56 protein-coding genes and 1 pseudogene (2 of these 57 cut by a window edge) are annotated in these 57,671 nt (G+C 55.4%); 31 read left to right on the top strand and 26 right to left on the bottom strand.

Going from position 1 to position 57,671, the window contains the following annotated elements; all coding sequences use genetic code 11:
* Positions 1-684, bottom strand: the 5' portion of a protein-coding gene (locus tag AC2FLP_RS05300; RefSeq protein ID WP_496681991.1) for an amidohydrolase. It extends 468 nt beyond the left edge of the window; 684 of the gene's 1,152 nt are visible here — the first part of the coding sequence; its start codon is at positions 682-684; its stop codon lies off the left edge, out of view.
* Positions 681-1,631 carry a lipoyl synthase gene (gene lipA, locus AC2FLP_RS05295; protein ID WP_496681987.1) on the bottom strand — a complete coding sequence of 317 codons (951 nt, stop codon included), beginning with the start codon at positions 1,629-1,631 and terminating at the stop codon, positions 681-683. The genes AC2FLP_RS05300 and lipA overlap by 4 nt, the downstream gene beginning before the upstream one ends.
* A gap of 263 nt (positions 1,632-1,894) precedes the next feature.
* Between lipA and AC2FLP_RS05290 the strand changes: the two genes are divergently transcribed.
* On the top strand, positions 1,895-2,443 hold the full coding sequence (locus AC2FLP_RS05290; RefSeq protein ID WP_117869118.1) for a peroxiredoxin: 549 nt from the start codon (positions 1,895-1,897) through the stop codon (positions 2,441-2,443).
* 48 nt (positions 2,444-2,491) lie between these two features.
* On the opposite strand, the gene AC2FLP_RS05285 is transcribed toward AC2FLP_RS05290, so the two are convergent.
* On the bottom strand, positions 2,492-3,571 hold the full coding sequence (locus AC2FLP_RS05285) for a DUF6456 domain-containing protein (protein ID WP_496681984.1): 1,080 nt from the start codon (positions 3,569-3,571) through the stop codon (positions 2,492-2,494).
* A 240-nt stretch (positions 3,572-3,811) separates the two neighbouring features.
* Here AC2FLP_RS05285 and AC2FLP_RS05280 point away from each other — a divergent pair, with 240 nt between their 5' ends.
* Complete coding sequence (locus AC2FLP_RS05280) at positions 3,812-4,111, top strand: DUF6477 family protein (RefSeq protein ID WP_117869120.1); 300 nt, start codon at positions 3,812-3,814, stop codon at positions 4,109-4,111.
* On the opposite strand, the gene AC2FLP_RS05275 is transcribed toward AC2FLP_RS05280, so the two are convergent.
* Both AC2FLP_RS05275 and AC2FLP_RS05270 read right to left on the bottom strand, forming a co-directional pair.
* Positions 4,112-5,656, bottom strand: a complete 1,545-nt coding sequence (locus AC2FLP_RS05275; protein ID WP_299896669.1) for a trimethylamine methyltransferase family protein — start codon at positions 5,654-5,656, stop codon at positions 4,112-4,114.
* A gap of 123 nt (positions 5,657-5,779) precedes the next feature.
* Positions 5,780-6,229, bottom strand: a complete 450-nt coding sequence (locus tag AC2FLP_RS05270; RefSeq protein ID WP_496681981.1) for a GNAT family N-acetyltransferase — start codon at positions 6,227-6,229, stop codon at positions 5,780-5,782.
* A gap of 93 nt (positions 6,230-6,322) precedes the next feature.
* Here AC2FLP_RS05270 and guaA point away from each other — a divergent pair, with 93 nt between their 5' ends.
* From guaA to AC2FLP_RS05225, 9 genes are all read left to right on the top strand, one after another.
* Positions 6,323-7,882, top strand: coding sequence for a glutamine-hydrolyzing GMP synthase (guaA, locus tag AC2FLP_RS05265; RefSeq protein ID WP_496681979.1), 1,560 nt, complete (start codon positions 6,323-6,325; stop codon positions 7,880-7,882).
* A gap of 205 nt (positions 7,883-8,087) precedes the next feature.
* The gene (locus AC2FLP_RS05260) at positions 8,088-8,993 is read left to right on the top strand and encodes a DMT family transporter (RefSeq protein ID WP_496681977.1); all 906 of its coding nucleotides are present in this window, start codon (positions 8,088-8,090) and stop codon (positions 8,991-8,993) included.
* Positions 8,994-9,119: 126 nt separating this feature from the next.
* On the top strand, positions 9,120-10,259 hold the full coding sequence (locus AC2FLP_RS05255) for an OmpP1/FadL family transporter (protein WP_496681975.1): 1,140 nt from the start codon (positions 9,120-9,122) through the stop codon (positions 10,257-10,259).
* Between the two features lie 101 nt (positions 10,260-10,360).
* Entirely contained in the window at positions 10,361-11,257 is an 897-nt protein-coding gene (locus AC2FLP_RS05250; protein WP_496681972.1) for a DMT family transporter, read from the top strand.
* Between the two features lie 47 nt (positions 11,258-11,304).
* Positions 11,305-12,177 carry an ATPase gene (locus AC2FLP_RS05245; RefSeq protein WP_496681969.1) on the top strand — a complete coding sequence of 291 codons (873 nt, stop codon included), beginning with the start codon at positions 11,305-11,307 and terminating at the stop codon, positions 12,175-12,177.
* A gap of 36 nt (positions 12,178-12,213) precedes the next feature.
* Positions 12,214-13,131 (top strand): homoserine O-acetyltransferase MetA, encoded by a 918-nt coding sequence (gene metA / locus AC2FLP_RS05240; protein ID WP_117869128.1) that lies wholly within the window; start codon positions 12,214-12,216, stop codon positions 13,129-13,131.
* The gene (locus AC2FLP_RS05235) at positions 13,121-14,074 is read left to right on the top strand and encodes an alpha/beta fold hydrolase (RefSeq protein ID WP_496681967.1); all 954 of its coding nucleotides are present in this window, start codon (positions 13,121-13,123) and stop codon (positions 14,072-14,074) included. Before metA ends, AC2FLP_RS05235 begins: the two co-directional genes overlap by 11 nt.
* Before the next feature lie 49 nt (positions 14,075-14,123).
* Positions 14,124-14,993 (top strand): polyphosphate kinase 2, encoded by an 870-nt coding sequence (ppk2, locus tag AC2FLP_RS05230; protein ID WP_496681965.1) that lies wholly within the window; start codon positions 14,124-14,126, stop codon positions 14,991-14,993.
* Between the two features lie 113 nt (positions 14,994-15,106).
* Positions 15,107-15,721, top strand: a complete 615-nt coding sequence (locus tag AC2FLP_RS05225) for a TetR/AcrR family transcriptional regulator (RefSeq protein ID WP_496681962.1) — start codon at positions 15,107-15,109, stop codon at positions 15,719-15,721.
* 6 nt (positions 15,722-15,727) lie between these two features.
* Here the strand turns inward: AC2FLP_RS05225 and AC2FLP_RS05220 are convergent, their stop codons facing one another.
* Positions 15,728-16,786: an adenylate/guanylate cyclase domain-containing protein gene (locus tag AC2FLP_RS05220; RefSeq protein ID WP_117869131.1), complete on the bottom strand. Its 1,059-nt coding sequence runs from the start codon at positions 16,784-16,786 to the stop codon at positions 15,728-15,730.
* The gene (locus AC2FLP_RS05215; RefSeq protein WP_117869132.1) at positions 16,783-17,151 is read right to left on the bottom strand and encodes a group I truncated hemoglobin; all 369 of its coding nucleotides are present in this window, start codon (positions 17,149-17,151) and stop codon (positions 16,783-16,785) included. Before AC2FLP_RS05215 ends, AC2FLP_RS05220 begins: the two co-directional genes overlap by 4 nt.
* Positions 17,152-17,612: 461 nt before the next feature.
* On the opposite strand from AC2FLP_RS05215, the gene speB reads away from it, so the two are divergent.
* A complete protein-coding gene (gene speB / locus AC2FLP_RS05210) occupies positions 17,613-18,587 on the top strand; it encodes an agmatinase (RefSeq protein WP_496681959.1) in 975 nt (324 codons plus the stop codon).
* Positions 18,588-18,622: 35 nt separating this feature from the next.
* Here the strand turns inward: speB and AC2FLP_RS05205 are convergent, their stop codons facing one another.
* The 7 genes from AC2FLP_RS05205 to AC2FLP_RS05175 all read right to left on the bottom strand — a co-directional run bounded on the left by AC2FLP_RS05205 (position 18,623) and on the right by AC2FLP_RS05175 (position 26,855).
* The gene (locus tag AC2FLP_RS05205) at positions 18,623-19,843 is read right to left on the bottom strand and encodes an aminopeptidase P family protein (protein WP_117869134.1); all 1,221 of its coding nucleotides are present in this window, start codon (positions 19,841-19,843) and stop codon (positions 18,623-18,625) included.
* A gap of 162 nt (positions 19,844-20,005) precedes the next feature.
* Positions 20,006-21,217: an ABC transporter permease gene (locus tag AC2FLP_RS05200; RefSeq protein WP_117869135.1), complete on the bottom strand. Its 1,212-nt coding sequence runs from the start codon at positions 21,215-21,217 to the stop codon at positions 20,006-20,008.
* A 5-nt stretch (positions 21,218-21,222) separates the two neighbouring features.
* Entirely contained in the window at positions 21,223-22,497 is a 1,275-nt protein-coding gene (locus AC2FLP_RS05195; protein ID WP_496681956.1) for an ABC transporter permease, read from the bottom strand.
* A gap of 72 nt (positions 22,498-22,569) precedes the next feature.
* Positions 22,570-23,661, bottom strand: a complete 1,092-nt coding sequence (locus tag AC2FLP_RS05190; protein ID WP_496681954.1) for an extracellular solute-binding protein — start codon at positions 23,659-23,661, stop codon at positions 22,570-22,572.
* 103 nt (positions 23,662-23,764) lie between these two features.
* Complete coding sequence (locus tag AC2FLP_RS05185; RefSeq protein ID WP_117869138.1) at positions 23,765-24,865, bottom strand: ABC transporter ATP-binding protein; 1,101 nt, start codon at positions 24,863-24,865, stop codon at positions 23,765-23,767.
* 137 nt (positions 24,866-25,002) lie between these two features.
* Positions 25,003-25,713, bottom strand: a complete 711-nt coding sequence (locus AC2FLP_RS05180; protein ID WP_496681952.1) for a maleate cis-trans isomerase family protein — start codon at positions 25,711-25,713, stop codon at positions 25,003-25,005.
* Positions 25,710-26,855, bottom strand: coding sequence for a M24 family metallopeptidase (locus AC2FLP_RS05175; protein ID WP_117869140.1), 1,146 nt, complete (start codon positions 26,853-26,855; stop codon positions 25,710-25,712). Before AC2FLP_RS05175 ends, AC2FLP_RS05180 begins: the two co-directional genes overlap by 4 nt.
* Positions 26,856-27,049: 194 nt before the next feature.
* On the opposite strand from AC2FLP_RS05175, the gene AC2FLP_RS05170 reads away from it, so the two are divergent.
* Positions 27,050-28,234: a M24 family metallopeptidase gene (locus AC2FLP_RS05170; protein ID WP_496681949.1), complete on the top strand. Its 1,185-nt coding sequence runs from the start codon at positions 27,050-27,052 to the stop codon at positions 28,232-28,234.
* Between the two features lie 33 nt (positions 28,235-28,267).
* Here the strand turns inward: AC2FLP_RS05170 and AC2FLP_RS05165 are convergent, their stop codons facing one another.
* Positions 28,268-29,089, bottom strand: coding sequence for a LysR family transcriptional regulator (locus AC2FLP_RS05165; protein ID WP_299896607.1), 822 nt, complete (start codon positions 29,087-29,089; stop codon positions 28,268-28,270).
* A 127-nt stretch (positions 29,090-29,216) separates the two neighbouring features.
* On the opposite strand from AC2FLP_RS05165, the gene AC2FLP_RS05160 reads away from it, so the two are divergent.
* Genes AC2FLP_RS05160 through AC2FLP_RS05140 form a run of 5 tightly spaced genes read left to right on the top strand, consistent with a single transcriptional unit; the run spans position 29,217 to position 34,018 of the window.
* Positions 29,217-29,816, top strand: a complete 600-nt coding sequence (locus AC2FLP_RS05160; RefSeq protein ID WP_299896605.1) for an amino acid synthesis family protein — start codon at positions 29,217-29,219, stop codon at positions 29,814-29,816.
* Positions 29,788-30,576 carry an alpha/beta fold hydrolase gene (locus tag AC2FLP_RS05155; RefSeq protein ID WP_299896602.1) on the top strand — a complete coding sequence of 263 codons (789 nt, stop codon included), beginning with the start codon at positions 29,788-29,790 and terminating at the stop codon, positions 30,574-30,576. The genes AC2FLP_RS05160 and AC2FLP_RS05155 overlap by 29 nt, the downstream gene beginning before the upstream one ends.
* Entirely contained in the window at positions 30,573-31,490 is a 918-nt protein-coding gene (locus AC2FLP_RS05150) for a flavin reductase family protein (protein ID WP_496681945.1), read from the top strand. The genes AC2FLP_RS05155 and AC2FLP_RS05150 overlap by 4 nt, the downstream gene beginning before the upstream one ends.
* Positions 31,491-31,493: 3 nt before the next feature.
* A complete protein-coding gene (locus tag AC2FLP_RS05145; protein ID WP_496681942.1) occupies positions 31,494-32,528 on the top strand; it encodes an LLM class flavin-dependent oxidoreductase in 1,035 nt (344 codons plus the stop codon).
* A gap of 11 nt (positions 32,529-32,539) precedes the next feature.
* Positions 32,540-34,018 carry an aldehyde dehydrogenase gene (locus AC2FLP_RS05140; RefSeq protein WP_299896593.1) on the top strand — a complete coding sequence of 493 codons (1,479 nt, stop codon included), beginning with the start codon at positions 32,540-32,542 and terminating at the stop codon, positions 34,016-34,018.
* 420 nt (positions 34,019-34,438) lie between these two features.
* Here the strand turns inward: AC2FLP_RS05140 and AC2FLP_RS05135 are convergent, their stop codons facing one another.
* The 3 genes from AC2FLP_RS05135 to AC2FLP_RS05125 form a co-directional block, all read right to left on the bottom strand.
* Entirely contained in the window at positions 34,439-34,705 is a 267-nt protein-coding gene (locus AC2FLP_RS05135; RefSeq protein ID WP_496681938.1) for a transposase, read from the bottom strand.
* Positions 34,706-34,810: 105 nt separating this feature from the next.
* Positions 34,811-35,632, bottom strand: coding sequence for a phytanoyl-CoA dioxygenase family protein (locus AC2FLP_RS05130; protein ID WP_254683805.1), 822 nt, complete (start codon positions 35,630-35,632; stop codon positions 34,811-34,813).
* Positions 35,625-36,683, bottom strand: a complete 1,059-nt coding sequence (locus AC2FLP_RS05125) for an L-idonate 5-dehydrogenase (RefSeq protein WP_496681935.1) — start codon at positions 36,681-36,683, stop codon at positions 35,625-35,627. The genes AC2FLP_RS05130 and AC2FLP_RS05125 overlap by 8 nt, the downstream gene beginning before the upstream one ends.
* A gap of 72 nt (positions 36,684-36,755) precedes the next feature.
* Here AC2FLP_RS05125 and AC2FLP_RS05120 point away from each other — a divergent pair, with 72 nt between their 5' ends.
* A complete protein-coding gene (locus AC2FLP_RS05120; RefSeq protein ID WP_299896588.1) occupies positions 36,756-37,523 on the top strand; it encodes an SDR family oxidoreductase in 768 nt (255 codons plus the stop codon).
* 48 nt (positions 37,524-37,571) lie between these two features.
* Here AC2FLP_RS05120 and AC2FLP_RS05115 read toward each other — a convergent pair whose 3' ends face one another.
* From AC2FLP_RS05115 to AC2FLP_RS05095, 5 genes are read right to left on the bottom strand one after another with little or no spacing between them, the layout of a single operon-like run.
* Positions 37,572-38,162 (bottom strand): LysE family translocator, encoded by a 591-nt coding sequence (locus AC2FLP_RS05115; protein ID WP_299896585.1) that lies wholly within the window; start codon positions 38,160-38,162, stop codon positions 37,572-37,574.
* A gap of 16 nt (positions 38,163-38,178) precedes the next feature.
* Positions 38,179-39,102 carry a 2-hydroxyacid dehydrogenase gene (locus AC2FLP_RS05110; protein WP_117869152.1) on the bottom strand — a complete coding sequence of 308 codons (924 nt, stop codon included), beginning with the start codon at positions 39,100-39,102 and terminating at the stop codon, positions 38,179-38,181.
* Positions 39,095-39,943: a fumarylacetoacetate hydrolase family protein gene (locus AC2FLP_RS05105; protein WP_496671983.1), complete on the bottom strand. Its 849-nt coding sequence runs from the start codon at positions 39,941-39,943 to the stop codon at positions 39,095-39,097. Before AC2FLP_RS05105 ends, AC2FLP_RS05110 begins: the two co-directional genes overlap by 8 nt.
* Before the next feature lie 11 nt (positions 39,944-39,954).
* The gene (locus AC2FLP_RS05100) at positions 39,955-41,751 is read right to left on the bottom strand and encodes an IlvD/Edd family dehydratase (RefSeq protein WP_496681929.1); all 1,797 of its coding nucleotides are present in this window, start codon (positions 41,749-41,751) and stop codon (positions 39,955-39,957) included.
* Positions 41,748-42,506, bottom strand: coding sequence for an SDR family oxidoreductase (locus tag AC2FLP_RS05095; protein WP_496681926.1), 759 nt, complete (start codon positions 42,504-42,506; stop codon positions 41,748-41,750). Before AC2FLP_RS05095 ends, AC2FLP_RS05100 begins: the two co-directional genes overlap by 4 nt.
* A gap of 105 nt (positions 42,507-42,611) precedes the next feature.
* Between AC2FLP_RS05095 and AC2FLP_RS05090 the strand changes: the two genes are divergently transcribed.
* Both AC2FLP_RS05090 and denD read left to right on the top strand, forming a co-directional pair.
* Entirely contained in the window at positions 42,612-43,580 is a 969-nt protein-coding gene (locus AC2FLP_RS05090) for an NAD(P)-dependent oxidoreductase (RefSeq protein ID WP_496710051.1), read from the top strand.
* Positions 43,577-44,545 carry a D-erythronate dehydrogenase gene (denD, locus tag AC2FLP_RS05085; RefSeq protein ID WP_496681922.1) on the top strand — a complete coding sequence of 323 codons (969 nt, stop codon included), beginning with the start codon at positions 43,577-43,579 and terminating at the stop codon, positions 44,543-44,545. The genes AC2FLP_RS05090 and denD overlap by 4 nt, the downstream gene beginning before the upstream one ends.
* Here the strand turns inward: denD and AC2FLP_RS05080 are convergent.
* Positions 44,542-45,192, bottom strand: a complete 651-nt coding sequence (locus AC2FLP_RS05080; protein ID WP_299896564.1) for a GntR family transcriptional regulator — start codon at positions 45,190-45,192, stop codon at positions 44,542-44,544. The two genes, denD and AC2FLP_RS05080, sit on opposite strands and share 4 nt — an antisense overlap.
* 197 nt (positions 45,193-45,389) lie before the next feature.
* Between AC2FLP_RS05080 and AC2FLP_RS05075 the strand changes: the two genes are divergently transcribed.
* The 10 genes and pseudogenes from AC2FLP_RS05075 to AC2FLP_RS05030 all read left to right on the top strand — a co-directional run bounded on the left by AC2FLP_RS05075 (position 45,390) and on the right by AC2FLP_RS05030 (position 56,395).
* On the top strand, positions 45,390-46,403 hold the full coding sequence (locus tag AC2FLP_RS05075; protein WP_117869159.1) for a TRAP transporter substrate-binding protein: 1,014 nt from the start codon (positions 45,390-45,392) through the stop codon (positions 46,401-46,403).
* Between the two features lie 79 nt (positions 46,404-46,482).
* Positions 46,483-47,652 (top strand): mandelate racemase/muconate lactonizing enzyme family protein, encoded by a 1,170-nt coding sequence (locus AC2FLP_RS05070; protein WP_496681919.1) that lies wholly within the window; start codon positions 46,483-46,485, stop codon positions 47,650-47,652.
* 16 nt (positions 47,653-47,668) lie between these two features.
* A complete protein-coding gene (locus AC2FLP_RS05065) occupies positions 47,669-48,511 on the top strand; it encodes a TRAP transporter small permease subunit (RefSeq protein ID WP_299896557.1) in 843 nt (280 codons plus the stop codon).
* Entirely contained in the window at positions 48,511-50,133 is a 1,623-nt protein-coding gene (locus AC2FLP_RS05060) for a TRAP transporter large permease (RefSeq protein WP_496681917.1), read from the top strand. The genes AC2FLP_RS05065 and AC2FLP_RS05060 overlap by 1 nt, the downstream gene beginning before the upstream one ends.
* 10 nt (positions 50,134-50,143) lie before the next feature.
* Entirely contained in the window at positions 50,144-51,094 is a 951-nt protein-coding gene (locus tag AC2FLP_RS05055) for a phytanoyl-CoA dioxygenase family protein (protein WP_299896551.1), read from the top strand.
* Positions 51,095-51,118: 24 nt separating this feature from the next.
* Positions 51,119-52,621 (top strand): UxaA family hydrolase, encoded by a 1,503-nt coding sequence (locus AC2FLP_RS05050; RefSeq protein WP_496681914.1) that lies wholly within the window; start codon positions 51,119-51,121, stop codon positions 52,619-52,621.
* Positions 52,618-53,622, top strand: coding sequence for a Gfo/Idh/MocA family protein (locus AC2FLP_RS05045; RefSeq protein ID WP_496681911.1), 1,005 nt, complete (start codon positions 52,618-52,620; stop codon positions 53,620-53,622). The genes AC2FLP_RS05050 and AC2FLP_RS05045 overlap by 4 nt, the downstream gene beginning before the upstream one ends.
* Before the next feature lie 98 nt (positions 53,623-53,720).
* Positions 53,721-54,650: pseudogene (locus AC2FLP_RS05040) on the top strand (NAD(P)-dependent oxidoreductase); the annotation flags it as partial.
* 3 nt (positions 54,651-54,653) lie between these two features.
* A complete protein-coding gene (locus AC2FLP_RS05035; RefSeq protein ID WP_496681909.1) occupies positions 54,654-55,535 on the top strand; it encodes a DMT family transporter in 882 nt (293 codons plus the stop codon).
* Positions 55,532-56,395 carry a sugar kinase gene (locus AC2FLP_RS05030; RefSeq protein WP_496681906.1) on the top strand — a complete coding sequence of 288 codons (864 nt, stop codon included), beginning with the start codon at positions 55,532-55,534 and terminating at the stop codon, positions 56,393-56,395. The genes AC2FLP_RS05035 and AC2FLP_RS05030 overlap by 4 nt, the downstream gene beginning before the upstream one ends.
* Here AC2FLP_RS05030 and AC2FLP_RS05025 read toward each other — a convergent pair.
* Positions 56,382-57,578, bottom strand: coding sequence for a mannitol dehydrogenase family protein (locus tag AC2FLP_RS05025; protein WP_496681904.1), 1,197 nt, complete (start codon positions 57,576-57,578; stop codon positions 56,382-56,384). The genes AC2FLP_RS05030 and AC2FLP_RS05025 overlap by 14 nt on opposite strands.
* A protein-coding gene (gene uxaC, locus AC2FLP_RS05020; RefSeq protein WP_496682301.1) for a glucuronate isomerase crosses the window boundary here: on the bottom strand, positions 57,579-57,671 show its final stretch. The gene runs 1,251 nt beyond the window's last position; only the last 93 of its 1,344 coding nucleotides appear in the window; the start codon falls outside the window, past its right edge — the gene reads right to left on this strand; its stop codon occupies positions 57,579-57,581.

Raw genomic sequence — 57,671 nt, 5'->3', positions numbered from 1 at the left:
CAGAGCGTAGTCGTCATCCAATTCACCGCCCGCCCCCAATCCGGCCAATGCCAGCATCAGCCTGGACAAGGCACCTGCCGGCGACAAGCCATCTTGCGGGGCAGCTGCATGTGACGTCTTGCCTGTCAGAACAATTTGCATCCCACGCGAGGCGCAATTCGCGGGACCTACACACAGCTCTACTGCGCCCAGTTCCAGCCCCGGCAAGTTATGCAGAGACAGCACGATGTCAGGCGAAACCTCAGCGAACTGAGGATCGGCCCGGTAAGCAATCGCACCATGTCCGGTTTCTTCGGCGGGTTGGAAAATCAGAACCACGCGGCCAGACTTCGGGCGTTGTTCCTTCAACGCTTCCGCCACCCCGAGAACCATCACCATGTGGCCATCATGGCCGCACAGATGCCCTTTGCCTGCAATCTGAGACGCATAAGCCAGATCCGAGAGTTCCTGAATTGGCAGTCCATCCAGTTCGCATCGAATTCCAACTGTGGGGCCGGGAACGTTGCTTTCGTAAACGGCAGCAACACCGTGCCCGCCAATGCCGCACAGAACCCTGTCTGCACCCGCTTGGCGCAAAAGATCAGCAACCCGCGCTGCGGTATTTTCCTCCTGCCCCGAAAGCTCCGGGTGTTGATGAAACTCGTGGCGCAAGCTGATGAGCTGCGCGATCCGCTCCGGTGTCACGCCTGCTGCAACTTTGCTTGCCGAGCCGCGTGAAGCCGGGCGAAATCGTCACCCGCGTGATACGAAGACCGGGTCAGAGGCGTCGCGGATACCATCAGGAACCCCTTGCCATAGGCCGCCTTTTCGTAAGATGCGAACTCTTCCGGCGTTACGAACCGATCCACTCCGTGATGTTTCGGAGTCGGTTGCAGGTACTGGCCGATGGTCAGGAAATCGATATCCGCCGCGCGCATGTCGTCCATGACCTGACGCACTTGCTGTTCATTTTCACCCAACCCGACCATGATGCCCGATTTGGTGAAGATGGACGGATCAAGCTCTTTCACGCGCTGCAGCAGGCGCAAGGAATGGAAGTATCGCGCACCCGGGCGGACTTCGGGATAGAGGCCCGGAACCGTTTCCAGATTGTGGTTGAACACATCCGGTTTCGCTTCGACCACAATCTCAAGGACATCCTCATCACATTTCAGGAAATCAGGCGTCAGAATCTCGATCGTGGTTTTCGGAGAACGATGACGCACCGCGCGAATGGTCTGCGCAAAATGCTCAGCCCCGCCATCTTGCAGATCATCGCGGTCCACCGAGGTGATCACCACATGGTTCAGGCCGAGTTTTTCAACCGCGTGAGCCACGCGTCCGGGCTCAAACGCGTCAAGATCGTCGGGGCGACCGGTTGCAATATTGCAGAAGGTGCAGCCGCGCGTACAAATCTCGCCCATGATCATCATGGTGGCATGGCCCTGGCTCCAGCACTCTCCTACGTTGGGGCATCCGGCTTCTTCGCAGACCGTCACCAGATTGTTGTCGCGCATGATCCGCCGCGTGTCCGCATAGCCTTTGCCGCCAGGTGCTTTGACCCTGATCCAACTTGGTTTCTTGGGCTGTGCATTGTCCGGACGATGAGCTTTTTCCGGATGGCGCTGTTCGGGGATCTTCAGATCTCGCACGGTCGTTTTCCTGACTTTGGGTCAACTCTTGTCGCTCATAACATAGACAGAAGCGCGGTGTTACACCAGCGGCGCATAGCCGCTATGCGTCGCAACCGCGCAATCGCAGAAAGCCATCATGCGCACATCAGTATTTCCGTATTAAATTGAATAATTAGCGGAATGTTGACCCTATTCGCGATCGCAGCATTTCCTCGATTGAATGCGGTTTAGAACTGTTTTAATTCACACCAAAACCACATGTGAATCACAGGAGTTTGACTATGAAATCCGGCGCAAAACTGCCCGACGTGACCTTTCACACCCGTGTCCGCGACGATTCCATCGAAGGACCAAACCCATTCCGTTGGGAAGACAAGACGACAGCTGACTATTTCGCCGGTAAGCGCGTAATCCTGTTCTCACTGCCAGGCGCGTTCACCCCGACCTGCTCGACTTTCCAGCTTCCCGGTTTTGAAAACGGCTATGCCGATTTCACGGCGATGGGGATCGACGAAATCTACTGCATGTCCGTCAACGACAGCTTCGTGATGAACAAATGGGCGCAGGATCAGGGCTTGAAGAACGTTAAGGTCATCCCCGACGGATCGGCAGAGTTCACCCGGAAAATGGGCATGTTGGTCGACAAGGACAATCTGGGTTTTGGTATGCGCTCATGGCGCTATGCGGCCATCGTCGATGATGGTGTCGTCGAAGCGTGGTTCGAAGAGCCCGGCTTGATGGATAACTGTCCAGAAGACCCTTATGGCGTGTCCTCGCCGGAAAATCTGATGAAACACCTGCGGGCGTCAGCAGAACCCGAAATGGCTTAAGCCTCAAATCCCGAGAAAAGGCCCGAATACACCGGGCCTTTTTTCTGTTCAGCCGATCAACCGGTCTCGTTCCGCCTGATCCTGATAATGTCGTTTCAATCGTTGCAAAGCGATCCGCAGAACAATCTTGCCGGATCGTGCTGACCAACCCATTCGCTTTTCCGCCAGTTCCAGTCCTTCCAGATAGCAACAGCACCGCAACGCGACATCACTCAGCCCTGGCCCCAGATCGGACAAGGCACGTGCAACCCGATCCTTGGCATCAGAAGCTTCCTTGCCCCCATGGCTTTCACTGTCAAAACTGCCTCGACCGCCTGTCGTCAGAAAGCGATCCCAGTTCTGTGGAACCTGAGGGCCGATCTGTGCCAACTCAAAGTCTTCGCGCAAGCGCTCTCCGGCGCTGACAAGGGATTCATCCAAAAACGGCTTTCCGTCACGATCCCTTCTGCGCGCCAACGCTATCAGCGGGCTTTCCGCTGCATTGTATCGAATGCGTTTGGCCCGCTCGGCGGACCCGCCCGAAGGCTTGGCCTGAAAGGAACTCAGAGCTTCGGCAAAACCAAAGTCTGTCCCGGCACGCGCCTTGTTTTCTGCCTTGGCGATCAAATGACTTAGCGCGGTTCGCCCGGCTGTGGAAATCCGATATCGCGAAATACGACCAGGATTGTCGCAGGTTATCCAGTCTTTCAAAGCCAAGGCCTGTGCGATCCTGCACTCTACGACCGCGGTTCTAGTTGCCCCTGCCTCGCCGGTGTCGCGTACGACGACAGCCTTGTCCATTTCCTCGGCCACGGCAAGGACCGAACCCGTCTCGCTCAGGCGGCGCAACACACGCAGCGCCTCGTTTTCAAACTCTTCTTCAGCGGTGTTTTCTGACCCGATTGCCGGGCCGTCGATGCAATCCGAAGGTGAAAAATGCGTCTCTGCAAGCGATTGCAAAGCCGCATCCACCAATGGATCGTCGCGGCGCATTTCGATGCGCCTAATTTGCCTGAGGATCGTCGATGCATGGCATCCGGCTGATCGAGCTATATCGCGGATCGAGCGACCGGTCTCGGTATGAGCAAGGTACCTTTGCACCCCCTCTGGAACCCATGCCGGAATGGTGAAAGCCATGTTGTTTTCCATAATTATTTGCCCTCGTCGACAAAACAAACTGCCACTTTTCGCCCTCGGAATGCGGGTTAACCAATTCTAACTAGAGGTCCATTCGTTACTCGTTCGTTAACCACACAAGGCAAGAACCAGATTTGATTAAAAAAGATAAACAGTCGTGAAACCATCGTTCGGAGGGACTCTGACAAAGGCAACACCCGCTAAGGTTGTGCCACACATGGCCCGTGAAATTTCGAAAAAGGGACACATGACATGCAGGACCTGATGACAATGATCGCTACCCTCCGCCGCCCACGCATGCTGGCGCGTGCTGCCAGTTTCGGGGCGCGGGATTACAATCGGGAGAGGCATCTGCAACGCATTCTGGGATACGGTTCGCTGCCCAGTTCAGGTCAGGCGCTGGTGCGTTTGGTCGAGATGGAAAAAGAGGTAAATGAACAGCGAAAAGAAGACGATGCCGCATACTCACTGGTGCGGCATCTGGATCTGCTTATTGCGTTGTTGGGTGAGGCGCAGCTGTATCAGGCCAGCCGCGCCTCGGTTCTGCAATAATCAGGAAAACGCATCCGGCATGGAGGCCTTTTTCTCGGCGATATAGGCTTCCAGAGCCGCAGCGGTGTCCGGATCCATCTGGGGTTGCTGATAGTTGGCCAGCAAATGTTCAGCCCGAGCTGTGGCCAACGCTCTCGTGTCACGCGCGCCCTCTTCCTGCCAGGTTTCGTATGGTTTGTAATCCAGCACTTCGGATTTCCAGAAGGATTCCTTGAAGTTGGCCTGCGTGTGAGCACAGCCGAGATAGTGCCCACCCGGACCGACCTCGCGGATCGCATCCATGGCCTGAGCGTTTTCGTCATATGAAACGCCTTTGGCCAGCGAATGCAATACTCCCAACTGATCTGCATCCATGACGAACTTCTCGAAGTCGGCAACCAGACCGCCTTCCAGCCAGCCGCAGGAATGCAGCATGAAGTTCACGCCCGACAGAAGGCCCATGTTCAATGAGTTCGCTGTTTCGTATGCTGCCTGCGCGTCCGGCAATTTCGATCCGCAGAACGAACCAGCCGACCGGTACGGAAGGTTCAGACGACGTGCCAGCTGGCCGGCACCATAAGTGATATGCGCAGCTTCGGGAGTGCCGAAGGTCGGCGCGCCCGAGTTCATATCGATCGATGTCACGAATGCACCGAAGATCGCGGGGGCACCCGGACGGATGATCTGGCTGTAGGCAACGCCGGCCATGACCTCGGCCAGAACCTGCGTCAAAGTACCGGCCACCGAGACCGGCGCCATCGCTCCGCCCACGATAAAGGGTGAGATGATGCAGGCCTGATTATTGCGCGCATAAACTTCCAACGAGCCCATCATCACGTCGTCGAATGTCAACGGCGAGTTGATGTTGGTCAGCGAGGTCATCACGGTGTTTTCCTGCACGAACTCCTTACCGAACAGGATTTCGCACATTTCAACCGAATCCTGTGCCCGGCTGGGATCGGTCACAGAGCCCATGAAAGGCTTGTCCGACAGGGTCATATGCGCCTTCAGCATGTCCAGATGGCGCTTGTTCACCGGAATGTCGGTCGGCTCACATACCGTACCGCCCGAGTGGTGCAACCACTTGGACATATAGGCAAGTTTCACGAACTTGTTGAAATCGTCCATGGTTGCATAGCGGCGCCCACCCTGTGCATCACGCACGAATGGAGGACCGTAAACCGGGGCTAGAACCATGTTACGGCCACCGATCACAACCGATTTCTCGGGGTTGCGGGCGTGCTGGGTAAACTGGCTGGGGGCTGTCTTGATCAGCTCACGGGCCAGACCACGCGGGATGCGCACACGCTCACCGTCAATATCTGCGCCTGCGTCACGCCAACGTTCCAGCGCGGCCGGGTTGTCGACGAAGTTGACGCCGATTTCTTCCAACACGGTTTCAGCGTTGTTTTCGATAATCTCGAGCGCCTCTTCGTTGAGAATCTCGAAATTCGGAATGTTACGTTCGATGTATTTCGCAGTCTCGATACGAACTGCGGTACGCTCGGCACGGCGGGCAGCGCCACCGCCACCTCTCGCCCTGCGCCGGGTGTTTGCCTCTGCCATGAGAAAATCCCGTCTGGTTGGTTAGATTGAGCGTTTTGATACAGGTTTGCCAGAACCCAAGCATAGGGATTGCGGCGCTCTGGGGGGAAAAGCGACATTGCCGCCCCCCAACAAAGCCACCATTTAGTCGGGATCAGCCCCCAACGCTTTTTCCATAGTGAGACCGTTGCCCGCCTGAGCCGTCACTTTCCAACCCATGTGCAGATACATGGCAATCGTGCCCTTCATCATCTTATGGGTTCGCAACCTCAGCTTGGATAGTTTGCGCAACCTTGCTTCTTCTTCGGCAAACTGCATTAATCGCCGCGCGACTCCCTGCCCTTGGGCTTCAGGCGAAACCGCTAGGTTGAACACCATGATTGCGTCGTCGATGCGATCAAAAACGATGGCCCCGACTATACCGCCGGATATTGCAAGCACGACGTGGTGGGTCTTGATGTCAACCGCGGTTCCGGCAGTGACGTCCGGCAGGTCCTCGATCAGGCTTGTTGCATCTGCATAGGCACTTTCCAGGCACCGCGTTACCTCATCTGCATCCGCCACATCAGCAGTTCTGAATGTGATCTTCGACATAGCACCTGATCTTTCCGCCGGTTTGACTCAGCTTTTGTATCAAATGATGCCATACCGCTTGCACATGCAAGGCTTGCAACTTATGAGCCGGTTATGACCCAGACATCCCACGACCGCCTTCTGATCATCGACTTCGGCAGCCAGGTTACGCAGCTTATCGCCCGCCGCCTGCGCGAGTTGAATGTCTATTGTGAAATTCACCCTTACCAGAATGTCACGATGGAATTCGTGCGGGAAATGGCGCCGCGCGCCGTGATTTTCTCGGGCGGTCCGGACAGCGTGACGCGCGAGGGCTCGCCCCGTGCTCCGCAAGAGATTTTTGATTATGGAGTTCCGATCCTGGGCATCTGCTATGGCCAGCAGGTGATGATGCATCAGCTTGGCGGCAAAGTCGAAAGCGGCCATGGCACAGCCGAGTTTGGTCGGGCCTTTGTTACGTCGAAAGACAAACTGGATATCCTGGAGGGCTGGTTCGCGGACGGCGATGAACAAGTCTGGATGAGCCACGGCGACCATGTCAGTGAAATCGCACCGGGGTTTGAGGTATTTGGAACCTCGCCCAACGCACCTTATGCGATCACGGCTGATCCATCGCGGCACTTCTATGCCGTGCAGTTTCACCCCGAGGTACACCATACGCCCAAGGGCGCGAAACTGTATGAAAACTTCGTTAAGCTGGCCGGGTTCAAGGGTGACTGGACCATGGGCGCTTATCGCGAAGACATGATCCGCAAGATCCGCGAACAAGTCGGAGACAAGAAGGTCATTTGCGGATTGTCCGGCGGCGTCGACAGCTCGGTTGCCGCGATCCTTATTCACGAAGCAATCGGGGATCAACTGACCTGCGTGTTCGTCGATCACGGGCTGCTGCGCAAGAATGAGGCCGAAGAAGTCGTCGGCATGTTCCGCGACAACTACAACATTCAGTTGATCCACGCAGACGAATCCGAGCTGTTTCTTGGGGAATTGGAAGGTCAGAACGACCCCGAGACCAAGCGCAAGATCATCGGAAAACTGTTCATCGACGTGTTCCAGAAGCACGCCGATACCATCGACGGCGCCGAATTCCTGGCTCAGGGCACTCTCTATCCCGATGTGATCGAATCAGTGTCGTTCTCGGGCGGGCCTTCTGTAACGATCAAGTCCCATCACAACGTGGGCGGCCTGCCGGAAAAGATGGGCCTGAAACTGGTCGAACCACTGCGTGAATTGTTCAAGGACGAAGTCCGCGCACTGGGCCGAGAACTTGGTCTGCCGCAGAGCTTCATCGGGCGCCACCCCTTCCCCGGACCGGGTCTGGCCATTCGCTGCCCCGGCGAGATCACCCGCGAAAAACTGGAAATCCTGCGCGAGGCTGACGCAATTTACATCGATCAGATCCGCAAGCACGGGCTCTATGATGACATCTGGCAGGCTTTTGTTGCCATCCTTCCCGTCCGCACAGTGGGCGTGATGGGCGATGGCCGCACCTATGATTACGCCTGTGCGTTGCGGGCCGTGACTTCGGTCGATGGAATGACGGCGGACTATTACCCGTTCAGCCACGAGTTCCTTGGCGAAACGGCGACCCGGATCATCAACGAGGTCAAGGGTATCAACCGATGCACATATGACATCACCTCGAAACCGCCCGGGACCATCGAGTGGGAATGATCCGGCAAAACAACACCGCGTTCGACGCCAAAAACGACCCTATCCGAGGAATTCCTTCCAAGCCGTGTTTGAAAAAGTTGGACGCGACCTTGAACCTGACGCTTCATAAGCGTTTCAATGATTCAACGAATTCAATCTTTTTGATCGCGTAGCGAAGGCCCCGACACCGGGGCCGTGACCGCGCGACCAGGTCGGGGTGTGGCACGTGAATCAGACACAAAAAGACACGTTCAAGGCCGCCTTGTGGATGACTGGAGCCATTGCGTCCTTCTCCTCGATGGCGGTTGCTGGTCGCGAACTGAGCGTCGTGCACGACACGTTCGAGATCATGATGTACCGAAGCCTGGTAGGGTTTGTTGTTGTCGCCCTCGTACTGACTGCCACAGGCGGTTGGGTTCAGGTTTCCACGCAACGCTTGGGTTTGCACGCCCTGCGAAACACCCTGCATTTCACAGGGCAGAATCTTTGGTTCTATGCGGTCGCTGTTGCGCCTTTGGCGCAGGTGTTCGCATTGGAATTCACCCAGCCGCTTTGGGTGATTCTGCTGTCGCCACTTCTTTTGAACGAACGCCTTACTGCGCTTAAGATGACGGCAGCGCTTATTGGTTTTGCCGGCGTTCTGATTGTTACGCGCCCTGGTATGGCGCCCTTGAGCCCCGGCCTTGTGACCGCAGCTGCGTCTGCGATTTTCTTCGCATTTACAACGATTTCGACCAAAAAACTCACACGTTTTGCCAGTATCGGCTGCATCGTTTTCTGGCTTACGACCATGCAGGCCGTTCTTGGGGCCATCGCTGCAGGTTTTGATGGACAGATTTCCTTGCCCACAGCGCAAAGCGCACCCTTTTTGATTCTGGTTGGGCTGGCCGGTCTGTTGGCCCATTTCTGCATAACCAACGCTCTTGCCATCGCCCCGGCGACAGTTGTGATCCCATTTGATTTTGCAAGGCTTCCTACGATCGCAGTGGTCGGAATGATCCTTTACCACGAACCCATCGACCATTGGGTCCTGATAGGTGCCGCAGTCATCTTTTCCGGTATTTTCCTGAATATCTGGTCCGAAAGTCGTAACAGTTTAGCAACAGTTGAAAACACTAGTCGCAATACGTAACGCACCGTCACCAGTTGACCTTAAAGTAACCAAAAAGAGAGTATCGCTCATCATACACGGGATAGGCGTTCGTCACACTCAGCTAAACGCCATTGAAACCCGCGGGAGATTGTTAGGGAGGACAGAATGAAAAAAACACTACTCGCGACCTGCGCTTTGTGTGCTGGAGCGACGGCAGGATACGCAGGCGGACTGGACCGCAGTGGTCAGGGCGTAAACCTGATCTTCGAAGAAGGATCAGTGGTTCAGTTTCGGTTGGGATACACCAACCCCAGCGTAACGGGCACCATGCCAGCTTTGGCTGGACCAAACATTGGGCAACCGGTCGATTCCGGTGAGGTCGCGAACGACTTTTTCACACCGCATCTGGGCTACAAAACGTCACTGACTGAAAAACTCGATTTCGCGATCATGTATGATCAGCCCTTTGGTGCCGATATCCAGTACGCAGCAGCCTTTCCGCTATCGATCAACCCGACTAATCCGTCAGACCCCCGCGTCTTGCAGGCAACCGCTGACACAGACGCGATTACAGCTTTGCTGAGGTACAAATTCGACGGTGGCTTCAGTGCGATTGGTGGTGTTCGCGCACAGCGTGTTACGGCTAATATTACCGTACCGCTTGCTGCCGGGTATAACGTTGATACCGACGCGGACGTTGCATTTGGGTACGTTGTTGGTGTGGCTTGGGAAAAACCTGAGATCGCTGCCAGAGTTGCGCTTACCTATAACTCGAAGATTTCACACGATCTTTCTCAGACAGAATCCAGTGCTTTGACTGGGGGTTTGCCCGTTAACTCTTCGAGTGAAATTGAAACACCCCAGTCGATCAATCTTGACTTTCAAACAGGTGTAGCACCAAAGACGCTTCTGTTCGGTTCAATCCGCTGGGTTGACTGGCCACAGCTCGTCTACAACCCGCCAAACTACCCACCCACCAGCAACCTTGTTGACTACGCTGATTCTACCTTCACGTATTCGTTGGGCATGGGGTACCAGTTCTCGGAAGAGTTCAGTGGCGCTGTGACGTTGGGCTACGAGACTTCCCAGGGCACTCCTGTATCAAACCTCGGCCCGACCGACGGGTTCTGGAGCATTGGTCTGGGCGGAACGTACTCGCTGGAGAATGCGAAGATTTCCGGCGGTGTTCGCTACACCGACATCGGTGATGCGACATCTAATGGCGCTGGCCCGAATGCACGCGGAACGTTCACTGGCAACAGCGCCTGGAGCGTAGGCTTCCAGATTACATACGCGCTGAACTAATCCAAAGATGATTATCCTCAAGGCTCCGCTGTTTCAGCGGAGCCTTTTTTTTGCGCAGGTTTCGGGTCGCGGTTCCGTCTGCTGAATGCGAGTGTACGGCCATGAACACGCAAAAACACCTTTCTCAGCGCGCCTGGGCCGAACTCATTTTTCTGGCTGTCATTTGGGGCGCATCCTTTGTGGCCATTCGGATCGCCCTGGATTCCATTCCCGTTATGACATCGGTTTTGCACCGCACGTTCTGGGCGATGCTGGTGCTTTGGCTGGTAGCTTGGGCCAAGGGACTTTCCCTGCCCCGCTCACCCCGCATCTGGGGTGCATTCCTGATCATGGGGTTGCTGAACAATGTCATCCCATTCAGCTTGATGGCATGGGGTCAGCTTTACATCGACTCTGGCCTGACCGCTATTCTGAACGCGACCACGGCCATCTTTGGTGTTCTCGTTGCGGCGCTGTTTTTCAAAGATGAGCGTTTGACACAAGCCCGGGTGATCGGCGTTTTTCTAGGTTTTCTCGGTGTCTCAATCATCATCGGAATTCAGACCTTCACGTCTTTCAGCTTGCAAAACACAGCCCAGCTTGCCGTGTTGGCCGGAACGCTCTCGTATGCTTTTGCCGCGGCTTGGGCGCGGTATCATCTGTCTGACCTTCACCCCGTCGTCGCGGCCGCTGGAATGCTGACCGGCTCGACCCTACTAATCCTGCCCCTGACGCTCATGACGGACGGGGTGCCAACGCTTGCTCTGCCCGCGGTCACCTGGGCTGCGATTGGGTATTACGCCATTGTGGCAACAGCGGGGGCATACCTTTTGTATTATCGAGTCCTGGCGATGGCGGGCAGCGGCAACCTGATGCTGGTGACGCTTGTTATCCCTCCTGTCGCCATCGTGCTTGGCGCGATTCTGCGAAACGAAGCGCTGCCGTCGAATGCCTATTTCGGCTTTGTTATCCTTGCCATGGGTCTTCTGGTATTGAACCGAGCTGGCCGCCACGATTGACGCCGTGCTCTGCCCGATTTAGCAAAGGCAAAAAGGGACAGCACAAGATGATCTATAACACAGCCAAAGACTGGCGCACGGCACGCCGCAAGAAGGTGCTGTTCTTTGGCATGTCCGGTCTGGGTAAGACCTATGTCTCGAACATTCTTCGCGGCTCAGGGAACTGGTTTCACTACTCGATCGACTATCGCATCGGCACCCGGTACATGGGCGAATACATTACCGACAACGCAAAGGCCGAGGCGATGAAAGTCCCGTTCTTGCGTGACCTGCTACTGTCGGATTCAATTTATATCGGCTCCAATATCTCGTTCGCAAACCTGACTCCGGTCGCAGCCTATCTGGGCAAACCGGGCAACCCTGCCCTTGGCGGATTGGAAATGCCGGAATACCGACGCAGGCAAGAACAGTTTCGACTGGCCGAAATACACGCTCTGCTGGATACCGAGTATTTCATCGACCGCGCCGAGCGTCTGTACAAATACCCCCATTTCATCTGCGACACCGGCGGATCGATCTGCGAGTGGGTGGACCCCGAAGATCCGAACGACCGGGTACTGTCCGAGCTTTCGCAACACACCCTGATGATCTGGCTGAAGGGGGATGAGGAACACACGGCAGAGCTTGTACGTCGTTTTGACAAAGCCCCTAAGCCCATGTCCTATCAGGCCGAATTCCTGACCAGAGCCTGGACAGACTATCTGGAACAACACGGATGTTCGGAAACCGATATGAATCCCGATGATTTCGTCCGTTGGACCTATGCGCAGGCCTTGGCGCACCGTCAGCCGCGCTACGAAGCCATGGCGAATAACTGGGGCGTGACGATTGCAGCCAATGACATCGGCAAAATCCGCGACGCCGCCGATTTCGATGAGTTGATCGAACACACCCTTGAGACCAGGCACAAAAACGCCTAACTACCAGTTTTCACTAATCCCTTAGAAGCCTGACATATGCCCATCAAAATCCCTTCAGATCTGCCTGCTTTTGACGTCCTGACCAAAGAGGGCGTCATGGTCATGGACGAAGATCAGGCAATGCGTCAGGACATCCGCCCACTGCGCATCGGCTTGCTGAACCTGATGCCCAAGAAAATCCAGACCGAAAACCAGTTCGCGCGTCTGATCGGGGCAACTCCATTGCAGATCGATCTGTCTTTGATCCGCATGACTGAACACCGGACCAAAACCACCGCCGCCGAGCATATGTCCGAGTTCTATCGTCCCTTTCAGGAGATCAAAGATCAGAAGTTCGACGGTCTGATCATTACCGGCGCCCCGATCGAACATCTGGAATTTTGTGATGTCACCTATTGGGATGAAATCAGCGAGATCTTCGACTGGACTCAAACCAACGTGCATTCCACCTTTGGTGTGTGTTGGGGCGGGATGGCGATGATCAACCATTTTCACGGTGTCAAAAAGCACATGCTGGACGCAAAAGCCTTTGGTTGTTTCCGGCATCGCAACCTGGATCTGGCGTCTCCGTTCTTGCGCGGTTTCTCGGATGACTGCGTCATTCCGGTCAGCCGATGGACGGAAATGAAACAGGATGAAATCGATCGCGCACCCGGGCTGAGAACCCTGTTGGGCAGCGACGATGTCGGCCCCTGTCTGGTCGAAGATCCCGGCCATCGCGCGTTGTATATCTTTAATCACTTCGAATATGACAGTGACACGCTGAAACAGGAATATGATCGGGACGTCAGCAACGGCACGCCTATCAACGTACCTATCAACTACTATCCCGACGATGATCCATCCAACACGCCGCAGAACCGGTGGCGCAGTCATGCACATCTGCTGTACGGCAACTGGATCAACGAAATCTATCAATCCACGCCTTTCAACATGACAAAAATTGGCCACTAAAGTCCTGATATTCCTTGGCCTGGCCGTTCTGGGCCTTGTCATACTGACAACCTGGCGCAGCGCCCGGAACGAAGCGCTGGCCGAGGCGGCTTACCCACCCGAAGGTCAGATTCTGGATGTAGGCGGCCTCGCCGTGCACGCCGTGGTCATGGGGGACGGTCCTGATGTCGTTCTGATCCATGGTTCCAGCGGGAACACGCGCGATATGACCTTTGCGCTGGCCCCTATTCTGGCCAAGTCATACCGCGTGATCGTTTTTGACCGACCGGGGTTGGGCTATTCCGAAAGCTTCAATCCGAATGGTGAAACCCTCATTGAACAGGCGGATATCCTGCAACAGGCGGCGGCTCAGCTTGGGGCGGAAAAGCCCATCGTGGCCGGGCAGAGCTATGGCGGATCTGTCTCGCTGGCCTGGGCCGTGACCCGACCCGAGAATATCTCGGCTCTGGTTCTGATAGCTCCGGCCGCTATCCCGTGGGAAACGCCTTTGGATGGGTTCAACCGGCTTGCGTCAACCACGTCGGGCAATGCGCTGGCCTTGCCCCTGATCAGCTCTTTCGTGCCCGAATGGTACGTAACACAGGCGTTGGACAAGGTGTTTGCACCGCAAACGGCGCCGGAAGGCTATGCCGAGCACTTTGGGCCAGGGCTGACGATCCGGCGCGGCTCGATGCATGCAAATGCCAAGCAACGCGCCAACCTGCTGGACGAAGTCACCCGCCTGCAACCCAGATATGGCGAGATTTCCGTACCGACCGAAATCATTCACGGAACGGCCGACGATACCGTTGGTCTAGAATGGCATTCTGAACGTCTGATCGAACAAATCCCCGGGGCCGAGTTGATCGAGTTACCGGGTGTCGGTCATATGCCACAGGTGGTCGCAGCACCCGAAGTTGCCGCCGCGATAGATCGCGCGGCGCAGCGAGCGGGTTTGCGTTAACCCAAGCTCTAATCCATAGTCAGATATGGATTTTATCGCGAGGTGACATATGGCCCGGTCAGGAAAAGGCTCCATCGAGAAGTATTTTCGGAAAGACGCGCCCAAATCTGTACGGGAAGAGATTCAAAACGCGAAAAAGGGCGATATTCTGAACCCGACCTACCCGTATTCTGAAAAAATGAAGTCCAAGGATTATGATGAGCAGATGGACCTGCTCCAGATTGAATTGGTCAAAATGCAATCCTGGGTCAAGGAAACCGATCAACGGGTAGCCATCATTTTCGAAGGCCGCGATGCCGCGGGCAAAGGTGGCACCATCAAGCGGTTTCGTGAAAACCTGAACCCCCGCGGCGCGCGCAACGTTGCGCTGGCCAAACCATCAGACGCCGAACGCAGCCAGTGGTATTTCCAGCGCTACATCCTGCATCTGCCCGCCGCCGGAGAGATCGTGTTCTTTGATCGCAGTTGGTACAATCGAGGCGTCGTCGAGAATGTCTTTGGCTTCTGTTCACAGGAGCAGCGTGAGCGGTTCTTCCGACAGGTCCTGCCGCTTGAAACCGGTCTGGTGAATGACGGCATCCATTTTTCTAAATTCTGGCTTAATGTCGGGCGTGCAGAACAGCTGAACCGTTTTCTGGCGCGCGAAAACGACCCTTTGAAGCAATGGAAGCTCAGCGCGATCGACGTGGCAGGGCTGAACAAATGGGACGAATACACGCAGTCGATCTCGGAAACCCTGACCCGATCGCATTCTGATGCCTGCCCGTGGACAATTGTCCGTTCTGACGACAAAAAACGTGCGCGCCTTGCGGCCATCCGAACGGTTCTGCATGCCTTGGACTATGAAGAGAAGGACAAGAAGAGTATCGGCGAGGTTGATGCCCGTATCTGCGGTGGCCCGGACGTGTGGGAGGCATAAATTGTCGCTCTGCCCTGCCCTGTCGATGCCTTCACGATCATGTATTGGACGACAATGCATCGGTGGTCTATGTCCTTGTCTTCCAACACCCAATCAATGCAACTGAGGCCGGGATGACGAAACGCGGTTATCACCACGGAAACCTGAAGCAAGCCCTGATCGAGGCAGCCTTGTCCCTGATCGAAGACAAGGGCCCGACCGGTTTCACGCTGTCCGAGGCCGCAAAAACTGCCGGTGTCACGCCTGCCGCCGTCTATCGTCATTTTCAAGGGCGCGAGGACCTGATTGCCGAAGCCGCAAGGCAGGGGTTTGAGATGTTCGCAGACTTGATGCAATACGCCTACGACGAAGGACAGCCTTCATCCCTTGCGGCTTTTGAAGCAACGGGGCGTGCTTATCTGGCCTTTGCACGCAAGAATCCCGGGCATTACATCGCCATGTTCGAAAGTGGAATATCCCTGAACCGCACGCCTGAATTGTCCCTGGCAGCCAATCGGGCGAAGTCTGTTCTTGAGCAAGCGGCCGCTGACCTGTCCCAGCATATTCCACCGGAAAAGCGCCCGCCTGCCTCGATGTTCAGCGCGCATATCTGGGCGATGAGCCACGGGGTCGTCGAGCTGTATGCCCGAAATACCGGCGCAACTTCGCCTTTCCCCCCCGAGGACTTGTTGGAAAGCGGTATCGGTATTTATCTGCGCGGTTTGGGTCTGATCCCTCAGGACGAATGACGCCAGTCAGAATGAACGACTGCTCTGCGGCATACTCAAACCTGATGTCACATTGATCAGATCCATCTCACCCATCCCCTTGATATCAACGCACCCCAGATCCGAGACCTGAAACTCGTCGATCAGAGCATATTTCATCTCTTCCGGGGCCACGATATTCATGGGGTTGGCAAAGACCTGCAACCGGGATGCGATGTTCACGGCAGGGCCAAACACGTCATAGACATATTTCTGAATGCCCACGACCGATCCTACAGCCGCACCCATACCCAATCCGATCCGGGCCTGCCACTTATGCGGATGGCTTTCGTTGCGGCGCTCGAGATAGCGGAGAAACCTTACCGCGCAATGCGCCACTGCGGTCGCATGATCCGGTGTGGGATCGGGCATGCCCGACACGGCCAGATAGGCATCGCCAATCGTCTTGATCCGCTCACACCCGAATTGTTCGACGATCCGGTCAAATGCCGTGAAGATGTCGTTCAACTCACTCAAGGTCACTGTCGGGTCGGTCTTGGCCGCGAAATCCGTGAACCCGACAAAATCCAGCATCACCACCGAAACCTGCTGATACAGCTGCGGTGTGACAACGCCAAACGTCTTGAACTCTTCATACACCGCTCGCGGCATCAGGTTCAGCAACAGGCGTTCCACCCTCTCCTTTTCGCGCTCAAGCTCTCGGGTATTTCGCTCGACCATGGTGGAATAGCTGTCAATCATGCTTTCCAACTCCCGAATGCGGGTGATGTTCTGACATTCAACAATCAGCACCTGTTCGGACAACCCGCTGGCCAGCGAGACTGTGACCGCAAAAATCAGTGTCCTTCGCTTTGGTTTGATCTGCAATTCGACCGAGTACCGAAGGCCAGATTGCTTCACATCCTCCAGTTCCTTCGGGTCGAGATCAGAAAGAACGTCGCTTAGGGTACTGCCATTGTCAGGTGTACCGAACCATTCCCTGAAGGGCCCGTTGTGAAACACGAACTGCAGGTCGGATGCACGTACTACGGCGACGCCCACTCCGATCGCGCGCAGCAATTGTTCGTTTATAGCAAGAATGCTCATGCCGCATTCCGGGCGACGATGATCGAACGCTTTCCTTCGATCGCCTTCAGCGCAGTTTTGACGTCGCCGTCCGACATACCATGCTGACTCAGCGCGTCGCCAAAGAGCTCGGCCATGACGTCGAATTCATTGTGTGATATGTTCAAATGCCGATGAACCACTTCGATCCTGTCATCACTGAAAGATGCCGGCCCGCCAATCAAGGACGAAACGAACTTGGTTTGATGGTCGATCAAACGCGGCATATCAATGTCTTCGAAATGGTGGCCGATCTCATCCGAGTCCAACGCCATTTCATAGAAAGTCATCACGACTCGGCTGATCGTTTTGAAGCCGCCATATTTTTCATAAAGTGTCTGTGCCACACGTATACCCGCGCGTTACCAATCAATAACCCCACAACTCTATATCAAATCGATTTTTTTGTTAACGCTTATGATTTTCTAACAGGGAACGATCAAAAACCGTCTTGTTGTACTGGAAAAACCACCAAAGCTTCGCTGGTGCCGAACCTGTTCCACCACAAACGTACCGTTTCTGGCCTGACCTCGATCCGACGTTCAAGCGGCATTAGCTATTTTTTGAATGTGAAAACGGGAAAGAAATGAATTGCACACCACCAACGGGAATATCTCTTGGCTAATCCTGAAGTGCTCCAATGGACTGGTCTGGGTGAACCTTGGACGCAAGCCAGCCCACCCCTCCGGAAGACATTTTCGCCTGATAAGCCCCCGGAACCTGTCGCTCAAAGAGAATTGTGTTCCAATACAGCGTGTCCTCATGTTCACATGAAGAAAATTAGGCACAACCATCGAAAGGACCGAAAGTGCAGGAACATGGATATGCGTCTGGGCGCCTAAATCTACCTTTCGTCGGAATATCGACCTTCGGAAAATCTCCATACATCGAAAACTGGGACAGAATTGATGCCGATGTTTGCGTCCTCGGCGCGCCCTTCGACTTTGGCACGCAGTGGCGCCCGGGTGCTCGGTTTGGTCCCCGGGCCGTTCGAGATGCATCGACCCTTTTCAGTTTCGGCCATGCTGGCGCCTATGATCATGAGGATGACGCGACCTATCTGGACAACTCGGTTCGGATCGTCGACCTGGGGGACGCGGATATTGTCCACACCAAGACCGAGACCAGCCACAAGAACATAGCCTTTGGTGTGCGAAAGATTCTAGAGGCCGGAGCCCTTCCGCTGGTGATTGGCGGTGATCACTCGGTCAACATCCCCTGCATTTCTGCATTCGAAAGCAACTGCGCTGAAAACGGCCCAATACATGTCGTTCAAATCGATGCGCATTTGGACTTTGTCGATGAACGTCATGGCGTTACCAACGGGCACGGAAACCCCATGCGCCGCGCGATCGAGAAGGTCTATGTTTCAGGGATGACCCAGTTGGGTATTCGAAACGTTTCGTCCACGTCCAAGGAAGGGTATGACGACGCGCGTGCGCGCGGATCGGATATCCTGTCGGTACGGCAGGTTCGCAGACTTGGAACAGAGGCTGTTCTTGACCGCATACCCGCGGGAAAACGGTACTACGTGACTATTGATATCGATGCATTTTGTCCATCGATCGCACCAGGGACCGGAACTCCAAGCCACGGAGGGTTTCTGTACTATGACGTTCTGGAGATCCTTCAGGGGCTCGCGAAAAGAGGTGACGTGGTCGGCATCGATCTTGTCGAAGTGGCCCCTGCCTACGATCCCACTGAAAGCACTCAGATACTGGCAGCGCAGCTTCTGCTGAATTTTCTGGGCTTCATATTTCACGAACGCGCTCTACACACGTAAAATAGCGGGTGGAGCCGAGGCTCCACCCCAAAGCATCAGGCGCCGATAATGTTGTGACCCGGCCCGTAGGGGAATCCGGTGATGTTTTCGGCTCCGTCTTCACCCACTACCAGAATATCATGCTCTCTGTAGCCGCCCGCACCGGGCTGGCCTTCAGGGATCCACAGCATCGGCTCGATCGAGACCACCATGCCGGGTTCCAGCGCGGTGTCGATGTCTTCGCGGAGCTCCAGACCGGCTTCGCGACCATAGTAATGGCTAAGAACACCAAACGAGTGGCCATAGCCGAAGGACCGGTATTGCAGCAGGCCTTCGTCGGCAAAGAACCGGTTGATCTCGGCTGTGATACCGGAACAGGTGGCACCGGGTTTGATCAGGCTGAGGCCAAGTTCATGCGCGGCCACATTGGCCTTCCACAGCCGCAGGCTGTCGGCATCCGGCTCGCCCAGAAACAGGGTCCGTTCCAAGGCGGTATAATAGCCCGAGATCATCGGAAAGGTGTTCAGTGACAGGATATCGCCTTTTTGTAGTGCGCGTTTGGTGACCGGGTTATGCGCGCCGTCGGTGTTCAAACCCGATTGGAACCAAACCCAGGTGTCGCGATATTCGGCATCAGGATAGGCACGCGCGATTTCCACTTCCATCGCGTCTCGGCCGGCCATTGCAACCTCGATCTCGGTTGCGCCTTCGCGGATTGCGGCATGGATCGCAGCACCACCCACGTCGGCAGTACGGGCACCGCCCTTGATCAATTCGATTTCTTCAGCGGATTTGATCATCCGCGCGGCCATGGTGTCCGTCGCGATGTCAACCAATTCAGGCTCGCCAAGCATGCTCAGCGCTGTGTCGCGCGCCGCCAGCGTCATGTGGTCGCCTTCGATACCGATCCGTTTTGCATTGCCGATCAGGCTCGCAACTGCACGCCAGTAGTTGTCGCGCTTCCAGTCGGTATAAATCACGTTGTCTTCAACCGACCGGCGCCAAGGTTGTCCGGCATCAATATTGGCGGACACGGTGGTGCAGCTGTCCTGGGTCACAACGCAGCCATAGGGGCGCCCGAACGCACAGTACAGAAAGCCTGAGTAATAGGCGATATTCTGCATCGACGTCAGCAGCACCACTGGGATATCCCTCCTGGCCATGATCGCGCGAAGCTTGCCAAGACGGCGGTCATACTCGGCTTTGCTGAACTGCAACGGGGCCTTGTCACCATTGTGGCACGTGAAGAACTCGGGGCGGTTTGAAATGTCAGTCATCTCTGGTCTCTCATCTTTGCCGGGCATGCAACTCCCGGCCACTTGTCCCGGCGTTCAGGACAGGCGGTCTCGGGGTCCGAGAGCCGATCACCTCCGTAGTCGCCGCGACGCCATCGCAGCGGAGATGAACAGGTGAATCGTTAGATCAGACGGTTTGCTGCGTCAAGCGGGCGAAAGACCCCGCAAACGTTCAGACCGACGCCGCAACAGTTCGACCGTAGTCAGCAAAGCAATAGACAGAACCACAAGGATTGTCGCAACCGCAAGAATGGTTGGACTGATCTGTTCCCGCAGGCCGGTGAACATCTGCCACGGCAACGTCTTTTGGCTGGCGGAGCCTACAAACAGCACCACAACCACTTCGTCGAATGATGTGATAAAGGCAAAGAGACCGCCAGATATGACGCCCGGCAGGATCAACGGCATCTGAATCTTGAAGAAGGTTCGCACGGGTCCAGCACCCATATTGGCTGCCGCCCGGGTCAGAGACCGATCAAAACCGACCAGAGTCGCGGTCACGGTGATGATCACAAACGGAATACCCAGAACGGCGTGGGCCAGAATAACTTTCAGATAGCCCACGAAATTCTTGTTCATGCCCAACGTACCTTCGAGGAAGCGCCCGATATCACTGTAGAAAAAGAACATGCCCGTCGCCGAGATGATCAGCGGGACAATCATCGGAGATATCAGAATTCCCATAATCGCACGGCGCCCGGGAACGTGAGACTGGCTGAGTCCAATGGCAGCCAGTGTTCCCAACGTTACCGAAATAACCGTCGCGATCGGCGCAATGATGAGCGAATTCTTGAAGCTGCGCTGCCATTCGTTGTTGGTGAAGAAGTCTCGGTAGTGCTTAAGGGAATAGCCTTCCGGGTCCAGCCGCAGCATCTCGGGGGTGAATGTAAAGAAATCCTCTGCGTTGAAAGACAGCGGCAACACCACAAGGATCGGTGTGATCAGGAACACGAAGATCGCACCACAGATCACGCGAAACAGATAGTGATAAAAAACCTGTTGTGCCGTGAGGTATGGCAGCAGCTTGCGCCGATACCGCCCCTCGTACAACCAGAAGATAAACCAGGCGAAAAACCAGCCGCCGAGCAATCCCAATACTCCGCCCATCAGCCCGGCCACTATGAAACCAACGACACCGAACCCGATGATGTTGATCCAGCGTGCGAGGTTTTCGTTCTTCACGAGATTTATGTAGACCCAAGCCAGCCCCGCGATCAGGACAGCTCCACCCAAGATACCCAGAAGGACCGAACCATTTCCGGCCCCGACAAAAATACCGGCAAAAGCCCCTGCGAGTGCGACACTGGGCAAAACCATGGACATGGGTTTGCGGGATATCGGTGTCAGTGCGGCCATCTTGATTATCCCAACTTCACGTTATCGATGCCCACGATCTTGTCGTAGACCCAGTAGAGCAGCAGCACGACCGCCAGAAGGATCGTACCCAAGGCCGCAGCCAGCCCCCAGTTCAGTGAGGACGAGATGTGATAGGCGATCCGGTTCGAAATAAAGACACCCTTGGTGCCGCCCACGATCTCGGGCGTGATGTAGTAACCGATTGCCAGAATGAACACGAGGATCGAACCGGCCCCGATCCCGGGCACGGATTGCGGGAAGTAGATACGCCAGAATGTCGTCCAGTTCGTCGCTCCCATGGATTTGGCAGCGCGCGTATAAGACGGCGGTATGGTCTGCATCACCGAATACATCGGCAAGATCATGAACGGCAGAAGGATATGCGTCATCGCGATGATGGTGCCGATCTGGTTGTTAATTATAATCAGCCGAGCGTCATCAGCGACCAGCCCCAGCCAAACGAGGGTATCGTTAATAACCCCCTGTTGTTGCAACATGACCTTCCACGCGGACGTTCGCACCAGAAGAGACGTCCAGAAGGGCAAAAGAACCAGTATCATCAACAGGTTCGACACCCGCATCGGAAGTGTCGCCAATAGGTAACTGACAGGGTATGCGAGCAGGATACAAGCGCCCGTTATCACGAGCGACATGAACAGAGTACGCCCGAAAAGCTTGATGAGGATCCGCTTGTCTTCGGGTTGGGCCTGCGCGCCTTCCGGGGTTCTGCGCATATCGACGGCGTTCAGGAAGTAGCCATTGGTGATCGCCGGTGAATGGGTCTTGATCACGCGCCAGGTTTGCGGATCTCCCCAGCCCTCATGGATCTCGATCAGTTTTTCCTTGAAAGGCGCATCTGCTTCAGGATCCAGTTTTTTGATCTGACGCCCGGATTTGCGGAACATCGAAGACATGCCAGTCTCTTCGTAGTTCAAACGCGATCCGAGTCTCGTGTGCTGTTTGTTTTCAATCGCAACAATCATGTCGCGGACAAAGGCGTCGTATACATCCTCTCCCGGCAACTCTCCCGACTGCTCGTCCCAATTGTTCAGAGCTTCAACGGTCAAGGGAAGTGTGTCGGACACGATGCTGTTTTCAACGGACCGGAACAGCATCGATGCGATGGGAACGATGAATGAAAACAGGACAAAAAGAAGAAGCGGCGCAATCAACATCAACGCCCGGAGCTTTTGCCTTCGCAGCGAGCGCGCCAGCGACTGCTTAAGCGGTGTTCCATCAGCGGCCAACATTGGGCCCGCGTTTTGGGTGACGTCAGTCATTGTTGCCCCTTGGCTTTTCTTGGGTCAGGGGCAGTTTCCCGCCCCTGACAGTGTCACCAATTCAAAACTGGCTTATTGCGCCAACCACGCCTGGAATTTGGCGTCGATGTCGTCACGGTAGTCCGCCCAGAACTCGTAGTTGTACAGGAACGTGTTCTTGGCGTTTTCCGGATCGGTCGGCATGTGCGGCGCCATGTCGATACCCAGTTCGGCATGCTGCCCAACCAGCGGAGCCGACGATGCGCGTGCCGGACCATACGAGATGTACTTGGCCTGATCCGCAAGACGCTGGGTGTCGGTCGCGAACATGATGTAGTCCAGCGCCCGCTGCTGACGCTCTTCACTCAGGCCGGCAGGGATGATCCATCCATCCAGATCGAACACCTGTGCGTCCCAAAGCATGGCGACGGGTTGCTTCTGCTCTTCGATCACGCTGAACAGACGGCCGTTATAGGTTGAACCCATGACAACCTCTCCGTCGGCCAGCAGCTGCGGCGTGTCAGCACCCGCGGACCACCAGACAACGCTGTCTTTGATCGTGTCGAGCTTGGCCAGCGCCTGATCCTGTCCTTCCGGAGTGGCCAGAACGTCATAGACATCGTCCTTTGCGACGCCATCGCACAACAGGGCCCATTCCATATTGTTGATCGGGCGTTTTTCCAACGAGCGCTTGCCGGGGTAAGTCTCCAGATCGAACACAGCGCAGATATCGGTCGGTGGTGTATCGCCTACCAGATCGGTACGGTACCCGAAGGTGGTTGAATACACGATCTGCGGGATAAAGCAGTCGCTGACCAAAAGGTCGCCGAAATCCTCGGAGGCAGACGTGCCATCCGGCGCCGACGCAAGCTGAGCGTCAAAGTTGATTTCAAGCGCAAGACCTTCGTCACAAAGACGAATTGCGTCGGCAGCCACAACATCAACCACATCCCAGGTGATGTTGCCGGCTTCGTTCATCGCGCGCAGTTTCGCAACTGCTTCGGCCGAGCTGTCATCATTCAGAATGGTGACACCTGTCTTTTCCGAATAGGGCTCGTGGTACGCCTTTAGCTGTGATTTGGAATAGGCGCCGCCCCAGGAAACGATCGTCATTTCTTCTGCGAATGCACCGCCAGCAACTGCCCCAAGTGCCGCTGCTGTTAACAATGTTTTGGTTGTCTTCATGAATTACTCCCAGTTCTTCCCGTTTATGTGTGTGGTCGGCTGATGCACGGGTTTTCACCAACCGGTCCCTCAGTGAGGTCGCGCTTGTTCCGCGCGACTTGGCCTATGCGTCGAGCGCACGACAATCCTGAGCCAGCCAGCCGATCTCGATCTCCTGCCCCGGGGACAGGCGGATCGCGTCTGGCGCGTTCCGGGTCTTGACGATGAACTCATCATTTCCGGCAACGGACATGCGGAAACGGAACACGTCACCCATGTAAATGAATTCTTTGACGGTTGCCTTCAGCGTATGTGCATCGGCGTGCAGGCGATCCTTGTTGAATTCTACCCGCTCGGGCCGGATCGATACTTTTGTCCGTTCGCCGGGTTCGCGAACATTGATCGGAACAGCGTCAATTTCAGAGCCATCATCCAGCTGGACGAGGCATGTATCGCCATCAATCGTCTTAATGACGCCTTCCATTGTGTTGTTTTCCCCGATGAACTGCGCAACGAAGCTGTTTTCCGGTTCTTCATAGAGCTGATCAGGCGGCGCAAGCTGCTGAATGCGGCCATCGTCAAATACGGCAACACGATCCGACATGGTCAATGCTTCGGTTTGGTCGTGGGTAACATAAACCGTGGTGATTCCCAGTTCATGCGCAAGACGTGTGATTTCGAACTGCATATGCTCACGCAGTTGTTTGTCCAAAGCGCCCAGAGGTTCGTCCATCAACACCAGTTCGGGTTCAAAAACCAAAGCGCGCGCCAAGGCAATTCGCTGTTGTTGACCGCCGGACAACTGAGCCGGACGTCGGCCGCCAAACGCACCCATCTGAACCATGTCCAGAGCACGTTGAACCTTTTCCTCCCGTTCAGACTTGCCCAGTTTGCGGACCTCCAAAGGGAACGAAAGGTTTTCGGCCACCGTCATGTGTGGGAACAGGGCATAGTTCTGAAAAACCATACCAATTCCGCGCTTATGCGGCGGAATATTGTTGATGGGTTTCCCGTCAAGGAGGATTTCGCCATGGGTCGCGGTTTCGAACCCGGCGAGCATCATAAGACATGTTGTCTTACCGGAACCCGACGGCCCGAGCATTGTAAGGAACTCACCCCTGGGCATCGCAAGATTTAGATCTTTAACGACGAGATTCTCGCCATCATAAGACTTCTGAACGCGTTGGAATTCGACAAACGCGGCGTCGTTCGTTGTACCGGTCACAAGACCCCCTGTTTCGTCAAATGATTATCCGAGAGCTTCGGATTTCATTGATCTGTAGGCAGCAGTTAAGACCATGCAGCCAGCATTTGGCAACTCTATTTGGCGGACTTTCTGCATTTTGAGTTCAACCTTAACACTCATTGAAAGCCGCTCAAGTCTCGCATGTGCCATGCAAGGCTTTGATTACTCGAAAGAACAGGCTTTCCGATCCGTTCACGAATCTCAGGGATTGCTTCAAGGGTGCGCAGGTTGGTACAGCTGAGGAAAACGGCCTCAACCGACGGATCAGATCCCAGTTTTGTTGCGGCTTCAATCACGGACTGCACCGAAATCCGAGCGACCTTTGCCTCTTCGGCCTGTCCGAATGTCCCGAAAACATCCATGGTTAAGCCGTTTTCCGAGAACGCGTTACGCAGCGGTGCGTTGACCTCTTCCACGTAAGGCGACAGCAGCGCAAACTTAGAAACACCAAGGTCCGCAGCGCAGGCCGTGGCCGCACGCAAAGGGTTTGTAACTTCCTCTGTTTTGCACGACTGCTTGATGAGTTCCTCCACACGCCCTGATCCAATGACGGAACTGGCCGACGTGCAGCCATAACCTACCACCCGAAAAGGTCGCACGCTGGGCAATAATTCGGCCGCTGCCGGCAACGCCTTTTCCATCTCGGCAAGGCTTTCCGTTGTCACTTCAATGCCACTGGGAATCCGTGTTACATACAACGGACTTTTCCGGTCCGTGAAATACGTGCTGAATTCCGGCTCAATCGTCTCGTCGACCTGAAGTACGATCAATCCAAGTGGCGCGGCTTGCGGGTCGTCTTCGTCAAGCGTGTAAGGCACGTAAGTCATAGCTCAAGAATCTCCGGCCCGATGCGCGGGCTGATAAAGCGCGGGGCATCGTCTGTTAGGACAATGTTTTCTTCGTGAACCAAGATCTTGTCACCAACTGCAATACCCGGCTCCAGGGTCAGCACCATACCGGGTTCAAGAACGGTCTGGTCCGTCGGGATGAGGGACGGCCATTCAGTCAATGACATGCCCAACCCATGCCCCAGCCGACCGGCATCTGTGCCTTCAGAATCCTTGGTCAGCACCGTGTTCATTGCATGAAACAACTCTGCGGCGGTTGCGCCGGGCCGCGCGATTTCGAATGCAGCATCTGACGCTTCTATCAGCCTGGTGTAAGCAGATTTCACGTCGGAATTTGCTGGGCCGACAGACCAGTTGCGGTCGAAATCGCTGAAATAGCCATCCCAGACCAAGCCGGTGTCAAGCATCAGTACATCGCCATCCTTCAAGGGGGACGAAGACGCAGGCGAAATCACATCAGAATAACCGCCCTGCTCTGCCCCACCTGCGAGATATGGCACCCAGTCGGCGCCCTCTTCCAGACAGAGTATCTGGAAACCGCGAAATACTTCATCCAAAGGCACGCCGGCCCGTGCAATCTCGGGAACGCGCGCGAACGCGCGACCAGCTATGGCGCATGCAGTTTCGATCTTGGTGATTTCTGCATCGGATTTGACCATGCGAAGCTGGCGCAAAATACCCTGATCTCCGGTGATGCAACGCGAACCGAGACTGTTTCGCAGGCGTTCAATGTCCGACAAGGGCATACGCGCGTGCGTCTCGTGCCCATCCGGCATTCCGATACGACCTTTGGGGGGCGTCAGTTCCGTCAGGGCATCCGTCAAAAGCGAAACGCCGTCATCCTGAAGGTCGGGTGAGCTCCACGTTCGGATGTCGTCGATCCAGGTTTGCCCCATCAATGAGGCGCCGATCGAGGGGATAACTGCGACCGGTTTGCCAGCCGCAGGCAGGATCAGGAACCAAGGGCGGGTCGGGCTTTCCCAGAATCTGGTCAGGTACCCGGTAAAGTAGCGCACATCGGTTTCCGTGGTCAGCAGCAGCGCCGACAGGCCCGCGGCACTCATCATCACCTGTGCGCGTTCAGTACGCGCGGCAAATTCTTCTGGATCGAACCCTCTCATCCGGCGGCCTCAGAGGTGGTGCGCCGCATGCAGGCTGAACCGATGAATCGACGCAGCCTGAATGGCCCAGTCTTTCGGCCCGTTCGGTGTGGATTGATATCGGTTTTCATGCACCCCCCGGAATTTTCATTCGTTGACGTGAGCGGATCGGTAGGGTTCTGTCAACCACAGTCTTTTGTTGACCGGAGGCGCCAATGACCCACTCTGATCCAGCCTTCAGCCAGGCGGAATATGATCGCCGTCTTGCCAAGACCCGAAAGGCGATGGCCGCAAAGGGAATTGACTGCCTTTTTGTCGAAGACCCATCGAACATCGGGTGGCTCACCGGGTATGAGGGATGGTCTTTTTACGTTCACCAGGGTGCCCTGGTTTTTCTTGACGCGGACCCAATCTGGTGGGGGCGTCGGCAGGATACAAACGGTGCGCTGCGTACGGTGTGGATGGGGGACGATCGGGTTTTCGGATACGCCGATCACTTCGTGCAGTCGACCACACGGCATCCAATGCAGGATCTGGCCAAGCTTATTGCTGACTGCGGACACGGCCAGAGCCGAATTGGGGTGGAGCTGGATAATTATTATTACTCGGCCAAAGCCCATATTACACTGACAACTGAACTGCCCGGGGCGACGCTGATAGATGCAACGGCTTTGGTCAACTGGCAACGGGTTGTAAAATCCGGCGAAGAAATCGCCCTGATGCGCAAGGCGGCCCGAATTTCAGAGTTTGTGACTGACGGCGTGCTTGAACGCGTTGAACCCGGCCTGCGCAAGAACGAACTGGTCGCGCAGATTTACCATGACGCGATAACGGGCGTCAAAGATGACTGGGGGGATTACGCGGCCATTGTACCACTGTTGCCGTCAGGGTCAGACGCCGCCGCGCCACATCTGACCTGGAATGGTGATGTGTTCAAATCGGGCGAATGCACCTTTTTTGAGTTGTCCGGCTGCTATCGCCGATATCATGCTCCGTTCTGTCGGTCGGTGTTTCTGGGACGGCCGCCTGATCATCTTAGAAGGGCCGAGGCGGCTTTGGTTGAAGGGTTGGAGGCGGGTCTGGAGGCTGCGCGGCCCGGCAATCGCGCAAAAGATATCGCCAAAGCGCTGGCCGCACCGCTGGAACGTGCGGGGATAGAACGCGGTGCTCGCTGTGGCTATCCTGTAGGCCTCAGCTATCCTCCGGACTGGGGCGAGCGCACGATCTCGTTGCGGGACGAAGACAATACGATCCTCGAAGCCGGGATGACATTTCACTTTATGCCCGGGCTATGGATGGATGATTGGGGGCTTGCGATCACCGAGACCATCCTGATCGATGAAAAAGGACCGGCAGAGTGTCTGTGCAAACGACCACGCAAAATATTCGTCAAGCCCTGATAGGCGCACGAACGATTGAAGGCCCGCGCCGGATCAAACCCGTATCTGTTCAAGCAACCAGTCACGAAACAATGCGGCCGCCGGATTGCTGGCGTCGGCGGAAAGATAATACCCTTCGTTGCATTCGACAGTGCTGTCATGTGCGCTTTCGACAAGACCGGTTGCCATCGCATGTTTCGCCAAAAATTCGCTGATCAGGGCAACCCCGCTGCCATGAACCGCCAAATGAAGCGCCATGCCGAACGTGTCGACGAAAACAGCAGGCTGCCGTCGCACGTCCTGCTTGTCGAACCACGTCTTCCATCCACTGGACGTGCCGACTGCTTCTATCAGGGGAAGGTCGAACGGATCCCCTGCAAGCGTCGGCGCCTTTAGAGCGACAAGCCTGTCAGGCCTCAGGCGCTCGGCCCCCCTGCCCACTTGTTTTTCTGACCCAAACCTGACCTGAACGTCAGCTTGCGACGCGTGAAAATCGTCAGGCCAGATTGCACTGAGCAGCCGCACACTGATCTCTGGATTGCGTGTGGTGAAGTCCGCGAGATTTGGGGCGATGACCCATTGCGCGACACTAACAGAGGTGGCGACCGTCAAGACATCTCCTGGTGCGCTTGCGTCGGCCCTTCCAGCAGCAGCGGCAAGTGCCTCAAGCGCACTGCCGACCTCGGGCAACAGTTTTCGCCCGGCATCCGTCAGGGCCAGACTGCGAGGATGTCTTACAAAAAGTGCTGTCCCCAGACGCATCTCAAGGGACTTTACCTGCTGACTGACGGCCGATTGAGTCAGACCTATTTCCTCGGCAGCCGCGGTAAAACTCAGGGTCCGGGCTGCTGCCTCGAAGGATCGAAACCAGGTCAAGGGTGGAAGTGATTTTCCCATTGATCAAGTTAGCCATTAATCTTTTTAATGCGAAAGCACATAATTCAATCATTTGTCAAAAACCACACTCGTTTCTACCTTTCTCCAGCGCGACAGGAGAGGTGTGATGAAGCCAGAAATACGCAAGATTGTAACCTACGATGAGGAAGTTCTTGTCGAGGGATTTCGCCCTGCGGAAATCCCGTGGCGCATGTTTGCCGTGGCCGCAGTGATTACAAATCCCTGGGCTGGTCGATATGTCGAAGACCTTAAACCCGAAATACACGCATATGGCCCCATACTCGGAAAGATGATGACGGACCGTATGATTACGTTGGCCGGCAGTGGTGACGCAATCGAAGCCTATGGCAAGGCAGCCGTCGTCGGACTGAATGGCGAGGTCGAGCACGCCTCGGGCATTATTCATACCCTTCGGTTCGGCAACCACTACCGGCAGGCGGTCAGCGCGAAGTCCTATCTGGCTTTTACAAACACGCGTGGCCCTGCGAATGCGCCGATCATGGTACCATTGATGGACAAAAACGATGCCGGGCGGCGTTCTCACTACCTGACGATTCAATTCTCGATCCCAGACGCACCACGCGACGACGAAATTGTCGTCGTACTGGGGGCCGCAACCTCGGGCAGACCGCATCACCGCATCGGCGACCGTTATCAGGATCTCAAGGATTTGGGCCATGACGTGGACAACCCGGCCGCGGTCTGAAATCGGCGGGCTGGCCGCAATCCAAACTGGCACAGGTCCGGAAATTCTGTTGCTCCACGGGGTTGGCCTGCGGGCCGAAGCCTGGGGCGCGCAGCTGGACGAGTTGGCCTCTGAAGCTCGCCTGACAGCGCCGGACATGCCCGGTCACGGAGAAAGCCCGTTGAGTTTTTTCGACACGGAGCTGTCGGAATACAGTGAAGCAGCACGGAATGTGCTGGGCAGTCTGAACGGTCCGGTCCTAGTTGTCGGCCACTCGATGGGTGCTATGATCGCGCTGGACCTTGCCGCCAAGGCGCCAGATCGGATTTGCGGCGTCGTGGCAATGAATGCCGTTTTTGAACGCGGCGCAAAGGCAGCGCAGGCGGTTCAGGAACGTGCTGCGGGACTGGATGGTGAAACACCGGTTGATCCAAACAGCACGCTGCGCCGGTGGTTCGGTGACATCGGTTCGCCTGAACGTGATGCCTGCCGCGAATGGCTGATGGCCATGGATCCGGCTGCTTACAAACTGACCTATACGGTTTTTGCTCAAAGCCAAAATCCTTTGCGCGACGAGTTGGAGAAACTTGGCTGCCCCGCACTTTTCCTGACCGGAAGTCTGGAGCCGAACTCCACTCCCGACATGTCGCGTAAAATGGCTGAAGTCACCCCGAACGGACGCGCGCTGATCATCGATGGGGCAGCCCATATGATGCCGATGACACATTCAATTCAGGTCAACGCCGCCGTTTCCAGCTTTCAAAGCGAGGTGCTATCATGACCAAACTCGACCCCTGCGACCTTCGGCGGGCATTTGGCAGATTCATGACCGGCGTGACGGTAGTTATCACGCGCAACGCCTCTGGCATGGCCGTAGGCTTCACGGCAAATTCCTTCACTTCGGTTTCTCTCGACCCGCCACTGTTGATCGTTTGCCCAGGCAAGAACTTGTCTTCATACAGCGAATTCTCGGCCTGCACCCATTTCACGGTGAGTGTTCTGGCCGAGGGGCAAGAAGATGTGTCCAACACCTTCGCCGGCTTCAAAGGTGATCGGTTCGCCAAAACCGACCATAGCCTTGACGCGCGAGAGATCCCGTTGATCAACGGCGCAGTCGCGACATTTTCCTGCCAGACCCATCGGGTGATCGAGGCAGGTGACCATTGCGTTTTGATCGGTCAGGTCGAAGCCTATTCCCACGACGACCGCCCGGCGCTGGGCTACGCGAAGGGGCGGTACTTTAGCCTTGGTCTGGAACGCGGCGCGCTTGAACCGACGGGGCGCCGGATCGTCTGCGGCGCAATCATCGAACACGAAGGCCGCGTGCTGCTTGAGAAAACGGATGCCGGTTTCAGGCCGCCGCAGGTCACATTGTCCGACCGGCGACAGTTGCGGGACAGCCTCCGGCAGGATCTGAATGATCGTGGCATCGACGCAAATCTCGGCGTCGTCTACTCGGTCTATGACGATGCCACAGCGCATCATGTCTACATATTGGGCAATGCGCCGGACATTCCCAAACACGGCAAGCTTGAGGCCGTCGCGATTGAAGATTTGGCGGCCCTTTCCTACACGACGACGCCAATCACCACCATGATTTCTCGTTTTGCGCTGGAAAGCCGAACCCGCGACTTCTCACTTTATCTGGGCAGCGCGCAGCAGGGTGACGTTCACAGCTTTTCTGAAAGGACCTGATGGATGGAGTTTTCCCTTTTTGCACACATGGAGCGGCTGAGCCCCGATCAACCCCATGAGAAGCTGTATGAAGAGTTCATCGCGCTGTGTAAAATGGCCGATGAGGCAGGAATGCGTGCTGTCTGGACCGGTGAGCACCACGGAATGGACTTTACGATCGCACCGAACCCTTTGATGTCCCTTGTAGATATCGCACATCACACCAAGAACGTGCGGCTTGGCACGGGTACAGTGGTTGCGCCGTTCTGGCATCCGATCAAACTGGCCGGCGAAACGGCTGCGGCGGACCTGATGACTGGCGGCCGTATCGAGTTGGGCATCGCCCGCGGCGCCTATTCGTATGAATATGAACGGATGGTGCCTGGGATGGATGCATGGGACGCTGGCCAGCGCATGCGGGAAATCGCGCCGCTTTTGCCCCGGCTGTGGGATGGTGACTGTGCCCATGAAGGAGAGTACTTCAAATTCCCGGCTACCACCTCGGCCCCCAAACCGGTGCAACCCGGCGGGCCGCCCATCTGGATCGCGGCGCGGGATCCGAACAGTCATGAATTCGGTGTGCAGAACGGCTTTAATATTCAGGTCACACCGCTCTGGCAGGGCATGCATGAGATTGAAACGCTGATGGGCCGCTTTGAGGATGCCTGCGCAAACTATGACGGGCCGCGCCCCAAGATCATGCTTCTGCACCACACCTATGTTGGCAGTGACGATGCTGATCTGGATCGGGCCGCTCAGGAATTGTCTTGCTTCTACAACTACTTCGGGGCCTGGTTTCAAAACAAGCGGCCAGTCCAGCAGGGCTTGATCCAGAAGCTGACGGACGAAGAGATGGCGGCCAACACGATGATGGCTCCGGAAAACCTGGCGCGCGATCTGACTATCGGAACCGCAGATGAAGTCACGGAACGTCTGAAACGCTATGAAGACCTCGGCTACGATGAGTATTCGTTCTGGATAGACAGCGGTATGAGTTTCGAACGCAAGCGCGCATCGCTCGCCCGCTTCATCGACGATGTGATGTCCAAGTTTCAGTGAGGATCAAGACGATGCACCAGAAGCCACACTTCCAGCTTTATATCGACGGTTCGTGGACCGAAGGGGCACACGGGCAAGTGATGAGCTCGCAAAACCCTGCGACGGGCAAGGACTGGTCCAGTTTCGCCTGCGCCGCGCCGGAAGACGTGAACCGCGCCGTTTCTGCGGCGCGTCGGTCACTTGATGATCCAACGTGGCGCGACATGACACAAACCGCGCGCGGCAAACTGTTGTTCAGGCTTGCGGATCTGATCGAGGAAAACGCCAGACACCTGGGCCAGCTTGAGACCACTGACAGCGGTAAGCTGCTTGCCGAAACGGCGAGCCAGACAGCCTATGTCGGTGACTATTATCGATATTATGCGGGGCTCGCGGACAAGATCGAAGGGGCGGTTCTTCCGATCGACAAACCGAACATGCATGTCTTCACCAAACGCGAACCGATTGGTGTGGTGGTCGCTATCGTACCCTGGAACGCACAGATGTTCCTGACCGCAACCAAACTTGGACCCGCGATAGCGGCAGGATGTTCGGTCGTGCTGAAGGCCTCCGAAATTGCGCCCGCTCCGATGCTGGAGTTCGCGCGGCTGATCGATGAAGCTGGTTTTCCGCCCGGTGTGGTCTCCGTCATTACCGGGAATGCCGAAAACTGCGCCATCCCGCTTACCCGGCACCCGGACGTGGACCGGATCGCATTCACCGGCGGCCCTGAAACAGCGCGCCATGTAGTGCGCAACTCGGCTGAAAACTTTGCGGTGACCACCTTGGAGCTGGGCGGGAAATCCCCGATCATCGTTTTTGATGATGCCAATCTGGATGGCGCCGCCAATGGCTTGATCGCGGGAAATTTCGGCGCCTCGGGTCAAAGCTGCGTGGCCGGTTCGCGCGGGCTGATTCACCGCCCGGTGCTGGATGCGCTTGTTGACAAGATCGAAGAGAAGATGAAGGGCGTCGTTATCGGTGATCCATTGGAAACGGCCACCAATATTGGCCCGCTCTGCACCGAAGCTCAGTTGGAAAGAATTCAGGCGACTTTGGCGAAAGCCACAGAACAAGGTGCACGCATCCGTTTCGGAGGAAAACCACTGGACCGGCCAGGCAACTACATGGACCCAACACTGGTGGAATGCACGAGCGCAGAGACTGAGACGCTGAAGGTCGAAATGTTCGGCCCCGTAATGTCGTTGCTGCCATTCGAAACGGAAGAGGAAGCCATCGCTTTGGCCAACGACTCTCAGTTTGGGCTTGGGTCTGGTGTTTTCACTGAAAACGTCGCCCGTGCCCACCGGGTTTCATCCCGTCTGAAATCGGGAATTTGCTGGATCAATACATACCGCGCCGTATCACCGATTGCACCTTTCGGCGGCTATAATCAATCCGGTTACGGCAGAGAGGCAGGAATCGAGGCCATTCACGATTACACGAGGACCAAAACTGTCTGGCTGAATACGTCAGAACAGCCAATGTCGAACCCATTCGTCATGCGCTGACAAAAATTTATTTCCTTGTCTTTTTGAAGGCGCAGGTGTTGCGCTTGTCCATCGCACCAAATTCTCTGAGCCCAGCTCATTATGATGCAACGCCTTGTGGTTTCCGGGCTGTTTCGAAGCACCCGGATGGCGATCTCTAGTCCATTCGAACCGAATATCTTATAATGGGTTCCGAATACGGCATTCGCATTCCCGGCAAAGTCGGAGCGACAGCCTAAAGAAACAAACGGGGTTATCTCCGGCCCTTCATGGACGCTATCGAAGTCGGCGATGACCAGGTACGCACGAGGGGACGGCGAGCTCAGATTGAAACGGCTGTATTTACTCGACAAGTCGAGCGCTCTGCAGCTCCCTGTTTTGCTCTGAAATAGCGGTGCTGTCAGACAAATTCGAACCAGTCTCAGCTAGCAACTGTATTCCTTATTTGGATTGAGAACCCCAGTATTGACGGGATTTGCACAGAGCATTTGCTTTTGTGACGAGTTTTCGGGCCTCAGCGGTGATAATGATTTTGTACGATTTTCCGGCCGCGCGTTGGTGATCAGCGAAGGCTTTCAGAACCGAGTTGTGATGAGCCGCAACCAGCGCGGCCTGGAACATCACGTACCGTAGCAAGCGTCGTCCGCCGCCAATGGCTCGTTTCCCGCGCAAAGCCCCACTGTCATGGGCGATTGGTGCGAGCCTCATCAATACTGGGGTTCTCAATCCAAATAAGGAATTCAGTTGCTGGCCTTCGCAATTCAGGTTGGCTTGGGGTTCGATAAAAACATGATTCAGATCTTGCGACGGGAGTCATTGCGCCCCGGCGAAGAGTATTTGTTTCCTGCGGTCTGCATCCCTTTGACACAAAACGAAATCGCTCTCATTCAAAAAACCCCGGGGAGAGGGCGCAACTAAAAAATGTCCAAAATCATCACGCCCTGCGACTAGCGCAACCAGAGTTTTCACGCCGTTTTTCTGCTTCATTGAGGGCTTTATGAAACGCAACGCCGCACCAATGCGTCTATCGTCTGTGTTATTTGGTCCTGATGCGTGAAACAGATGCCCGTGATGCATGGATGCCTGCCCCGCACGTAATTCCACAGCGACTGCATCTTGTTCATTCACATCAACCGCGATTTCCTGCCCACGTGATAACAGATTGTTTTCGCTGAAGGTGTCCACGTGTGGCACGATACGGCTTTTATGGCTGCCGGGAACGAACTTCATACACCCGCTTTGCTCGGAAGCTTCCGAGATCGCAACCCAGCAGGTAACTTCCTCTGCGTCATCCAATCCCCAATAGGTCAGGTCCTGATGCCAGGAAACGATCTTTGTAGATCGAACTTCTTTGACAAATAGTGCTCCGCTCCAAACCATAAGGTCCGGTCCCAATACCGTTGAAGCAACTTCAATCAGTTTAGGATGGCGAAGAAGTGCGTCGAATGAAGGTATTAGTCTGTCCGGATAAGAATATAGCAGCTTCAGTTTATCTGGGTCGTCTTTGAGAATGCGCTCCGCTTCCTCAAAATCATCGCGCAATGCCCGGGTCTCGTTGTCTGTTAGGATGTCCAGCGGTGCTACGAAACCATCTCTTTCATAGGCCTCCGCGACGTCAGGCGATTGTCTATCCATTTTCATTATCCGTGAAAATCAACTGCACCTTCATTGATCGGCTTCGGTCAGATGCGATCTCGAACGCGGCTATCGCCTCCCGTACATCAAAGGAATGCGTCACCAACTGATCGACGTTAATTAGTCTGCTTCGCATCATCTCGACCGCGACTGAAAACTCGGAATGGAAACGGAAAGATCCGCGAAGTGCAATCTCTTTTGCAGTCAACACCTGCATCGGCACCGTCATGTCGCCCCCCAGACCAAGCTGAACTAAGGTTCCGCCCGGGCGCAAACAGGCAACGCCAGACGCCAGAGCGAGTTGGGCACCTGAACACTCCAAATGTATGTCAATTTGGCCCTTGTCTCTCTCAAAAAGCTCCAATTTTTGCGGTTCGTCCTTGGTGTTGATCACCTCGTCTGCACCGCAATCGCGAGCCGTGTTCAACGTCTGATCAGAAATATCGGTTGCTATAATTCTGGCAGCCCCTGACCGTCGTGCGACCATGATCGTAAGACACCCGATCGGACCGCAGCCTGTGACGAGTACCGTCTTACCGACCAGACTCCCCGCCTGATTAACCGCGTGTAGACAAACAGCCAAAGGTTCCGCCATAGCAGCCTGCGCCGGGGTCAGTCCATCTGCTGCAACACATTGGTTGGCTTTGACGACAAGTTTGCTCTGAAAGGCACCTTGGATATGAGGATATGGCATTGCGCTGCCGTAGAATTTCATATCAAGACAGTGGTTTTGCTGACCTTTCAGACAATAGAAGCAAGTTTGGCAGGGACAGGACGGAGAAATTGCGACCAGTTGACCAACGTTTAGCCCAACAGCACCTGCTCCGATGTCCAAAATTTCACCTGCAACTTCATGCCCAAGCGCCATAGGCTCACGCAACCTGATCGAACCAAATCCTCCGTGGTTAAAATAGTGCAGGTCAGAACCGCAAATTCCACCGGCCTTCATTTCAATCAGAGCTTCATCTGAACCTATGTCGCGAACGTTTCGAGTTTCCAACCTAAGATCCTTCGCAGCATGGACAACAACCGCGATATTGGCCGACGACATTGATAAGCCCCCCCCCTATACAGATTGCCAAAAGATACGGATAGTCGGTGCCAACAACCAAGGAGTTTTTGCATGACGCTTGAATTGTTCGACCTAAAGGGAACTCGCGCACTGGTGACGGGCTCTAGCCAAGGTATTGGATTTGCGCTGGCTCGCGGCTTGGCCGCCGCCGGTGCAAAGGTCATTTTGAACGGGCGCGACACCGCAAAACTAACTGCAGCAGCCTCCGAGTTGAACCAGGCAGGCGCCTCGGTACGTGAACTTTCGTTCGATGTGACCGATCATGAAGGTGTCCGATCTGCTGTGGACGACTTTGAAGAAAAAATCGGCCCGATAGACATCTTGATAAACAACGCCGGAATGCAACACAGGACAGAGTTACAGGATTTCCCCGCTGATGCCTTCGAGCGCCTACTACAGACAAATGTGGCGTCCGTCTTTCACGTCGGTCAGGCAGTGGCACGACATATGATTGAAAGAAAGTCTGGTAAGATCATTAACATTGCTTCGGTTCAATCCGCATTGGCCAGACCGGGTATTGCGCCTTACACGGCGACAAAAGGTGCCGTGACCAACCTTACAAAAGGGATGGCAACTGATTGGGCCAAGTATGGTCTTAACTGCAATGCCATTGCGCCTGGATATTTCGATACGCCTTTGAACGCCGCCTTGGTTGCCGACCCAGAGTTCAGTGCATGGCTCGAGAAACGTACTCCGGCCGGCCGCTGGGGCAATGTGGAAGAACTCGTCGGTGCAGCAGTATTCCTTGCGTCCCCCGCATCCAGCTTCGTCAATGGACATACTCTCTATGTCGATGGTGGAATAACCGCGTCACTCTGATCTGGAGCTTTCAATCGTCTGCAAAGCGTGGCTGAACAAAGAAGTCCGTCACACCACCGAATTCAAGGCAATCAGCACAACAACCAACAAAGAACCTGCCATCGCTAAGTTGATCCTTCGGTGCGACCTCTCGCTTAAATCAAGGCTACCTAGTTTTGCACCAGCACTCAGCCAGATCATGTGCACTGGCACCCAAATCGTATTGAAAACTATGACTTTTATGATGACCTCCAAAAAAGGCGCTTCGGGCAAAAATGCAAACCCTGAAAACAATGCAGTGCCGACCACGTAAGCTTTTGGATTAATGAATTGTAGCGTCAGCCCATTTGCAAATCCAAGTGGTGAGTCTGCAGGAGAGAATCCAACTTTTGAGCCAGCGCTAGCAATGCGCCAGGCGAGAAAAACCAAGTATCCGACCGACGCAAACAACAACAAGTTTCTGAGCACTGGCACAGCCAACGCCGCGGCGGCTACTCCCGAGACCACCAACATCATGTTGATGAACCCGCCCAGCATCAAACCTGCGACAAATGCCAGACCTGCCCGAAAACCAAATGCTGATCCAATTCCGGCCGTTGTCAGAACACCAGGCCCCGGGGTAATCAGCAGAAAGAAAACCGCAACAGCAAACTCAAACACTTGTCAGATTGGCCATTTACACATCTCTGCATTCCGGAACAGCCGTGATAACCGATCCGTCCTTAAGATGTTGCAGCAGGTTGTCGACAGTGAGGTCACCCATGGCTGCACGCGTCTCAAGAGTCGCGCTACCAGCATGAGGAAGAAGAACGACGTTGGGCAGCTCGCGCAGTTCTTTTGGAACACGCGGTTCGTCCTCGAAAACATCCAGCCCCGCCCAACCGAGCTCACCGTTCTGCAATGCTTTGATAAGAGCAGTTTCGTCGACGACTGACCCGCGACTAACGTTTATCAGTGTTCCGTCCGCCCCCAACGCACGCAACACCTCAGCGTTTACCAGCTTATTGGTCGACGAGCCTCCGGGCGTGATGCATATCAGGATGTTCACGTGTTCCGCCAATCCAACCAAATTATCGAAGTAGCGGTACGGAACATCCTTCTGTGTCCGGGTATGATAAGAAATTTCGGGAGCCCATGGCTCCAACTTGTCAACGATCGCCTGACCAATGCGACCAAGACCAAGAATGCCTACTTTTTGATTATCCGCAGATCGGGTCAAAGGGGCGTTACCTTCAACTTCCCATCGTCCGGACCGAACGTAATCATCGTCACGTACGAGCTCTCGATAACATGACAGCAACAGCAGAACTGCCGTGGTTGCGACTTCTTTGTTCAACACATTAGGTGTGTGCGTAACGACAATCCCGCGCTCAGCAGCGGCATTTGCGTCGACGGCGTCGTAACCAACCCCATAGACGCTGATCATTTTCAGATTACTGAGGGAAGTCATTAGGTCATGCGGAACTCCGTCGTGCCCATTTGTAACGATATGCGTTATGCTTTCCGCGTTGAAATCATCCAATTGATGTATGTCGAATACTGAGGTCAGGCGGTCTCGCATCCGTTCTGTGATGCCGCCAATTTGCAACAAGTCAGTCATCTTGGCCGACCTTTTGCCTCTGAACACCCAACCCATCGATGCGAAGCTCCATGACGTCGCCTTTTTTTAGGTAAACTGGTTCCGGCTTGATCCCCATTCCAACACCGGGCGGTGTTCCAGTTGAAATGACGTCGCCTGGGTGCAGTGTGAAAAGCTGGCTTAGATGCTCAATGATCTCGGCAACGGAAAAGATCATCGTAGCGGTGTTCCCGGTTTGCATGCGCTGACCGTTTACATCCAGCGACATAGCAAGACTTTGAGGATCAGGCACCTCGTCTCGGGTCACTAGCCAAGGGCCGGTAGGGCCAAATGTGTCGCAGGATTTTCCTTTGGTCCATTGGCCTGTCAATTGAGTTTGAAAATGCCTTTCAGAGACATCGTTTACGATACAATAGCCAGCAACGTATTCGACCGCGTCAGCCTTGGAAACATATTTGGCCGTTTTGCCGATGACGACGCCGAGTTCGCATTCCCAGTCGGTGTGCGTAGATCCACGCGGCATGACTACGTCATCATATGCCCCAATGACCGCAGAATTTGCCTTGAAAAAAAGTATCGGATGCTTCGGGATTTGAGCACCGGTTTCTGCCGCATGGTCCGAGTAGTTTAATCCGATGCACAGGAATTTTCCGATTTTCCCAACACAAGGTGCGATGCGAGGATCGCCCTCTACAATCGGTAGTTTGCCCGGATCCAATGAGCGCAGATTGTCAAGTGATGCATCATCCAACATCTCACCCGTGATATCGTTGATGTGAGCAGACAGATCCCGTAGTAGACCCTCAGAGTCGACCAAGGCGGGTTTTTCGGAGCCCTCGGCTCCGTAACGAACAAGTTTCATTTCTGTTCCTTTTAGTGATTGTCGCGTGGCAAGAAACCTCGCGCGATATCGCGGTAATTTTCTGCACCCTTAAGGGTCATGCCACGATCCAGTCGATCTACTTTTTCGCGGAATATTTCCTGCCAAGGTGATTGATTGGGCGGCATCGAATACCCACCGCGTGCCTCTAGATCGCGGGCGCGTTCATGCAGTTCTTCAAGAGAAACCAGCATATCTGCTGTGCGTTTGCCAAGATCGATGCGTAACCGGTCACCATTTTTCACCAAGGCCAACCCGCCGCCTTCCGCAGCTTCGGGTGAAGCATTCAGGATAGAAGGGCTTCCTGATGTGCCGGATTGCCGTCCATCACCGATGCAGGGAAGAGCTTCGATGCCTTGTTTCAACAAATATGCGGGCGGACGCATGTTCACGACCTCTGCGGCACCCGGGTATCCTTTTGGTCCGGCTCCGCGCATGATCAGAATACAGTTTGCGTCGATGTTTTCCGCGGGATCGTCGATCCGATGGTGAAAATCCTCAGGCCCATCAAACACAACCGCCCTGCCCTCAAATGCATTAGGATCATCCGGGTTCGACAGGTAGATCTCTCGAAATGCCTGCGAGATCACAGATGTCTTCATAATCGCACTCTCGAACAGATTGCCCGAGAGATTGATGAACCCTGCTTGTTCCTTAACAGGGCTGCTGACAGGCTTGATCACTTCACAATTAAGCGACCGGCGCATGGAGCAGTTTTGCCCCATCGCGTTGCCGTTCACCGTTAATGCATCGGGATGAGGAAGCAATCCAGCTTCAAGAAGCTCTCCGACAACTGCAGGAACGCCACCAGCATGTTGGTAATCTTCACCCAGGTATTTCCCGGCTGGTTGCATATTGACCAAAAGAGGTACGTCGTGGCCATGTTTCTGCCAGTCATCGTTGTTCAGCGGAACACCAAGATGCCGGGCAATTGCATTCAGGTGTATCGGCGCATTTGTCGATCCGCCAATGGCCGAGTTAATGACAATCGCGTTTTCAAAAGCTTTTCGTGTCATGATATCGCTTGGGCGTAGATCCTCCCAAACCATGTCCACAACGCGTTTACCGGTTTCATAGCTGATTTGACCGCGCTCTCTATACGGGGCTGGTATGGCTGCTGATCCCGGCAATTGCATTCCCAAGGCTTCAGCAAGCGAATTCATGGTCGTCGCCGTTCCCATGGTGTTGCAATAGCCAACCGAAGGTGCTGCGGCAGCAGCGATTTCCATAAACTCATCGGTATCAATTTCATCAGCTGCAAGGTCTTCGCGCGCTTTCCAAATAACCGTTCCGGATCCGGCGCGCTCACCTTTCCACCAGCCGTTGAGCATGGGGCCGACCGACAGGGCGATCGCTGGGATGTTGACAGTCGCAGCGGCCATGAGAAGTGCGGGCGTGGTCTTGTCGCAACCAATGTTCAGAACAACGCCATCAATCGGATACCCGAATAGACTCTCCACCAAGGACAGATAAGCGAGATTGCGGTCCAAAGAGGCAGTTGGCCGTTTACCGGTCTCTTGTATCGGGTGCACGGGAATTTCAACGCACGTTCCCCCGGCAGCGATGATCCCGTCGCGAACGCGTTTGGACAACTCGATATGGTGCCGATTGCAAGGGCTTAAATCGCTACCGGTCTGAGCAATGCCAATTATTGGCTTGCCCGACTGCAGCTCCTCACGGGTCAGTCCGTAGTTGAGATATCTTTCGAGATACAACGCGGTCATTTCCAAGTTTTCAGAATTCATAAACCACTTGCGAGACCGCAGATCATCCTTTGATATTATTGTCATTGGCCTGACCAACCCCCATCAATTACATGTGTGTGTCCTGTGGTGAATGCACTCTCATCACTCGCCAGATAGACGACCAATGCAGCAATCTCTTCTGCTTTTGCCACACGCCCCATAGGTTGACGTGCCACAAATTGTGCAAGCGCTTCTTCTCTGCTGCCCAGTTGCTTGCCCAATTCATCGACCCTGCCCCGCCAACTGGGACTGTCGACCGTTCCCGGGCATATGCAATTGCACCGAATTCCTTGCGTTATAAAATCCACGGCCACCGACTTCGTCAGCCCAACAACAGCAGCCTTAGTCGCGCCATAGACGAAGCGATTTGGCGCGCCTATTACAGATCCCAACGCGGACGACATATTGATTATCGACCCTCCGCCACGCTCAAGCATTCCGGGCAAAACAGCCTTAACAGTGCGCACCATTGAACGAACGTTTAGGTCCATGGCAAAATCCCATTCGTCATCTGTTGCTTCGAGAATTGTGCCGTGATGCACGAACCCAGCACAATTAAACAGAACGTCTGGTTTGGCCCGCTCGGCACCTTCTTGGACACTTTCATCATTCGTCACATCCATCTCGAAAATTTCTAAATTTTCGAGATTCTCGCCCCGAATCGAGTTTAGGTTTGTGATGTTTATGTCGGTCGCATAGACAATCGCGCCCTCTCTCGCCATTGCAACCGCGCTGGCAAGTCCGATCCCTTGCGCCGCAGCTGTAACCAACACACGCTTTCCCTTAAGTCTTTCTATCATTTATATTTTCCAACTTCCTTAGTCACAATTGCACCGCTGGCTTTTGGTCCACGGATCAACTGAAGTTCAAAGAAACCTTGGTAAGACTTCGACGACTTGTGGCATGTGAGGCCAGAAACGTTAGCGTATGACAGAGATTGTGGTTTGGCCATAACCAAGCGTGATACATCCCCAGGAGGACAGGAAATCATGAGCAAACAGTTTGATGTCGCTGTGTTGGGAACCGGCCTGATGGGCGTTCCCATGGCGCGGAATCTCCTCAAATCTGGCTTGTCTGTGACCGCATGGAACCGAACCCTAGACAAAGCCAAACCCTTGGTTGCGGAAGGTGCGACGGTAACGGACACCGCCGCGCTGGCGATAGCGGATGCAGACATTATTGTGACCATGCTTTCGGATGGATACGCAACTGGTGCGCTGTTGGCTGACGCGGCGTTCTGCGAGCACTTGAAGCCTGGAATGATCTGGATTGATATGTCTAGCGCCAAGCCTGAACACGCCCGAGAACAATCCGCGCAATTGGCCAGGATGGGGATATCTCATTTGGATGCCCCGGTTTCCGGTGGCACAAGAGGCGCCGAGGCGGCAACCCTTGCGATCATGGTAGGAGGAGACAAAGACGTACTGGAGCAAGTTAAACCAATTCTTTCAGCAATGGGCCAACCTGTCCACGTCGGCCCTAGTGGCTCAGGGCAATTGTGCAAACTGGCCAATCAAACAATTGTTGCAGTAACAATTTCAGCCGTCGCCGAAGCGACACTTTTGGCACAGCAAGGGGGTGCGGATCCAGTGGCCCTGCGTTCGGCATTGAAAGGCGGATTTGCTGATAGCGTTATCCTGCAACAACACGGTGAACGAATGTCTGAGGGCAATTTCGCACCCGGTGGCTTGTGTAAATTTCAGCTAAAGGACTTGGACAACACGTTGGAAGAAGCGAGAAGCCTAGGCATCGAACTGCCCAACACGCAATCTGTACGCGACCGCTTCAAGTATCTTATTGACGAAATGGCTGGGGCTGAACTGGACCATTCGGCTCTGTATCTGGAACTCAAAAAACGGAACAAAATGTCGTGAACCGGATTCTTGTCATTGGCGGAGGAGGGATGTTGGGCCAGAAGTTGGCTCATCGCATTGCGGCTGAAAAGATCTTTGGTGTGAATGCCCAAGTCTCACTGTTCGATCTCGCGTTTCCGCCAAACAGTGCGGTGGGCGATCAGATTGAAGGAAGTTTGACAGCGCCCGGCATAGCCAAGTCTTTCGCCGCACAGCGCCCAGACGTCATTTTCCATCTCGCTGCTATAGTTTCTGGACAAGCTGAGACCGACTTTGCATTGGGTTGGGACGTCAACCTCATGGCGACGTGGGCACTGCTAAACGCGCTCAAAGATGAACACGAGGTGTCCAAAGGCGAGTACCGGCCGCGATTGGTTTTTGCCTCTTCCATAGCAGTTTTTGGAGCACCATTCCCCGACAAGATAAATGATCAGTTTCTCTCTGCGCCTTTAACCAGTTACGGGGCGCAGAAAGCGGCATCTGAAATAATGATCACGGACTTTAGCAGAAAAGGATTTATCGACGGTATTTCTCTGCGGTTGCCGACTTTGTGCGTACGCCCCGGTAAAGCCAACGCTGCCGCTTCGTCCTTCTTTTCAGGGATTATCCGAGAGCCTTTGAACGGAGAGGTGGCCATATTGCCTGTTGCCGATACTGTACGCCACTGGCACGCCAGTCCACGCGCAGCAGCGGCCTTCTTGACCCACGCTGCCAACTTGGACACCGAACTTTTGAACGACCGACGCTCGTTGAATATGCCTGGCGTGAGTTGCACGGTATCAGAACAGATTGAAGCGCTGCGTACTGTAGCCGGCCAAGACGCAGTTGCCTTAATAAAACGTACTCCTGACACGGCAATTGAAAGTATAGTTAAGAATTGGCCCCGTGACTTTGAAACGGATCGTGCGCTGGACTTGGGATTCCGGGCGGAATCGAGTTTTGACGATATTGTCCGCGTGTATCTGGAGGATGACTACAAGCGTTAATGGCCCATCGTCTTTCCGGTCAAGTGGCGCTTAAGGTGGTCGTGAATTTTGTCTCTTGTTAATTGCTCATCCCCTGACAGAGCAGCTTCTAGTATATCTGCATGATGCCTTATGTTTTGAGAGATGAACTCGAAATTGCGGTCTGCCACCATCAATTGCTGTCTGAATTGAGAATAAATTCGGCCATGCATTTGCTTCAACGTTTCCGATCCACAAGCAGAAATCAGCGTTTGGTGAAATTCCTTCTCCGAGGCAAACCAGATCTCGACAAGGTCGCTCGGGTCGTTTGCGGCGTGAATGCGTTTTTCGATATGGCTGAGTTTGTGATGTGCAGCCGTCAATCTTGCCTCCCAATCCACTCCGCCATTTCGGATCGACATTGCTGTGCCTTCTGCCTCCAGCAAAACACGGACGTGTGTCAATTCGATAAGCTTCTGCGGGGAACGCTTTGGCACGCGGAATCCCTTTTGTTCCTGAAAGTCCACCAAACCAACAGCGGCCAAACGAAAAAGGACTTCACGAACTGCACTCGCAGAACAACCATACTCTTTTCGCAGTTCTTCGGCCCGCACCTTGGATCCATGTTCGAATCCATTAGAGATTAGACGCATCTTAAGATCTTGATAAATATCTACTTCTTCGTTCATCCCGGTATGCGCCTTCAAGTTTGTCCAAGTAGCGTCCTAACGCTATTTTCGAATTTTTACAAGAATCTCGAAATTTTTCGTAATTTCAAATTTTTCTTGTTGCATTCGATTCGTCGGCTTAACGTTTACTCGCGTGACGACAAAGGAGGCAGCAAGATCTCCCACTCCGCGCAACGCTCAACGTCTGGGAGGACAATATGAAAATAGTCAAGACAGCGGCCGTGGCGGCCGTAGCCACGACAATGGCAGCCGGCTTTGCGATGGCTGAAACAACGAAGCTTAGAATTCAAACGCATTTTTCGCCCGAAACTCTGTCTGGCCAGATGGCCGCAAAATTCATTGAAGACATTCAGGAAATGTCGAACGGCGAAATCGAAGTTGAAATGTTCTATTCCTCTTCGGTGGTCAAATCAGTTGAAACCTTCGATGCCGCAGCTACGGGAATTCTGGATTGCGACATGACGGGTGGCGGCTATCAGACCGGTAAGAATCCGGCCTTCCAGTTTGCGGGCGACCTGCTCGGCGGATACCAGAACCCATATCAGCAAATGGCTTGGCTTCTTCATGGCGGCGGTAGAGAAGCCGTAAACGATCTGTACAACGGCTACGACATGGAATTCATCGGATGGTGGATTCCCGGGCCGGAGTCGCTTGCTTCGACCAAGCCGATTGCAAAAGTGGAAGACTTCAAGGATTGGAAGTTCCGCTCGCCTCCAGGCCTGGCGACCAAAGTGTTCGCGGAACTTGGCGCTTCTCCGATCGTGATGGACTTCAACGAAATCTTTACGGCTTTGGAAACCGGTATCATTGATGGCGCAGATGCTGCAAACCTGACTAACAACGTGGGTCTGGGTCTATACGAGATCGCAGGTCACACAAACTATCCCGGTTTTCACTCGATGCCTGCAGATCACCTAGCCTGTCGCAAAGACGTTTGGGAAGCTATGCCTGCGCACCACAAGAAGATCATGGAAGTCGCAATGGATAGCTTGGCATTGCACAATGCCACAATCAATGAAGTGCAGAACGCTCAGACTGCAAAAGACCTGCAAGCAAAAGGGGTTCAGTTGTACGAATGGTCGCCTGAAGACCTGGCAGCGTATCGCGCGGCCGTTCAGGTCGGTTGGACTGAATTCGCGACGACCCCTGAGGCACAGGCACTTTTGGAAAGCCACATCAACTTCCTGCGTGACCTGGGAGCAATGCAGTAGTCAGGCTTCGACCGAATTACGACGCACGGAGAGGCCGCACTAGCGGCCCCTCCGGATCGGCGCCGGGATCCAGAACTTCATGAAAATCAAAAGAATAATAAGTCACGTACTGCAGTACGACATGCCGGAAGTTTTGGGCTATTCGCAGCAGTATTATGACAAGCGGACAACCCATCTCGTTGAAGTTCAAACGGACGAAGGGGTGACAGGCTGGGGAGAGTGCTTTGGCCCCGGCAACATAGCAGTAGCAAACAAGTCCATCGTCGAAAAAGTAATCCAACCTATGGTGCTGGGTTTGGACCCATTGGACAAAGACGTGATCTGGCACAAGGTGTACAACCTTCTCCGAGATCATGGGCAAAGTGGAATGCCGATGCAGGCCTTGTCCGGGGTAGATATCGCCCTTTGGGACATCACGGGCAAAATCACTGGCCTCCCCCTCCACAAGCTTGTCGGCGGTGCGCATCGGACAAGTGTTCCGTGCTACGGCTACGGCATGATGCTGCGGGATGAACCGATTTCTGATCTGGCCAACCGTTTCGAAGATGAAGCTGCAAAGATCAAGGCAATGGGGTTTACCGCGACCAAAATGAAAACCGGCTTTGGTCCGAAGCCTGATGTAAAGCTGTGCGAGGCGGTGCGACGCGGAGTTGGTGACGACTTTCCTTTTATGGTCGATGCAAACCATGCCTATACGACTTCGGACGCATTTTTTGTCGGTCGTGCGTTGGAAGAACTGGACGCATATTGGTTCGAAGAACCCGTCGCGCCAGAAGACATTGACGGGTACCGCGAACTGCGCTCTTCGCTTAAAGTCAACATCTCGGGCGGAGAGGCGGTATTCAATCGCTGGGCCTGGCGCAATCTTCTTGAAAATCGCGGCATCGATATAGCGCAGCCAGAAGTATGCGCTTTGGGCGGTGTTTCAGAGTATCTCAGGGTACTGGCCCTATGCCACGCACATTTCACTCCGGTCGTAAATCACGTCTGGGGCAGCGCCATCGCCGTCGCAACTAATCTGCACCTACTGGCCGCCATGCCAGCAATTCCAGGCGGTTTGCATCCATGGGAGCCAATGCTGGAGTTCGACACAACGGACAACAAGTTTCGGGACGATCTGCTGACCGTTCCGCTGGAAATTCAAAATCAGGTCAAGGCCAACAACGGCCGTGTCATGATCCCGACTGGCCCCGGACTGGGTGTCGAGCCGGATCGAGACTTTATCGATCACTACAGGATCGAAGGATAGGGACGAGGGTTACGCGATGCACAAGAATTCAGGCGGACCAATTGAATGGCTCATACCGTTGGCCTTCGTCGCGACTGCCAGTTGGCTTGTTTGGCATCTTCCAGCATTCCTGTTGGATTGGCTGCCTTACACCTCAGAATCTCTCAAAAGTCAGGTAACGGAAATCTACCTCCGCAGCGACGTCACGCCCGAAATGCCTGGTGTGTTCGGGGGGTACATCGACATCATCGACGTGGCCGCGCTAGTGCTTTTACCTGTTCTTGCAGTGATTGGCACAAAGACCGTGCGCCCGGCGACGATGGAGTTCGAAGGCTCGACGGTTATGGACCGCGTCGCCCTGTTCATAGGCCGAGTTACGATGATGATGATAGCAATCATGACTGTCGTGATGCTCTACGAAGTCTTCATGCGCTACATACTGGAAAAGCCAACCGAGTGGGCCAACGAAATGACACTCTGGTTCGCCAGCTTTGTGTTTTTGATGTCTGGCTACTACGCCATGCAGCAACGCAGTCACATTAGAATATTCCTGCTGTACGATGCAGTTCCACGTTGGCTTCAGCGCGTTTTTGATACGGTTTCGACAATACTGATCGTGCTGTTTGCCTTCTTTCTGGTCTACGGCAGCTACAAACAGGTGTTCGTCAACAAGCTCTATAAATGGGAGCTTTATGGCTCCGCCTTCAATCCTCCGATCCCGGCGACATTGCAGCCGATGGTGCTGATCGTGATTACGCTCGTTGCAATGCAAGCAATTTTGAACCTGATCTCGGATTGGAACAAAGAACCGGAAATCCACACAGATGAACCGGATGAGGATGAGATTGAAATGATCAAGCGGGCGGTGGGACAAGACTGATGGATATTGGAACAATCTCACTCATCCTGATGGTCGCCCTGATCGTGCTTCTGGCGATCGGTATGCCCTTGGGTCTGGCCTCGGCCTCGCTTGCGGTTCTGGTTCTCGTCCTGAAGTTCGAACCTACACTTCTTTTGAACCCATTTTCATTCGGCGACGGCATTCTGACCGGCCGGCCGGGAACAGGGCCACTCTACATCCTGGCGCAGAAGATATACGGGCTCTTAACGGACTACGTGCTCATATCCGTGCCATTGTTTATCTTCATGGCGTCGTTGCTAGAGCGGTCCGGGATCGCGCGCGACATGTATTCGTCGCTGAATGTCTGGCTGTCCAGAACACGTGGCGGCATCGCGATCGTGACCTCGATCATGGCGGTTATCATGGCGGCCATGTCCGGCATTATCGGCGGTGAGGTTGTCCTGCTGGGCCTTATCGCCCTGCCCCAGATGCTGCGACTTGGCTACGATCAGAATCTCGCCATCGGCGTGATATGCGCCTCGGGGTCGCTGGGTACCATGATCCCGCCCTCGATCGTTCTGATCATCTATGGGCTGATCACCGAAACCTCGATCAAGTCGTTGTTCACCGCGTCGTTCATTCCCGGCTTCATGCTGGCCTCGATGATCATCCTGTACATTATCATCCGCACGCGGCTGAATCCTCACCACGCGCCGCTGCCTGAACCGGACCCAAACGACCCTGAACCGGTTGAAAAACGCAAGCTGTTTGCGGCCTTCATGAGCATCGTCGTAGCCGGTTTTTCCACCGTTCTGTTTGTCCGCGCTGCGTTTTTCGAGCTTTCTGGCTCGAACGCCTCCAGCCAGGGCGAACCAGCGCGATTGGGGACAGCTGACTACCTGCCCTGGTTTGCCGGCATCACGATCGTCGCCCTTCTGCTGATCTTCTTCGTCTTTGGCAGGCAGCGCGCCAAAATCGGGTGGGAAATGGGCAAAGGTCTCGTCGCGCCGCTGGTCGTCATCGGCGTCGTGCTCGGCTCGATCTATGGCGGGATCACCGGCATCACCGAGGCAGCAGGCATGGGCGCCTTCGCCGTTCTGATCATCGCCATTCTGCGGGGCGAAGGATCATTCGAGCTGGTTTGGGACAGTTTGATGCGGACGCTGAAGTCCACCGGCACCATCATCTGGGTGACCATCGGGGCCGCCGCGCTGGCGGGTGCTTACACCATAGCCGGCGGGCCCCAATACGTGGCCGACCTGATCGTCGGCCAGGAGCTGCCAACCATGCTGGTAATTCTGGTGATGATGCTGATCTTGCTGTTCATGGGCGCATTCATGGATTGGGTCGGCATCGTCCTGTTGATCATTCCTGTCTTTCTGCCGATCGTCCTGCGCCTTCCCATTGAGGAAATCGGACTCATTGGCCAGTTGCAGCCGAGCCATGTCGCCATCTGGTTTGGTGTCGTATTCTGTATGAACATGCAGGTCAGCTTCCTGTCCCCCCCATTTGGCCCGGCCGCGTTCTACCTGAAGTCGGTGGCCCCTCCGCATATCAGCCTGACGGATATCTTCCGCGGCTTCCTCCCATTCATCGGGATCCAGTTGCTGGCGCTTTCCGTTCTTCTGATCTGGCCGGGCATCATCGCGCTGCTTTTGTGAGGTAACACCCATGCTGACACTAGATCAGATTGGCAAGTTCCAGACAGATGGATACCTCGTGGTCGAGGATGTAATTCCCGCCGATGTCCTGGATCGGGTACAAGCCGAATACTCGGATGTCCTGAACCGGCTTTATGATGGTTGGTACAAAAAGGGGCTGGTCAAGGACGAGCCGTCCGGAATGACCTTCTGGGACAAACTTCTGTCCGCCTATCAGGCTGGTTGCGATTATTTCCAGCCGCTGGACATCTCGTTGCCCGGCGATCGGATCATGGCGGACACACCTTTCCATATTGGGCCCGCCGTGTTCGACTTGCTGACGGCCCCCCCCATGCTGGACATCGTCGAGCAGTTGATCGGGCCAGAGTTGGTCAGCAATCCGATCCAGCACGTTCGGCTGAAGCCCCCTGCCCTCATGCTGGCAAAGGACGAGGTTCGCGCGCACATCACCGCAACGGACTGGCATCAGGACCGGGCGGTTGCGTTAGAGGACGCGGACCAGACCGACATGATCACGGTTTGGATTGCCGTCAACGATGCAACGGTCGAAAACGGCTGCCTGCAAGTGCTGCCAAAGACCCAGGATCAATCCATCCTGCCGCATTGTGCGCGGACGCAGACAGGTATTGCCGAGGGGTTCATTGACGAAGACCGCGCCCTGCCCCTGCCTGTCAAGGCGGGTGGGATCATCCTGTTTGACCCTTTGACGCCACATGCTTCGCTGGTCAATGAAACAGACAGGTTCCGCTGGTCGTTCGATATCCGCTTCAGCGCGGCAGGTCAGCCCACAGGCCGAGACCATTTCCCCAGCTTCATCGCAAGGTCCAGATCATGCCCCGAAACCGAATTGCGGGATTGGCGTGTCTGCAAGGCCAACTGGGAGTCGGCGCGAGCACGGCTGTCCGGACAACCGCATATTGATCTTCACCGGTGGACATCAGACTCGCCCTTTTGCGCCTAGATTCGGCCGCTAAGAAAGCTGACTATGACTTTTGTACGTTTAGATCGAACGGATAGTGTGGTGGTTGCCACTCGACCCTTGGAGGCAGGCAGTGTTGTCGAGGATGTCACGACTAATGCGCGCATCCCTTCAGGTCACAAGGTCGCCATGCGGATGCTTGCGCCAGGCGAACCGGTCAGAAAATACGCCCAGATTATCGGCTATGCCACTCAACCGATCCAACCCGGCGATCATGTCCATACCCACAACGTCGAGTTCCGCAACACCAGCGTGAACTACGAGTTCGCAACGGATCTCAGGCCCACGAAACCCGCCACCTCGGTCGATACGTTCATGGGTTACCACAGGGACAGCGGCCGGGTCGGCACCCGCAATTATGTCGCGGTCCTGACCACCGTGAATTGTTCGGCGACAGCGGCTCGCATGATCGCAAATCACTTTACGCTGGAAAAGCTGGCCGAGTATCCGAACGTCGATGGCGTGGTGGCCTTTGTCCACGGAACGGGCTGCGGAATGGCCGATTCCGGCGACGGTTTCGAAGCTCTCCAACGAGTCATGTGGGGGTTTGCGAAACACCCCAACCACGCTGCCGTTCTGATGGTCGGTCTGGGCTGCGAGATGAACCAGATCGACTGGCTGCTGGACGCGTATGGGCTAAAGCAGAGCCCCACCTTCCAGACGATGAACATCCAGAACGTCGCCGGATTGCGCCGGACCGTGGAAATGGGCATCAGCAAGATCAATCAGATGCTACCCCTTGCAAATAAGGCACGCCGCAGCGAAGCCCCAGCGTCCGAACTTATGGTTGCGCTGCAATGCGGTGGATCGGACGCTTGGTCTGGTGTGACCGCGAACCCGGCGCTCGGACACGCCTGCGACCTGTTGGTCGCCCAAGGCGGCACAGGTGTCCTTGCGGAAACGCCCGAGATCTACGGAGCAGAACACCTTCTGACCCGTCGCGCTCTCGATCGGGCAACTGGCGAAAAGCTGATCAGACTGATCAATTGGTGGCAGGACTACACCGCCCGCAATCATGCCTCAATGGACAACAACCCAAGCCCCGGCAACAAACAAGGGGGTCTGTCGACCATCCTTGAAAAATCGCTGGGGGCGGCGGTAAAGGGCGGAACCAGCCCTTTGACCGGCGTGTTCAAATACGCCGAACCCATCACCCGCAAAGGATTCACCTTTATGGACAGCCCCGGATATGACCCGGCCTCGGTAACCGGGCAGATCGCGGCCGGGTGCAACCTTGTGTGCTTCACCACGGGGCGTGGCTCTGCCTTTGGATCCAAACCGGCGCCCACGCTGAAAATCGCCACCAACTCTGAATTGGCGACTCGCATGCCCGAAGACATGGACGTGGATGCGGGAGACATTCTGACCAAAGGGGTCAGCGTCGAAGAAAAAGGACAGGAAATATACCGCCGGCTGCTCCAAGTCGCCTCGGGAGCGCGAACCAAGTCCGAGGCGCAGGGCTTGGGTGACTACGAATTCGTTCCCTGGCAAATCGGAGCGATGATGTGAAACGGATCCTAGTAGCCGGCGGCGGATTGATCGGTATCCGCCACGTCCACGCCGTGATCGAGCATCCCGGCTGCATGTTGGTCGGGTTGGCCGATCCAGATGGCTCGATCCAGATCGATGCGCCACGTTTCGCCAGTATGGACGATGTGCAGGACCCGGTGGATGGCGTCATAATCGCAACGCCGACCCGCCTGCACGCCGAAAACGGGATCCTGGCCGCGTCGCGCGGGTGGCACATGCTGATCGAAAAGCCGGTTGCCGCGTCGGTCAATGACGCCTTGCGCCTGAAGAGGACCGTCCGCCAGGCCGATGTCCGCAGCCTGGTGGGCCACCATCGGCGGTATCACCGCACCTTGCAGCACCTGAAGGAGGTGATCACACAAGGAACGGTCGGACGGGTCATCAACGTCTCGTTGCTGTGGGCCATGCGCAAACCCAACAGCTATTTTGAACAGAACTGGCGGACTTCGGATGGCAGCCCGGTCATGATCAATCTAGTGCATGATATCGATGTACTGCGCTTTGTGATCGGAGAAATCTCGGATGTCGTAGCCCTGCCCGGCGCGTCGGTCCGCGGATCGGATCGGATAGAAAGCGGCGCCGTCGCGATCGCGTTCGAAAACGGCGCGACAGGCACCATCAGCTTTGCCGACTCTGCGCCCAGCCCATGGGGGTTTGAGGCAGGAACCGGCGAAAACCCGAACATCGGCACGACCCGACAGGACATGATGTGGATCACTGGAACCAAGGGCGCTGTAAGTTTTCCTTCCATGACCCTGTGGCGTGGAAAGGATTGGGGCACTGCGGCCCAAAAAGACCAACTTCTGCGACCGAAACAAAAACGCGAGCCGCTGGAGGCCCAGTTGGATCATTTCCTTGACGTGATCGACGGCGCCTCACCGTTGATCGACGTCGAGGATGCGACCCGGACGCTCGAGGTCACATCACGGATAGAACAGGGGCTAAAAGCGCGGTCAGCTCGAGCGCGGGCGCCGACCTGAAGGAAATCCGGCCCCGGCGAAGAACCGGACCACCCAAAAACCTATGATTACACGCCGGGTAATATGAGCATCCGAACTTCAAAACCGCCCGCGCCAGACACAAGAATGAAAACCAGAGACATTTACGGAAAGGGAAACCAATGAGCAAACCATCAATCGGGTTTATCGGCCTGGGACTAATGGGCGGAGCCATGGTAAGCCGGCTGTTGGACCAGGGATACTCGGTCACGGTCTTGGGAAACCGCGACCGAACGCATCTGGACTACGCGATTGACCGGGGTGCCCGTGAGGCGCAAAACGCCCGAGATCTGGCACAAGCCAGCGACATCGTGATGCTGTGCATGGGAACCTCTGAACAGGTCGAGGGTCGTATGCGCAGTGCAGATGGCGTGATCGAGGGATTGAAGCCCGGGGCGATCGTCATCGACTTTGGCACCTCGCTTCCGGGCAGCACACGCGCCTTGGCCAAGGAGGTTGCCGCAGCCGGCGGAAGCTATCTTGATGCGCCTCTTGGCCGGACGCCCTCGCACGCGCTGGAAGGCAAGCTCAACATCATGACTTCCGGCGACAAGGCAGCCTTTGACAAGGCTGGGCCGACACTGAAGGACTTGGGCGAAAACGTCTTTTACCTTGGCCCTGTCGGATCGGGGCACACCATCAAGTTGATCAACAACTTCTTCGCAATGACCGTCGCGAACGCGATGGCCGAAGCCTTTGCAATGGCAGATATCACCGGTGTTGACCGCAGGCAGCTTTATGACGTGATGGCTGCAGGACCGCTGCATTCCGGAATGATGGATTTCGTCAAAGCCTACGGTGTCGAGAATGACCCGAACCAACTCGCCTTCGCCATCAAGAACGCGGCAAAAGACCTTGGGTATTATGACCGCATGGCGCGCGAGGCCGGTGTTACCAGCGTGATGTCGCAGGGCGCGCTTTCAGCGCTGAACGACGCGCGCGACCACGGTCAGGCGGATGACATGGTCAGCCAGATGGTTGACTACTACGTCAAGCGCTTCAACACCTGAACGATGGCCGTCACCGCCAACCCCACCGCGGACTTGCCGCGCCTGGGCATCGTGCTGATGCTGACAGCGTGGCTGTTCTTTTCACTGGTGGACCTTGGGGCCAAGTGGTTGGCGTTGGCCGGCGTCCCGGCATTTCAATTGGCGTTCATGCGTTACGCGGGGCACTTCGTGATCTCGGTGGGTGTGATCGCCAAAGGCGGGATTGAGGTTGGCCGGTTCAAGACCGACCACCCATGGCAAGTCATCAGCCGGGCCTTGCTGCTGATCTCTGCGACCGTTTTCAACTTTTATGCCCTGCGGTTTCTACCTTTGACCGTCGTGTCAGCGATCATGTTCTCAAGCCCTGTCATCGTGTGTTTTCTGTCCGTTTTCGTGTTGAAAGAGAGCGTTGGCCCTTGGCGTTGGGCGGCCATCATCCTGGGCTTTCTGGGGGTTCTGGTTGTCGTCCGGCCGCTTGGCACGGCCTTTCATCCGACCATGTTGCTGATCGTCTACAACGCCACAGCGTTGGCCTTGTACTCGATGATGACGCGCAGGTTGTCCGGGGTTGTTGCCGTGGACACCATGCAGTTCTACCTCGGGCTTACCGGGACGGTGGTCCTACTGCCTTTCGCCATCTGGTTCTGGGTCCAGCCGGAAAACACCTGGAGCCTGATTGTTTTGATCGGCCTTGGCGTCTTTGGCTGGTGCGGGCATCAACTGCTGACGAACGCGCATCGTTTCGGAACGGCGAACCAGTTGATGCCATTCACCTATTCGTTCCTGATCTACGTTGCGATCTGGGGCTATCTGTTCTTTGACACGATACCGGACGCATTCACATTGGCAGGGGCCGCGCTGATCATGGCTGCAGGCCTCATAATCTGGAAAAGAGAAAAGAAATGACGCGAATTGCCTGTATCGGCGAAGCCATGATCGAATTGTCCATGCTGGAATCTGGCGCAAAGGTGGGCGTCGCTGGGGATACGCTGAACACCGCCATCTACATGCACCGCGCCGCTCCTGATTTGCAGGTGGAGTATGTAACATGTCTGGGCGACGACCCGTTCTCGGAGCGTATCGCGGGGTTCATCGCCAGTCATGGTATCGTGACATCCGGCATCCGCATCATTCCGAACGCCTCCCCGGGACTCTATGCGATCACGACATCTGCGAACGGTGAACGCAGCTTTACCTATTGGCGCAGCGAGGCAGCCGCCCGTCAGCTTTTTGGCGATCACGACTTCAGTCTACTGAACGGCTACGACGTGCTGTACTTGTCAGGGATTTCCGTGGCCATTCTTCCGCACGAGGTGAGACTTGCGCTGCTGGACTGGCTCGAAGGCTCTTCCATCCGGTTAGTCTATGACAGCAACTTTCGTCCGCGTCTTTGGGACAGCATCGAGCACGCCCGGCAGATCAACCAACGGCTTTGGCAGCGTGCAGACATTGCCCTGCCGTCCATTGACGACGAGATGGCGCTGTTCGGGGAACGCCCGGATGAGGTGGCGGCACGCTTTTCCGATCATCATGGCATCGGTGCGTTGAAACGCGGAGAGGATGGCCCCCTGTCGATCGGTCAGAACATTAAGCAGACCTATGAGCCTGCCAAAAACGTGCTGGATACCACAGCCGCGGGCGACAGTTTCAACGGTGGCTACCTCGCGACCTTGCTGACCGGAAAATCGCAGGCCGAGGCCCTGATGGCCGGACACAATCTGGCATCCACTGTTGTTCAGGTCCGCGGCGCAATCATTCCTGGATAAGTGGCGCGAGATCCTCAGCGCCGACAAGGCGCAAAAGCGGCACTACCGGGTCTGGCTGTTTAACGGCCGAGGCGATTTCTGACGCGCAAGGATCGTTCAGCGCCCTGCCTTCGGCGGTCTCGGACATGCAATAGGAAATCCAGGCCTGCATCCCCGCGATCACCGCCTGAGAGCCGGTTTTACGGAGTGTGGGAACAAACCGATACGGCAGCTTCTGACTGCCATCCATCGCGATTTGGTCCAGCCGGTGCACCAGATCGGGGTTTTCAAACCGGCGCAACAGGGACTCGGCATAGTCCGGGACCTGTGCTTGCAGTGCAGCGGGCAGCGTTGCGCCCGCATCTTTCATCAACTCGGAAACCAGCGGGCGCAAAACCGGGTCTCCAACCGCTTCGTGGACATAGGTCAAACCCCGCTCTAACCCGACATAAGCCAACAGGGAATGCGCACCGTTCAACATGCGCAGCTTTCGCGTCTCGTGCGGAACCACGTCATCGACCAGTTGCACACCTGGCCAATCCGGATGCGGGCCGGCGAAACTATCTTCGATGACCCACTCCGAGAACGCCTCTGTCGGAACAGCCATAGGGTCGCCGCTGATTGCGCGAACGGCGTTCGTGGTGGCCGGGGTGATCCGGTCGACCATCGCGTTGGGAAAGCGAACAGCGTCCCAATTCACGTCCAGACCGGCTGCTTTCGAAAAATCGGCAACCGCTGTTTCAAGCGTTTTTCCGTTCTCCATACGATTGTCGCAGCTAAGCACCGTCACTGGCTTGCGCCGTTCCGCAAGGCCAAAGGCAAGAAACCCGATCAGCGTCGCAGGCCCCTGCCCCGCCAGATCGGCGGCAATCGCCGGGTCCTGAAGGTTCAGCTTGCCCGCGGCATCCAAATGATAACCTTTCTCGGTCACGGTCGCCGAGATGATCTCAGCATCCGCCATTGCATTGAAAACCGCTACACGATCCTCGGGCGCGACCAGAACGTCCCGCAGAGCTTTGATGCGACGGACGCCCTGCCCCTGTACGCACAGATCGTATTCGAAGCCCTGTCGGGCCAATCCATCCCGAACCGAGGATGAACGCAGGCTGACGCCGACAACGTCCCATCCGCCCGCTTGATCGGTGTAATCCAGCAAATGCGCCCGGGCAAAGTTTCCGAGACCGAAGTGAAGAATTGTACCCATTTAGCTTTGCAGTCCGTAAACCTGTTTCGCCAGATCGACCGCCAGCAACCGCGCGAGATGCTCGGCACTGTCCCGCCCGAAATAGCCGCGCGC

It is taken from the genome of Ruegeria sp. CDSA141, from assembly GCF_059612005.1.
Note: the sequence above shows the minus strand (reverse complement) of the source record. Positions and strands in the feature narration are given on the sequence as shown.

Excerpts from the sequence above, each read along its gene's own strand:
- AC2FLP_RS05290 (WP_117869118.1), top strand. The coding sequence starts at position 1,895 with ATGAAATCCGGCGCAAAACTGCCCGACGTGACCTTTCACACCCGTGTC.
- AC2FLP_RS05285 (WP_496681984.1), bottom strand. The coding sequence starts at position 3,571 with ATGGAAAACAACATGGCTTTCACCATTCCGGCATGGGTTCCAGAGGGG.
- AC2FLP_RS05280 (WP_117869120.1), top strand. The coding sequence starts at position 3,812 with ATGCAGGACCTGATGACAATGATCGCTACCCTCCGCCGCCCACGCATG.
- AC2FLP_RS05275 (WP_299896669.1), bottom strand. The coding sequence starts at position 5,656 with ATGGCAGAGGCAAACACCCGGCGCAGGGCGAGAGGTGGCGGTGGCGCT.
- AC2FLP_RS05270 (WP_496681981.1), bottom strand. The coding sequence starts at position 6,229 with ATGTCGAAGATCACATTCAGAACTGCTGATGTGGCGGATGCAGATGAG.
- guaA (WP_496681979.1), top strand. The coding sequence starts at position 6,323 with ATGACCCAGACATCCCACGACCGCCTTCTGATCATCGACTTCGGCAGC.
- AC2FLP_RS05255 (WP_496681975.1), top strand. The coding sequence starts at position 9,120 with ATGAAAAAAACACTACTCGCGACCTGCGCTTTGTGTGCTGGAGCGACG.
- AC2FLP_RS05250 (WP_496681972.1), top strand. The coding sequence starts at position 10,361 with ATGAACACGCAAAAACACCTTTCTCAGCGCGCCTGGGCCGAACTCATT.
- AC2FLP_RS05245 (WP_496681969.1), top strand. The coding sequence starts at position 11,305 with ATGATCTATAACACAGCCAAAGACTGGCGCACGGCACGCCGCAAGAAG.
- metA (WP_117869128.1), top strand. The coding sequence starts at position 12,214 with ATGCCCATCAAAATCCCTTCAGATCTGCCTGCTTTTGACGTCCTGACC.
- ppk2 (WP_496681965.1), top strand. The coding sequence starts at position 14,124 with ATGGCCCGGTCAGGAAAAGGCTCCATCGAGAAGTATTTTCGGAAAGAC.
- AC2FLP_RS05225 (WP_496681962.1), top strand. The coding sequence starts at position 15,107 with ATGACGAAACGCGGTTATCACCACGGAAACCTGAAGCAAGCCCTGATC.
- AC2FLP_RS05220 (WP_117869131.1), bottom strand. The coding sequence starts at position 16,786 with ATGAGCATTCTTGCTATAAACGAACAATTGCTGCGCGCGATCGGAGTG.
- AC2FLP_RS05205 (WP_117869134.1), bottom strand. The coding sequence starts at position 19,843 with ATGACTGACATTTCAAACCGCCCCGAGTTCTTCACGTGCCACAATGGT.
- AC2FLP_RS05200 (WP_117869135.1), bottom strand. The coding sequence starts at position 21,217 with ATGGCCGCACTGACACCGATATCCCGCAAACCCATGTCCATGGTTTTG.
- AC2FLP_RS05195 (WP_496681956.1), bottom strand. The coding sequence starts at position 22,497 with ATGACTGACGTCACCCAAAACGCGGGCCCAATGTTGGCCGCTGATGGA.
- AC2FLP_RS05190 (WP_496681954.1), bottom strand. The coding sequence starts at position 23,661 with ATGAAGACAACCAAAACATTGTTAACAGCAGCGGCACTTGGGGCAGTT.
- AC2FLP_RS05180 (WP_496681952.1), bottom strand. The coding sequence starts at position 25,713 with ATGACTTACGTGCCTTACACGCTTGACGAAGACGACCCGCAAGCCGCG.
- AC2FLP_RS05175 (WP_117869140.1), bottom strand. The coding sequence starts at position 26,855 with ATGAGAGGGTTCGATCCAGAAGAATTTGCCGCGCGTACTGAACGCGCA.
- AC2FLP_RS05170 (WP_496681949.1), top strand. The coding sequence starts at position 27,050 with ATGACCCACTCTGATCCAGCCTTCAGCCAGGCGGAATATGATCGCCGT.
- AC2FLP_RS05160 (WP_299896605.1), top strand. The coding sequence starts at position 29,217 with ATGAAGCCAGAAATACGCAAGATTGTAACCTACGATGAGGAAGTTCTT.
- AC2FLP_RS05155 (WP_299896602.1), top strand. The coding sequence starts at position 29,788 with ATGACGTGGACAACCCGGCCGCGGTCTGAAATCGGCGGGCTGGCCGCA.
- AC2FLP_RS05150 (WP_496681945.1), top strand. The coding sequence starts at position 30,573 with ATGACCAAACTCGACCCCTGCGACCTTCGGCGGGCATTTGGCAGATTC.
- AC2FLP_RS05145 (WP_496681942.1), top strand. The coding sequence starts at position 31,494 with ATGGAGTTTTCCCTTTTTGCACACATGGAGCGGCTGAGCCCCGATCAA.
- AC2FLP_RS05140 (WP_299896593.1), top strand. The coding sequence starts at position 32,540 with ATGCACCAGAAGCCACACTTCCAGCTTTATATCGACGGTTCGTGGACC.
- AC2FLP_RS05135 (WP_496681938.1), bottom strand. The coding sequence starts at position 34,705 with ATGAGGCTCGCACCAATCGCCCATGACAGTGGGGCTTTGCGCGGGAAA.
- AC2FLP_RS05130 (WP_254683805.1), bottom strand. The coding sequence starts at position 35,632 with ATGGATAGACAATCGCCTGACGTCGCGGAGGCCTATGAAAGAGATGGT.
- AC2FLP_RS05125 (WP_496681935.1), bottom strand. The coding sequence starts at position 36,683 with ATGTCGTCGGCCAATATCGCGGTTGTTGTCCATGCTGCGAAGGATCTT.
- AC2FLP_RS05120 (WP_299896588.1), top strand. The coding sequence starts at position 36,756 with ATGACGCTTGAATTGTTCGACCTAAAGGGAACTCGCGCACTGGTGACG.
- AC2FLP_RS05110 (WP_117869152.1), bottom strand. The coding sequence starts at position 39,102 with ATGACTGACTTGTTGCAAATTGGCGGCATCACAGAACGGATGCGAGAC.
- AC2FLP_RS05105 (WP_496671983.1), bottom strand. The coding sequence starts at position 39,943 with ATGAAACTTGTTCGTTACGGAGCCGAGGGCTCCGAAAAACCCGCCTTG.
- AC2FLP_RS05100 (WP_496681929.1), bottom strand. The coding sequence starts at position 41,751 with ATGACAATAATATCAAAGGATGATCTGCGGTCTCGCAAGTGGTTTATG.
- AC2FLP_RS05095 (WP_496681926.1), bottom strand. The coding sequence starts at position 42,506 with ATGATAGAAAGACTTAAGGGAAAGCGTGTGTTGGTTACAGCTGCGGCG.
- AC2FLP_RS05080 (WP_299896564.1), bottom strand. The coding sequence starts at position 45,192 with ATGAACGAAGAAGTAGATATTTATCAAGATCTTAAGATGCGTCTAATC.
- AC2FLP_RS05075 (WP_117869159.1), top strand. The coding sequence starts at position 45,390 with ATGAAAATAGTCAAGACAGCGGCCGTGGCGGCCGTAGCCACGACAATG.
- AC2FLP_RS05070 (WP_496681919.1), top strand. The coding sequence starts at position 46,483 with ATGAAAATCAAAAGAATAATAAGTCACGTACTGCAGTACGACATGCCG.
- AC2FLP_RS05065 (WP_299896557.1), top strand. The coding sequence starts at position 47,669 with ATGCACAAGAATTCAGGCGGACCAATTGAATGGCTCATACCGTTGGCC.
- AC2FLP_RS05060 (WP_496681917.1), top strand. The coding sequence starts at position 48,511 with ATGGATATTGGAACAATCTCACTCATCCTGATGGTCGCCCTGATCGTG.
- AC2FLP_RS05055 (WP_299896551.1), top strand. The coding sequence starts at position 50,144 with ATGCTGACACTAGATCAGATTGGCAAGTTCCAGACAGATGGATACCTC.
- AC2FLP_RS05050 (WP_496681914.1), top strand. The coding sequence starts at position 51,119 with ATGACTTTTGTACGTTTAGATCGAACGGATAGTGTGGTGGTTGCCACT.
- AC2FLP_RS05035 (WP_496681909.1), top strand. The coding sequence starts at position 54,654 with ATGGCCGTCACCGCCAACCCCACCGCGGACTTGCCGCGCCTGGGCATC.
- AC2FLP_RS05030 (WP_496681906.1), top strand. The coding sequence starts at position 55,532 with ATGACGCGAATTGCCTGTATCGGCGAAGCCATGATCGAATTGTCCATG.
- AC2FLP_RS05025 (WP_496681904.1), bottom strand. The coding sequence starts at position 57,578 with ATGGGTACAATTCTTCACTTCGGTCTCGGAAACTTTGCCCGGGCGCAT.